General features: G+C 70.6%; 54 protein-coding genes, 1 pseudogene and 1 riboswitch (1 of these 56 cut by a window edge). Of the genes and pseudogenes, 23 read left to right on the top strand and 32 right to left on the bottom strand.

The window, feature by feature from the left end; all coding sequences use genetic code 11:
- Together VV01_RS21220 and VV01_RS21215 are read left to right on the top strand one after the other, a co-directional pair.
- Positions 1 to 200, top strand: a 200-nt coding sequence (locus tag VV01_RS21220; RefSeq protein WP_197275132.1) for a peptidase inhibitor family I36 protein, incomplete at its 5' end; no start/stop codon positions are given.
- Between the two features lie 166 nt (positions 201 to 366).
- On the top strand, positions 367 to 1,728 hold the full coding sequence (locus tag VV01_RS21215; RefSeq protein WP_050668162.1) for an alkaline phosphatase PhoX: 1,362 nt from the start codon (positions 367 to 369) through the stop codon (positions 1,726 to 1,728).
- A 138-nt stretch (positions 1,729 to 1,866) separates the two neighbouring features.
- Here VV01_RS21215 and VV01_RS21210 read toward each other — a convergent pair whose 3' ends face one another.
- The 4 genes from VV01_RS21210 to VV01_RS21195 are packed head-to-tail and all read right to left on the bottom strand — an operon-like array spanning position 1,867 to position 3,981.
- Entirely contained in the window at positions 1,867 to 2,472 is a 606-nt protein-coding gene (locus tag VV01_RS21210; protein WP_050668161.1) for a class I SAM-dependent methyltransferase, read from the bottom strand.
- 35 nt (positions 2,473 to 2,507) lie between these two features.
- Positions 2,508 to 2,951 carry a type II 3-dehydroquinate dehydratase gene (gene aroQ / locus VV01_RS21205; protein ID WP_050668160.1) on the bottom strand — a complete coding sequence of 148 codons (444 nt, stop codon included), beginning with the start codon at positions 2,949 to 2,951 and terminating at the stop codon, positions 2,508 to 2,510.
- Between the two features lie 44 nt (positions 2,952 to 2,995).
- Positions 2,996 to 3,463 (bottom strand): group II truncated hemoglobin, encoded by a 468-nt coding sequence (locus VV01_RS21200; RefSeq protein WP_050668159.1) that lies wholly within the window; start codon positions 3,461 to 3,463, stop codon positions 2,996 to 2,998.
- Positions 3,460 to 3,981: a hypothetical protein gene (locus tag VV01_RS21195; RefSeq protein WP_050668158.1), complete on the bottom strand. Its 522-nt coding sequence runs from the start codon at positions 3,979 to 3,981 to the stop codon at positions 3,460 to 3,462. The genes VV01_RS21200 and VV01_RS21195 overlap by 4 nt, the downstream gene beginning before the upstream one ends.
- Before the next feature lie 88 nt (positions 3,982 to 4,069).
- Between VV01_RS21195 and VV01_RS21190 the strand changes: the two genes are divergently transcribed.
- From VV01_RS21190 to VV01_RS22620, 3 genes are all read left to right on the top strand, one after another.
- On the top strand, positions 4,070 to 6,547 hold the full coding sequence (locus VV01_RS21190) for a phosphoketolase family protein (protein ID WP_050671633.1): 2,478 nt from the start codon (positions 4,070 to 4,072) through the stop codon (positions 6,545 to 6,547).
- Positions 6,544 to 7,347, top strand: coding sequence for a pentapeptide repeat-containing protein (locus tag VV01_RS21185; protein ID WP_050668157.1), 804 nt, complete (start codon positions 6,544 to 6,546; stop codon positions 7,345 to 7,347). The genes VV01_RS21190 and VV01_RS21185 overlap by 4 nt, the downstream gene beginning before the upstream one ends.
- 300 nt (positions 7,348 to 7,647) lie before the next feature.
- A complete protein-coding gene (locus tag VV01_RS22620; RefSeq protein ID WP_331456397.1) occupies positions 7,648 to 8,001 on the top strand; it encodes a GIY-YIG nuclease family protein in 354 nt (117 codons plus the stop codon).
- Between the two features lie 135 nt (positions 8,002 to 8,136).
- On the opposite strand, the gene VV01_RS21180 is transcribed toward VV01_RS22620, so the two are convergent.
- Both VV01_RS21180 and pta read right to left on the bottom strand, forming a co-directional pair.
- A complete protein-coding gene (locus tag VV01_RS21180) occupies positions 8,137 to 9,327 on the bottom strand; it encodes an acetate/propionate family kinase (RefSeq protein WP_050671632.1) in 1,191 nt (396 codons plus the stop codon).
- Entirely contained in the window at positions 9,324 to 11,423 is a 2,100-nt protein-coding gene (gene pta, locus VV01_RS21175; protein ID WP_050671631.1) for a phosphate acetyltransferase, read from the bottom strand. Before pta ends, VV01_RS21180 begins: the two co-directional genes overlap by 4 nt.
- A gap of 102 nt (positions 11,424 to 11,525) precedes the next feature.
- Between pta and VV01_RS21170 the strand changes: the two genes are divergently transcribed.
- A complete protein-coding gene (locus tag VV01_RS21170) occupies positions 11,526 to 11,891 on the top strand; it encodes a DUF427 domain-containing protein (protein ID WP_050671630.1) in 366 nt (121 codons plus the stop codon).
- Between the two features lie 200 nt (positions 11,892 to 12,091).
- On the opposite strand, the gene VV01_RS21165 is transcribed toward VV01_RS21170, so the two are convergent.
- Complete coding sequence (locus VV01_RS21165; RefSeq protein WP_082221276.1) at positions 12,092 to 13,276, bottom strand: SPFH domain-containing protein; 1,185 nt, start codon at positions 13,274 to 13,276, stop codon at positions 12,092 to 12,094.
- Between the two features lie 5 nt (positions 13,277 to 13,281).
- Positions 13,282 to 13,710 carry an NfeD family protein gene (locus tag VV01_RS21160; protein ID WP_050671629.1) on the bottom strand — a complete coding sequence of 143 codons (429 nt, stop codon included), beginning with the start codon at positions 13,708 to 13,710 and terminating at the stop codon, positions 13,282 to 13,284.
- Between the two features lie 105 nt (positions 13,711 to 13,815).
- Between VV01_RS21160 and VV01_RS21155 the strand changes: the two genes are divergently transcribed.
- On the top strand, positions 13,816 to 15,750 hold the full coding sequence (locus tag VV01_RS21155) for an NHL domain-containing thioredoxin family protein (RefSeq protein ID WP_050671628.1): 1,935 nt from the start codon (positions 13,816 to 13,818) through the stop codon (positions 15,748 to 15,750).
- A gap of 149 nt (positions 15,751 to 15,899) precedes the next feature.
- Here the strand turns inward: VV01_RS21155 and VV01_RS21150 are convergent, their stop codons facing one another.
- Positions 15,900 to 16,703 carry a carbon-nitrogen family hydrolase gene (locus VV01_RS21150; protein ID WP_407942929.1) on the bottom strand — a complete coding sequence of 268 codons (804 nt, stop codon included), beginning with the start codon at positions 16,701 to 16,703 and terminating at the stop codon, positions 15,900 to 15,902.
- 4 nt (positions 16,704 to 16,707) lie between these two features.
- Positions 16,708 to 18,720 (bottom strand): cytochrome c oxidase assembly protein, encoded by a 2,013-nt coding sequence (locus VV01_RS21145; RefSeq protein ID WP_231635299.1) that lies wholly within the window; start codon positions 18,718 to 18,720, stop codon positions 16,708 to 16,710.
- A gap of 62 nt (positions 18,721 to 18,782) precedes the next feature.
- On the opposite strand from VV01_RS21145, the gene VV01_RS21140 reads away from it, so the two are divergent.
- A complete protein-coding gene (locus VV01_RS21140; RefSeq protein ID WP_050671626.1) occupies positions 18,783 to 19,643 on the top strand; it encodes a maleylpyruvate isomerase family mycothiol-dependent enzyme in 861 nt (286 codons plus the stop codon).
- 174 nt (positions 19,644 to 19,817) lie between these two features.
- Positions 19,818 to 20,204: a hypothetical protein gene (locus VV01_RS21135; protein WP_050671625.1), complete on the top strand. Its 387-nt coding sequence runs from the start codon at positions 19,818 to 19,820 to the stop codon at positions 20,202 to 20,204.
- Between the two features lie 438 nt (positions 20,205 to 20,642).
- Here VV01_RS21135 and VV01_RS21125 read toward each other — a convergent pair whose 3' ends face one another.
- The 3 genes from VV01_RS21125 to VV01_RS21115 are packed head-to-tail and all read right to left on the bottom strand — an operon-like array spanning position 20,643 to position 23,423.
- Positions 20,643 to 21,170, bottom strand: coding sequence for a DUF1990 family protein (locus VV01_RS21125; RefSeq protein ID WP_050671623.1), 528 nt, complete (start codon positions 21,168 to 21,170; stop codon positions 20,643 to 20,645).
- A gap of 2 nt (positions 21,171 to 21,172) precedes the next feature.
- A complete protein-coding gene (locus VV01_RS21120) occupies positions 21,173 to 21,625 on the bottom strand; it encodes a cytidine deaminase family protein (RefSeq protein WP_050671622.1) in 453 nt (150 codons plus the stop codon).
- Between the two features lie 37 nt (positions 21,626 to 21,662).
- On the bottom strand, positions 21,663 to 23,423 hold the full coding sequence (locus tag VV01_RS21115; protein WP_050671621.1) for a hypothetical protein: 1,761 nt from the start codon (positions 23,421 to 23,423) through the stop codon (positions 21,663 to 21,665).
- Between the two features lie 139 nt (positions 23,424 to 23,562).
- Between VV01_RS21115 and VV01_RS21110 the strand changes: the two genes are divergently transcribed.
- Positions 23,563 to 25,422, top strand: coding sequence for an MDR family MFS transporter (locus tag VV01_RS21110; protein ID WP_231635298.1), 1,860 nt, complete (start codon positions 23,563 to 23,565; stop codon positions 25,420 to 25,422).
- Positions 25,423 to 25,766: 344 nt separating this feature from the next.
- On the opposite strand, the gene VV01_RS21105 is transcribed toward VV01_RS21110, so the two are convergent.
- Together VV01_RS21105 and VV01_RS21100 are read right to left on the bottom strand one after the other, a co-directional pair.
- Positions 25,767 to 27,518 (bottom strand): hypothetical protein, encoded by a 1,752-nt coding sequence (locus VV01_RS21105; protein ID WP_050671620.1) that lies wholly within the window; start codon positions 27,516 to 27,518, stop codon positions 25,767 to 25,769.
- 108 nt (positions 27,519 to 27,626) lie between these two features.
- Positions 27,627 to 28,469: an SGNH/GDSL hydrolase family protein gene (locus VV01_RS21100; RefSeq protein ID WP_197275131.1), complete on the bottom strand. Its 843-nt coding sequence runs from the start codon at positions 28,467 to 28,469 to the stop codon at positions 27,627 to 27,629.
- Positions 28,470 to 28,632: 163 nt separating this feature from the next.
- On the opposite strand from VV01_RS21100, the gene VV01_RS21095 reads away from it, so the two are divergent.
- Entirely contained in the window at positions 28,633 to 29,364 is a 732-nt protein-coding gene (locus tag VV01_RS21095; RefSeq protein WP_050671618.1) for a hypothetical protein, read from the top strand.
- On the opposite strand, the gene VV01_RS21090 is transcribed toward VV01_RS21095, so the two are convergent.
- From VV01_RS21090 to VV01_RS21065, 6 genes are all read right to left on the bottom strand, one after another.
- Positions 29,365 to 29,916 carry a Uma2 family endonuclease gene (locus VV01_RS21090; RefSeq protein ID WP_050671617.1) on the bottom strand — a complete coding sequence of 184 codons (552 nt, stop codon included), beginning with the start codon at positions 29,914 to 29,916 and terminating at the stop codon, positions 29,365 to 29,367.
- A gap of 157 nt (positions 29,917 to 30,073) precedes the next feature.
- Complete coding sequence (locus VV01_RS21085) at positions 30,074 to 31,531, bottom strand: dihydrolipoamide acetyltransferase family protein (protein ID WP_050671616.1); 1,458 nt, start codon at positions 31,529 to 31,531, stop codon at positions 30,074 to 30,076.
- 18 nt (positions 31,532 to 31,549) lie between these two features.
- Positions 31,550 to 32,563 (bottom strand): alpha-ketoacid dehydrogenase subunit beta, encoded by a 1,014-nt coding sequence (locus tag VV01_RS21080; RefSeq protein ID WP_050671615.1) that lies wholly within the window; start codon positions 32,561 to 32,563, stop codon positions 31,550 to 31,552.
- On the bottom strand, positions 32,563 to 33,762 hold the full coding sequence (pdhA, locus tag VV01_RS21075; RefSeq protein WP_157509026.1) for a pyruvate dehydrogenase (acetyl-transferring) E1 component subunit alpha: 1,200 nt from the start codon (positions 33,760 to 33,762) through the stop codon (positions 32,563 to 32,565). Before pdhA ends, VV01_RS21080 begins: the two co-directional genes overlap by 1 nt.
- A 151-nt stretch (positions 33,763 to 33,913) precedes the next feature.
- Positions 33,914 to 35,146, bottom strand: coding sequence for an MFS transporter (locus VV01_RS21070; protein ID WP_050671614.1), 1,233 nt, complete (start codon positions 35,144 to 35,146; stop codon positions 33,914 to 33,916).
- Between the two features lie 34 nt (positions 35,147 to 35,180).
- Positions 35,181 to 36,140 (bottom strand): NAD-dependent epimerase/dehydratase family protein, encoded by a 960-nt coding sequence (locus tag VV01_RS21065; protein WP_050671613.1) that lies wholly within the window; start codon positions 36,138 to 36,140, stop codon positions 35,181 to 35,183.
- An 82-nt stretch (positions 36,141 to 36,222) separates the two neighbouring features.
- Between VV01_RS21065 and VV01_RS21060 the strand changes: the two genes are divergently transcribed.
- From VV01_RS21060 to VV01_RS23570, 3 genes are all read left to right on the top strand, one after another.
- On the top strand, positions 36,223 to 37,128 hold the full coding sequence (locus tag VV01_RS21060) for an RNA polymerase sigma-70 factor (protein WP_050671612.1): 906 nt from the start codon (positions 36,223 to 36,225) through the stop codon (positions 37,126 to 37,128).
- Positions 37,129 to 37,200: 72 nt separating this feature from the next.
- On the top strand, positions 37,201 to 38,043 hold the full coding sequence (locus VV01_RS21055) for a hypothetical protein (protein ID WP_050671611.1): 843 nt from the start codon (positions 37,201 to 37,203) through the stop codon (positions 38,041 to 38,043).
- Between the two features lie 6 nt (positions 38,044 to 38,049).
- Complete coding sequence (locus VV01_RS23570) at positions 38,050 to 38,754, top strand: class F sortase (RefSeq protein WP_071606482.1); 705 nt, start codon at positions 38,050 to 38,052, stop codon at positions 38,752 to 38,754.
- A gap of 37 nt (positions 38,755 to 38,791) precedes the next feature.
- On the opposite strand, the gene VV01_RS21045 is transcribed toward VV01_RS23570, so the two are convergent.
- Both VV01_RS21045 and hisC read right to left on the bottom strand, forming a co-directional pair.
- Positions 38,792 to 39,199, bottom strand: a complete 408-nt coding sequence (locus VV01_RS21045; protein ID WP_269431141.1) for a YoaK family protein — start codon at positions 39,197 to 39,199, stop codon at positions 38,792 to 38,794.
- 237 nt (positions 39,200 to 39,436) lie between these two features.
- Positions 39,437 to 40,531 carry a histidinol-phosphate transaminase gene (gene hisC / locus VV01_RS21040; protein ID WP_050671609.1) on the bottom strand — a complete coding sequence of 365 codons (1,095 nt, stop codon included), beginning with the start codon at positions 40,529 to 40,531 and terminating at the stop codon, positions 39,437 to 39,439.
- Between the two features lie 60 nt (positions 40,532 to 40,591).
- On the opposite strand from hisC, the gene VV01_RS21035 reads away from it, so the two are divergent.
- Positions 40,592 to 40,981 carry a phage holin family protein gene (locus tag VV01_RS21035; protein ID WP_050671608.1) on the top strand — a complete coding sequence of 130 codons (390 nt, stop codon included), beginning with the start codon at positions 40,592 to 40,594 and terminating at the stop codon, positions 40,979 to 40,981.
- A gap of 9 nt (positions 40,982 to 40,990) precedes the next feature.
- On the opposite strand, the gene VV01_RS22610 is transcribed toward VV01_RS21035, so the two are convergent.
- From VV01_RS22610 to VV01_RS21010, 5 genes are all read right to left on the bottom strand, one after another.
- Positions 40,991 to 41,980 (bottom strand): NUDIX hydrolase, encoded by a 990-nt coding sequence (locus VV01_RS22610; protein WP_071606481.1) that lies wholly within the window; start codon positions 41,978 to 41,980, stop codon positions 40,991 to 40,993.
- A gap of 187 nt (positions 41,981 to 42,167) precedes the next feature.
- On the bottom strand, positions 42,168 to 43,019 hold the full coding sequence (locus VV01_RS21025) for a hypothetical protein (protein ID WP_050671607.1): 852 nt from the start codon (positions 43,017 to 43,019) through the stop codon (positions 42,168 to 42,170).
- Between the two features lie 25 nt (positions 43,020 to 43,044).
- Positions 43,045 to 43,920 carry a L,D-transpeptidase gene (locus VV01_RS21020; protein ID WP_050671606.1) on the bottom strand — a complete coding sequence of 292 codons (876 nt, stop codon included), beginning with the start codon at positions 43,918 to 43,920 and terminating at the stop codon, positions 43,045 to 43,047.
- A gap of 26 nt (positions 43,921 to 43,946) precedes the next feature.
- The gene (locus VV01_RS21015) at positions 43,947 to 45,815 is read right to left on the bottom strand and encodes a S53 family peptidase (RefSeq protein WP_050671605.1); all 1,869 of its coding nucleotides are present in this window, start codon (positions 45,813 to 45,815) and stop codon (positions 43,947 to 43,949) included.
- Positions 45,816 to 45,985: 170 nt separating this feature from the next.
- A complete protein-coding gene (locus tag VV01_RS21010; RefSeq protein WP_050671604.1) occupies positions 45,986 to 46,462 on the bottom strand; it encodes a hypothetical protein in 477 nt (158 codons plus the stop codon).
- 105 nt (positions 46,463 to 46,567) lie between these two features.
- Here VV01_RS21010 and VV01_RS21005 point away from each other — a divergent pair, with 105 nt between their 5' ends.
- From VV01_RS21005 to VV01_RS20995, 3 genes are read left to right on the top strand one after another with little or no spacing between them, the layout of a single operon-like run.
- Positions 46,568 to 47,788 (top strand): 3-hydroxyacyl-CoA dehydrogenase NAD-binding domain-containing protein, encoded by a 1,221-nt coding sequence (locus tag VV01_RS21005; RefSeq protein ID WP_050671603.1) that lies wholly within the window; start codon positions 46,568 to 46,570, stop codon positions 47,786 to 47,788.
- 28 nt (positions 47,789 to 47,816) lie between these two features.
- A complete protein-coding gene (locus VV01_RS21000; protein ID WP_050671602.1) occupies positions 47,817 to 48,260 on the top strand; it encodes a hotdog fold thioesterase in 444 nt (147 codons plus the stop codon).
- The gene (locus VV01_RS20995; protein ID WP_157509024.1) at positions 48,257 to 49,501 is read left to right on the top strand and encodes a phenylacetate--CoA ligase family protein; all 1,245 of its coding nucleotides are present in this window, start codon (positions 48,257 to 48,259) and stop codon (positions 49,499 to 49,501) included. The genes VV01_RS21000 and VV01_RS20995 overlap by 4 nt, the downstream gene beginning before the upstream one ends.
- A gap of 56 nt (positions 49,502 to 49,557) precedes the next feature.
- Here the strand turns inward: VV01_RS20995 and VV01_RS23000 are convergent, their stop codons facing one another.
- Positions 49,558 to 50,127: a DivIVA domain-containing protein gene (locus VV01_RS23000; protein WP_197275130.1), complete on the bottom strand. Its 570-nt coding sequence runs from the start codon at positions 50,125 to 50,127 to the stop codon at positions 49,558 to 49,560.
- 112 nt (positions 50,128 to 50,239) lie between these two features.
- Between VV01_RS23000 and galE the strand changes: the two genes are divergently transcribed.
- Positions 50,240 to 51,262, top strand: coding sequence for a UDP-glucose 4-epimerase GalE (gene galE, locus VV01_RS20985; protein ID WP_050671600.1), 1,023 nt, complete (start codon positions 50,240 to 50,242; stop codon positions 51,260 to 51,262).
- Positions 51,263 to 51,391: 129 nt separating this feature from the next.
- On the opposite strand, the gene VV01_RS20980 is transcribed toward galE, so the two are convergent.
- Entirely contained in the window at positions 51,392 to 52,045 is a 654-nt protein-coding gene (locus VV01_RS20980; protein WP_269431140.1) for a mycothiol-dependent nitroreductase Rv2466c family protein, read from the bottom strand.
- Between the two features lie 139 nt (positions 52,046 to 52,184).
- Between VV01_RS20980 and VV01_RS20975 the strand changes: the two genes are divergently transcribed.
- Complete coding sequence (locus VV01_RS20975) at positions 52,185 to 52,703, top strand: mycothiol transferase (protein ID WP_050672071.1); 519 nt, start codon at positions 52,185 to 52,187, stop codon at positions 52,701 to 52,703.
- A 51-nt stretch (positions 52,704 to 52,754) separates the two neighbouring features.
- Positions 52,755 to 52,819, top strand: a riboswitch (guanidine-III (ykkC-III) riboswitch).
- Between the two features lie 14 nt (positions 52,820 to 52,833).
- A pseudogene (locus tag VV01_RS20970) lies at positions 52,834 to 53,147 on the top strand (DMT family transporter).
- Positions 53,148 to 53,159: 12 nt separating this feature from the next.
- On the opposite strand, the gene VV01_RS25000 reads toward VV01_RS20970, so the two are convergent.
- The gene (locus VV01_RS25000; protein WP_082221135.1) at positions 53,160 to 53,348 is read right to left on the bottom strand and encodes a DivIVA domain-containing protein; all 189 of its coding nucleotides are present in this window, start codon (positions 53,346 to 53,348) and stop codon (positions 53,160 to 53,162) included.
- Here VV01_RS25000 and VV01_RS20965 point away from each other — a divergent pair.
- Both VV01_RS20965 and VV01_RS20960 read left to right on the top strand, forming a co-directional pair.
- Complete coding sequence (locus VV01_RS20965; RefSeq protein WP_197275129.1) at positions 53,326 to 53,835, top strand: XRE family transcriptional regulator; 510 nt, start codon at positions 53,326 to 53,328, stop codon at positions 53,833 to 53,835. The two genes, VV01_RS25000 and VV01_RS20965, sit on opposite strands and share 23 nt — an antisense overlap.
- Positions 53,832 to 54,161 carry a HepT-like ribonuclease domain-containing protein gene (locus VV01_RS20960; protein ID WP_050671598.1) on the top strand — a complete coding sequence of 110 codons (330 nt, stop codon included), beginning with the start codon at positions 53,832 to 53,834 and terminating at the stop codon, positions 54,159 to 54,161. Before VV01_RS20965 ends, VV01_RS20960 begins: the two co-directional genes overlap by 4 nt.
- A gap of 116 nt (positions 54,162 to 54,277) precedes the next feature.
- Here the strand turns inward: VV01_RS20960 and argS are convergent, their stop codons facing one another.
- Positions 54,278 to 55,387, bottom strand: the 3' portion of a protein-coding gene (argS, locus tag VV01_RS20955) for an arginine--tRNA ligase (RefSeq protein WP_050671597.1). Its footprint extends 654 nt past the window's final position; 1,110 of the gene's 1,764 nt are visible here — the last part of the coding sequence; its start codon lies beyond the right edge, outside the window — the gene reads right to left on this strand; it ends in the stop codon at positions 54,278 to 54,280.

Raw genomic sequence — 55,387 nt, 5'->3', positions numbered from 1 at the left:
ACACGTTCCGCAGCCCGGGCGCCGGCCAGGGCCCGTGCATCAAGAACAACGCGGCGGCCGTGTGGAACCGCACGAGTCGCTCCGTCCGCGTCTACTACAACAGCAACTCCTCGGGCGCGTACGTGACGGTGCCGCCCGGCGGCTGGGGCAACCTGCCGATCAACCTGCAGAACCAGAACGCGTCGCACAAGTTCCTCTGATCCTCAGGGTCCCCTGAGCGCGGCGAAGGGCCGGATCCCCACTGCGGGAGCCGGCCCTTCGTCGTACGCCGATGTCTTTCGTCCACCTGGCGTTCATTTTTCGTTAACGTCGTGGGCTCGACCGCGGCCTCGCCCCCGGCCGTGGGCCAACCGGTAGGAGCCACCGATGTCTCTGTCCCGCCGCACCTTCCTCGTCAGCACCGGCGCCGCCGGGCTCTCGCTCGCCCTGTCGGGCCGGGCCGAGGCGCTGCACACCGTCCAGCCCGGCCCGCGCGCGGGCTACGGTCCGCTGCTGCCCGACCCGGCCGGCGTCCTCGACCTGCCGCGCGGCTTCAGGTACCAGATCCTGTCCCGTGAGGGCGGTCAGCTGCTGTCCGGTCAGGGCCTGGTCCCCGGCAGCCACGACGGCATGGGCAGCTTCGCCGGACCCCGCAACCACACCCACCTCGTACGCAATCACGAGAACTACCCCGACGCCGTCCACACCGTCCCGACCGACGGGCTCGACACGACGTACGACCCGGGCGCCGGTGGCGGCACCACCAACCTCGTGCTCGACGCCGCGCTGCGCCCGCGCGAGGAGTACGTCAGCCTCGGCGGCACCGCGATCAACTGCTCCGGCGGGCACACGCCCTGGAAGACCTGGCTGACCTGCGAGGAGACCGAGGGGCGCGCGGGCACCAACGGCTACACCAAGGACCACGGCTGGATCTTCGAGGTCGACCCCTACGACAACCGCCGCAACGCCGACCCCACCCCGCTCACCGACATGGGCCGGTTCATGCACGAGGCCGTCGCGGTCGACCCGGCCACCGGTGTCGTCTACGAGACCGAGGACGCGTTCTCGGGCGCGCCGCTCGGGTCGTTCTACCGGTTCCTCCCGCACCGGCCCCTCGGCGGTCACGGCAGCCTGCGCGCCGGCGGCACCCTGCAGGCGATGCACGCGCCCGGGCTCACCGACATGTCGCTGGTGCGCGAGCCCGGTACGACGTTCACCGGGGTCGAGTGGTTCGACGTGCCCGACCCGACTGCCGCCGTCACACCGGTGCGCGCACAGGACTACGCCAAGCCGATCGTGCGGGGTCAGAAGCTCGAGGGCTGCTGGTGGGGCGACGCCGACGGCTGCGTCTACTTCGTGTCGTCCTTCGCACGGCCCAAGGACGGCTCGGCCGCCGTCCACGACGGGCAGGTCTGGAAGCACGATCCCAGCGCCGGCACCCTCACGCTGGAGATCATCTTCAACGGCACCGACGCCGACGACACGTACGAGTGCCCCGACAACATCTGCATGTCGCCCTACGGCGGGCTGATGATGTGCGAGGACTCCAGCGGCGAGAACTACCTGCTCGGGACGACGCGCGACGGTGAGCCGTTCACGTTCGCCCGCAACCGCCAGGAGCTCTCGCCCGGCGAGACCGGCGAGCTGTCGGGCGTGTCGTTCTCCGCCGACGGGCGGACGCTGTTCTTCAACGTCTACACACCGGGTACGACGTTCGCGGTGACCGGTCCCTGGCGCCGCCACGGGTGAGCCGGTCGGCGTACGGCTGGGTCGACTGACCGGCTGGTCGATGACGGCACCCCACCCGCTGACGATGCACCCGCCGGATGTCGGGGCTCTCGTCAGCGGGCGGGGTGGCGTCGACGAGACGCGGGGTGTCGCGGTCGGTCAGGGGCGGCGCAGGATCGCGACGAGGAAGTCGGAGTCGGGGCTGAACGGCCTCAGGTCCCAGGTTCCGAGCAGCGTGTCGGACACCAGACCCGCCCGCTCGGCGTCGGCGAGGAAGTCCTCGAACAGGTAGCCCCGCTCGGCGCCGAAGCCGATGGCGGCTCGGCCACCGGGTACGAGGTGCGCGGCCAGCCGTTCGAGCACGCGTGCGCGTGTGGTCGGCGCCAGGAACGTCATGACGTTGCCGGCGCTGACCACCAGGTCGAACGGCTCGGTCACGCCCGTCGCCGGCAGGTCGAGCTCGGCGAGGTCCTGCACCAGCCAGGTCGGGCCGGGGTGGTCGTGCTCGGCCGCCTCGATCAGCGTCGGGTCGACGTCGACGCCGACGACGGCGTGGCCGGCCCGGTGCAGCGCGCCACCGACACGCCCCGGCCCGCAGCCGGCGTCGAGGATGCGCGCACCGCGCTCGGCCATCGCGTCGACCAGCCGCGCCTCACCGTCGAGGTCGGCGCCTTCGCGGGCGAGCGACCGGAACCGCTCGACGTACCAGCTCGAGTGCTCGGGGTTCTCCTCGACCTGGCGCATCCACAGGCTCTTGTCGACCATCACCCCATCGTGCTCGGCAGCCTGGGGCCGCGCGACTAAGGGGTCGACGTGAGCGCGACCAGCCGGCGTACGGCCAGCTCGTAGCCCTGCACACCGCAGCCGACGATCACGCCGGACGCGAGGTCGGACAGGTAGGAGTGCGCCCGAAACCCTTCGCGCGCATGGACATTCGAGATGTGCACCTCGACGAACGGCGCGTCGAGCGTCGCCAGCGCGTCACGGATCGCGACCGAGGTGTGGGTGTAAGCGGCGGCGTTGATGACGACGCCGTCGGTGCCGTCGGCGGCCAGCCGCTGGATCTCGTCGACGAGCGCGCCCTCGTGGTTGGACTGGAACCAGCTCAGCTCACAGCCGAGCTCGCTCGCCACCTCGGCACACGACGCCTCGATCGCCGCGAGCGTGGTGCTGCCGTAGGTCTGCGGCTCGCGCTGGCCGAGCAGGTTGAGGTTGGGCCCGTTGAGGACGGCGAACGACGACATGCCGCCCAGTATGGCCGCCCGGCCGGCCGTCGTACGACGACCGCTCAGCCTTCGTACGGCGGCGCGACTCCCCAGCCCCAGCGGGGCACGGGCGCCTCGCGTACGACGTCGGCACCGGGCTGTGAGTTGGACCGCGCCAGGCGGGTGCCCCACTCGATGTAGCCGACGAACGCCGCGCGGAACTCGGGGTCGTCCGGCAGTCCGGCCTCGTCGACGCTGTCGAGGAGCAAGTCCATCCACCGGCGGCGCTGCTGCTCGGTGATCGCCTTGTCGAGGTGGTGGGCGAGCATCCGCGGATATCCGCCGAGCTCGTCCGTGTAGCGCGCCGGACCGCCGAAGACCTCACCCAGCCACAGCGCGACGTGGTGCGGGTGATCCGGACTCATATGCGCGAACAGCGGGCCGACCACGTCGTCGCGCAGCACCTTGTCGTAGAACACCGAGGTCAGCCGCTCGAACGCCTCGGCGCCGCCGGCCCAGTCGTACAGGCTGGGCGGCTCGGACGCCGTCATGCAGTGCGCCCTCGACGCGAGGACGGGCCCGACCGGCGTACCTCGTGGACCGCGGTGAGCGCGTCCTGCAGCTCCTTGATCCAGTCGCCCTCGTGCTCGGCGACCAGGCGCACGGACCACGCCAGCGCATCGGAGCGTGAACGCGCGACACCGGCGTCGACGAGGGTGTCGAGCACCTGCCGCTCGGGCTGACGCAGCCGCGTCATGACCGGGATCGACAGGTTGGTGAAGACCTCGCGCGTCTCACCGCACTGCGCACCCCACGCGACCTTGCGGCCGTAGCGGCGCTCGGCCTCGTCGGCGATGCGCATCCGCTGCTGCCGGGTGTCCTCACGGAAGCGCTTGATCCGGCCGGCCTCGGCTGCGCGGACCGCCGGCTCGTCGTCCTGGGCGTCGATGTCGGGGGCCGTGAGCGTGCCCACGACGACGATCTCCTCACGGTCGACACTGACCTCGGGCTCCGCCTCGAACCACTCGTCGGGGAGCCGCCCGACGAGCCAACCACTGACTGTGCTCATGAGTTGATTACACGCTTACACCGTTGCGTCGTCAAGAGCTGCCGGTGACCCCTCGACCCGAGGACGACCGCGCGGCACAGTGGAGCGCATGACGCCACCGCGCAAGCGCACCTCGTCCACGCCGAAGCCGAAGTCGTCCACGAAGCCCCTGTCGCGCGGCCAGCTCGCCGACCTCGACGCGTGGTGGCGAGCCGCCAACTACGTGTCCGTGGGCCAGATCTACCTGCTCGACAACGCCCTGCTGCAGCGCGACCTCGTGCCGGACGACATCAAGCCGCGACTGCTCGGCCACTGGGGTACGACGCCCGGCCTCAACCTCGTCTACACCCACCTCAACCGGCTCATCCGTGAGCGCGACGTCAACGCGATCTTCCTGGCCGGTCCCGGCCACGGTGGCCCGGCGGTCGTCGCGAACTCCTACCTCGAGGGCACCTACAGCGAGATCTACCCGCGCATCACCGAGGACGCCGAAGGCCTGCAAGCACTGTTCCGGCAGTTCTCCTTCCCCGGCGGGATCCCGTCGCACGCCGCACCCGAGACGCCCGGCTCGATCCACGAGGGCGGCGAGCTCGGCTACGTCCTGTCGCACGCATACGGCGCGGCCATGGACAACCCCGACCTGGTCGTGGCGGCCGTCGTCGGCGACGGCGAGTTCGAGACCGGGCCGCTCGCGACGTCCTGGCACGCCAACAAGTTCGTCGACCCGACCGTGGACGGCGCGGTGCTGCCGATCCTGCACCTCAACGGCTACAAGATCGCCAATCCGACTGTGCCCGCTCGCATTCCGCGCGAAGACCTCGTCTCGCTGCTGGAGGGCCACGGGCACGAGGTGATCACCGTCGAGGGCGACGACCCCGCATCGGTGCACCAGCAGATGGCGGCCGCTCTCGACACCGCACACGACCGCATCCGCGCGATCCAGGACGCCGCGCGCGCCCCGAAGTCCAAGCGCAGCAAGGGTTCTGACGCCGTACGCTGGCCGATGATCCTGCTCGTCACGCCCAAGGGCTGGACCGGGCCGTCCACGGTCGACGGCGTGCAGGTCGAGGGCACCTGGCGCGCTCACCAGGTGCCTCTCGCCGAGACGCGCACCGACGCCAAGCACCGCAAGCAGCTGCAGGAGTGGCTCGCGTCGTACGATCCCGGCTCACTCTTCGACGACGAGGGACGCCTCGTCGAGTCGCTGCGCGCGCTTGCGCCGGTCGGCGTACGACGGATGAGTGCCAACCCTCATGCCAATGGTGGCCTGCTGCGAAAGCCGTTGAAGGTCAGGGACTTTCGCGAGTATGCCGTTGACGTCGCCTCTCCCGGTGCGTCTGTCCACGAGGCCACCAAGGTCTTCGGGACGATGGTCGCCGACATCGTGCGCGACAACCCGTCGTCGTTCCGGCTGTTCGGCCCCGACGAGACGGAGTCCAACAGGCTCGGAGCGGTGTACGACGCCACGGACAAGGTGTTCGCCGGCGAGATCCTGCCGGTCGACGAGCACCTCGCGCGCAGCGGTCGCGTGATGGAGATGCTGTCGGAGCACACCTGCCAGGGCTGGTTGGAGGGCTATCTGCTGACCGGCCGGCACGGGTTGTTCTCCTGCTACGAGGCGTTCATCCACATCGTCGACTCGATGTTCAACCAGCACGCCAAGTGGCTCAACACCACGCGTGAGCTGGAGTGGCGGCCGCCGATCGCATCGCTGAACTACCTGCTGACCTCGCACGTGTGGCGCCAGGACCACAACGGGTTCACCCACCAGGACCCGGGATTCATCGACGTGGTCCTCAACAAGAAGGCCGAGATCGTCCGCGCGTACTTCCCGCCGGACACCAACACGCTGCTGTCGACGATGGAGCACTGCCTGCAGAGCAGGCACTACGTCAACGTCGTCGTGGCGGGCAAGCAGCCGCAGTTCGACTGGCTCACCGCCGAGCAGGCTGCGGACCACTGCGCGCGCGGCGCCGGCATCTGGGAGTGGGCGTCCAACGACGAGGGCGACCCCGAGGTCGTCATCGCCTCGGCCGGCGACATCCCGACTCTGGAGGCCCTCGCCGCCGTCAGCCTGCTGCGAGAACACCTGCCAGAGCTGCGAATTCGCTTCGTCAACGTCGTCGACCTGATGCGCCTGCAGGACGAGAAGGAGCACCCGCACGGGCTGTCCGACCGCGACTTCGACACCCTCTTCACGCGCGACAAGCCGGTGATCTTCGCCTATCACGGCTACCCGTGGGTGATCCACCGCCTGACCTACCGGCGTACGAACCACGACAACCTGCACGTGCGCGGATACAAGGAGGAGGGCACGACCACGACGCCGTTCGACATGGTGATGATGAACGACCTCGACCGCTACCACCTGGTCATCGACGTCATCGACCGTGTGCCCGCGCTCGGGTCGCGGGCAGCCGGGCTGCGCCAGCAGATGGTCGACGCCCGCCGACGTGCCAAGGAGTGGACCCGCGAGCACGGCGAGGACGCCCCCGAGGTGCGCGACTGGGCGTGGAACACTGGTGTGGGCGACCGGAAGTCGCCTTCTTCGACCTCGACGAGTGAGACGGCGGCAGACTTCGGGTGACCTCTTCTGAGCGTGAGCTGCGGGCCGACTGCTCGCAGTGCTTCGGACTCTGCTGTGTCGTACCGGCTTTCAGCGCCTCGGTCGACTTCGCCATCGACAAGCCCGCCCGGACGCCGTGCCCCAACCTCGCCGCGAACTCGCTCTGCTCGGTGCACACCCGCCTGCCGGAGCTCGGGTTCAGAGGGTGCACGGTGTACGACTGCTTCGGCGCCGGCCAGCGGGTGTCGCAGGAGACGTTCGACGGGGTCGACTGGCGCTCGGAGTCGGCGCCGGAGATGTTCGACGTGTTCCCCGTGATGCGCGATCTGCACGAATTGCTCTGGTACGTCACGGAGTCCGTACGCCTGCTGCCGTCCGGGGCACTGCGGGCGTCGCTGCGCGCGGAGGGTGAGCGGCTGGACGGGCTCGGCAGCGGGGCGCCGGCCGAGGTCGCTTCGGTCGATGTCGACGCCTTGCGCGCTGAGGTGAATCCGCTGCTGCAGCAGGCGAGCTCGGTGCTCCGGACCTCCGCCCGCGCTGACGGCTCTGACATGCGCGGCGCTGACCTGTTCGGGGCGGACCTGCGGAGGCGCGACCTGCGAGGAGCATCGCTGCGCGGGGCGCTGATGGTCGCGGCTGACCTGCGCGGTGTCGATCTCGCGGGCGCCGACGTCACCGGGGCCGACCTGCGGGACGCCGACCTGCGCGGGGCCGATCTGACCGGCACGTTGTACCTGCTCCAGTCGCAGCTCGACTCAGCGCGGGGTGACTCGTCCACACAGCTGCCGACGGATCGTCGGGCACCCGTCCGCTGGGCGTGACCGTCGCCCTCCACCCGCCTCCCCCAGGAACGTCAACACCGTTGACGCGAAAGCGCAACGGTGTTGACGTTGCCGGCAGACCCCTGCCAGTCAGTCGAACCCGCTCATCGAGCCGCCCACCCGCTGGTCGAGCCGCCCACCCGCTGGTTGAGCCGGTCGAGCCGCCCACCCGCTGGTCGAGCCGGTCGAGCCCCCAGGGCGAGACCGAGTCGAAACCACGGCGACCGCGCACGACAACTGTCCACACCCTGCGACTGAGGACAGCCGCGGCCCACAGGCCGTCGACGTTGAATTGCGCACATGTTTCGCCCCTTTCAGGGTCAGGCCATGGCCTGGACGTACATTCTTCGCTGCAGTGACGGCTCCTACTACGTCGGCAGTACCCGAGACCTAGAGCGTCGCCTGGCTCAGCATCAGGCCGGCGAAGGAGCGGCATACACGCGATGCCGCCGACCGGTCGAGCTCGTCTGGGCACAGGAGTTCGAACGTGTCGATGAGGCGTATGCCCGAGAGAAGCAGGTGCAGGGATGGAGTCGCGAGAAGCGGGAAGCATTGATTGCTGGCTCCTTCGAGCGACTGCCAGAGCTCGCCAGGCGGCGAGGTGTGCGTGACTCTCCCCGCGTGTCACCTGGTTTCGACACGGCCCTCGGCTAGCGCCTCGGACCGGCTCAACCAGCGAGAGCCCGCCTCCGCTAGCGCCTCGGACCGGCTCAACCAGCGAGAGCCCGGCTCCGCTAGCGCTCCCCCTACTCGACCTGCAGAATGCGGCTCCGCCTACTTGACCCGCGGTCAGGCGATGGTGGCGACCGTGTGGCGCGCGATGGCGAGCTCCTCGTTGGTCGGGACCACGAGCACCGTCACTGCCGAGGAGTCCGTCGAGATCACCCGCGGGCCGTCGTTCTTGCCCTTGTTGCGACGGCCGTCGATGCGAATCCCCAAGAACTCCAGGCCCTTCAGCGCCTCCTCGCGCAGCTCGACACTGTTCTCGCCGACACCAGCCGTGAAGGTGACCACGTCGACGCCACCGAGCACTGCGGCGTACGCGCCGATGTACTTGCGCAGGCGGTGCAGGTAGATGTCGAGCGTCAGCCGCGCGTCGTCGTCACCGTCGTGCACCGCGCTCGCGAGGTCGCGGAAGTCGCCGATGCCCGAGACGCCGAGGATGCCGGACTTCTTGTTGAGCAGCGTGTCGAGGTCGCTGACGCTCAGGCCCGCGACCCGGTGCAGGTGCAGGAGTACGCCGGGGTCGATGTCGCCACCGCGCGTGCCCATCACCAGACCCTCGAGCGGCGTGAGCCCCATCGACGTGTCGACCGGCCGACCACCGCGCACCGCCGACGCGGACGCGCCGTTGCCGAGGTGCAGAACGATCTGCTTGAGGTCGGCGTCACCCTCGCGCCCGAGGAAACGCGCCGCCTCCGCCGACACGAACTCGTGCGACGTGCCGTGGAAGCCGTAGCGCCGGATCGCGTGCTTGTCGGCCAGCTCTCGGTCGATCGCGTACGTCGACGCCTCGGCGGGCAGGTCGGAGAAGAACGCCGTGTCGAAGACCGCGACCTGCGGAAGGTCGGGAAAAGCCTTGGTGGCGCTGCGGATTCCGTCGATGTTGGCCGGGTTGTGCAGAGGAGCCAGCTCGGCGACTCGCTCGATCTCGGCCAGGACCTTGTCATCGACGACGGTCGGCTCGGTGAGCGAGCGTCCGCCGTGCACGACCCGGTGACCGACGGCGACCAGCCCGGACGACGCGAGGTCGACGCCGCGGTCGGCCAGCGTCGTCCGCATCAGCTCCGTCGCCGCACCGTGATCAGGCGCCGAGGCGGAGGTCTCGGACTCCTCGCCGTCGACCGTGACCGAGATCGTCGAGCCCTTCGACCCCACGCGCTCGACGATGCCCTTGGCGTGCGCCTCACCCGTCTCGGGGTCGACCACCTGGAACTTCAGCGAGGACGAGCCGGCGTTGAGGACGAGGACTGCGCTCACTTCGAATCTCCTTGTGCCTCAACGGTGGACGCGCTCTGGATGGCGGTGATCGCCACCGTGCTGATGATGTCCTCCACGAGCGCTCCTCGTGACAGGTCGTTGACCGGGCGGTTGAGGCCCTGCAGCACCGGGCCGACGGCGACTGCTCCGGCGCTGCGCTGCACGGCCTTGTAGGTGTTGTTGCCGGTGTTGAGGTCGGGGAAGATCAGCACGGTCGCTCGGCCGGCGACCTCGGAGTCGGGCATCTTGCTGCGCGCGACGCCCGGGTCGACTGCGGCGTCGTACTGAATCGGCCCTTCCACCAACAGATCTGGGCGCCGGGATCGTACGAGCTCGGTCGCCTCGCGCACCTTGTCGACGTCGGCTCCGGCACCCGACGTGCCGGTGGAGTACGACAGCATCGCGATGCGCGGCTCGACCCCGAACCGCTCCGCCGTGGCAGCCGACGAGATGGCGATGTCGGCCAGCTCGGCGGCCGTCGGGTCGGGGTTGACCGCGCAGTCGCCGTAGACGAGAACGCGATCGGCCAGGCACATCAGGAACACGCTCGACACCACGGACGTGCCGGGCACGGTCTTGATGATCTCGAACGACGGCTTGATCGTGTGGGCGGTCGTGTGCGCGGCGCCCGACACCATGCCGTCGGCCTCACCCAGGTGGACCATGAGCGTGCCGAAGTACGAGACGTCGGAGACGACCTTGCGGGCTTTCTCGACAGTCATGCCCTTGTGGGCGCGCAGCTCGGTGTAGACCTTGGCGAAGCGCTCGACGTGCTCCTCGTCGGTCGGCGACAGCACGGTCGCACCCGTGATGTCGAGGCCGGCCGAGGACGCCTTGGCCCGCAACGCTGTCTCGTCGCCGAGCAGCACGAGGTCGGCAACCCCTTGCCGCAGAAGGGAATCGGCGGCCTGGAGGATGCGCGGGTCATCACCCTCGGGCAGCACGATGCGCTTGCGTTCGGAGCGTGCGCGCTCGAGCAGACGGTGGGTGAACATCAACGGCGTGACCGCGAGCGCCTCGCCCACGTCGATGGCCGCCAGCAGCGCCGGGCCGTCGACCGACTCGGCGAACGCGCGCATCGCCGTCTGCCGCTTGGCGACGCTGCCGGTCGACAGTGCGCCCTTGGTGCCGGCGAGGCGCGTGGTCGTGTCGAACGTGCCGAGCTGGGTGAGGATGATCGGCAGGTCGCTCGGCGAGCCGTCGATGAGCTGCAGGATGGTGTCGGGCGGGACGTAGCCACCGGTCAGGACGACCGAGGACAGCCCCGGGAACGTGCCCGACTGGTGGGCGAACATCAGGCCCGGCAGCACGTCGTACCGGTCACCTGGGGCGATCACGGTGACGTCCTCGACGAGGCGTGTGAGCACGTTGGGCATCGACATCGCCGCGATCACGAACCCACGCGCCTCACGGTCGAGCCACGCCTCGTTGCCGCGCAGCAGCTCGCCGTCGCACGCCTCCATCAGGCTGCGGACCGTCGGCGCGACGAGCAGCGGCACCTCGGGCAGGACGCCGACGAGCGGTGCACCGCCGGCCGCGGGGAGATCGGTGAGGCGCGTACGGACCTCGTCGACCAGGTCGTCGGCGACCCGGTTGGCGACCAGCGCGACGGGGAGCGCGTGCTCGTCGCGCAGCTGCTCGCAGGCGGCCTCGGTGGCGATGACGAGCTCGGCCGGCGTGCGGTCCTTGCCCTGCACGACGAGGACGACGGGGCTGCCGAGGTTGGCCGCGATCCGTGCGTTGAGCGCTCCCTCGGCGCCGCTCGCGACGTCGGTGAAGTCGCTGCCGAGCACCACCACGACGTCGCGCGTCGCGCTGAGCCGGTGGAACCGGTCGACGATGTCGGCGAGCGCGCCCGGCTCGTCGGAGTGCAGCCGCTGGTAGGTGACACCGATCGACTCGTCGTACGACTGGTCGACACCGGCGTGGTCGAGCAGCAGCTCGACCACGGGGTCACGTCGCTGGTCGGACGCCGTGACAGCACGGAAGACGCCGACGCGGCCGGTCTCACGCGAGAGCAGGTCGAGCAGCCCCAACGCGATCGTCGACTTGCCGGTCTCGCCCTCGGTGGAGGTGATGTAGACGCTGCGCGACATGCGCCCAGGCTAGAGCGAGGTGCGCGCACCAGGAATGGGACCGCCCGCATCGCGGTTGTCGCGTTCGACGGTTGACCACCTCCCCGTGCAAGGAGACCGCCAGTGACCACCACCCAGTCCACCCACCGCGTCGACGTGACGCCCGGCACCGAGCACGTCGTCGTCGTGATCGACGGCGTCGTCGTCGCCGACTCGACCCGTCCCCTGCTCGTCCACGAGACCGGCCTGCCCGTGCGCTACTACCTGCCCCGCGAGGACGTCCGCCTCGACCAGTTCCGCGCCAGCCGCACCACGACCACGTGCCCGTACAAGGGCGAGGCGTCGTACTGGACGTTCGTCGACGACCAGGGCAATCAGTGCCGCGACGTCGTCTGGTCCTACCAGGAGCCGCTGGAGTCGGTCGCTGCGATCGCGGACCACTTCTCGTTCTACGACACCGTCGCCGACGTCCGGGTGACCGCCGGCTGAGGGTCGGGTACGCCGGTCGCTCGGGTCTCCCTGCGAGTCACCGGGTTTCGACACGGGCTCGCGCCTCCACCCCACGAAGTTCTCCGCTCGTACCTCGCTCCGATACTTCGCGGGGACCCCGGAGGGCGCTCGCCCGGCTCAACCAGCGGGTCGGTCGGCTCAACCAGCGGTTGGTCGGCTCAACCAGCGGGTCGGTCGGCTCAACCAGCGGTGGTCGGCGGCTCGGGCTCGTCGGGCGGCAGCTGCGGTCGGACGCGCGGGTTGGTGAGCGGCGCCTCGTCGACCGGCATCTGTGCAGCGGCCTCGGCCTTGCGCACCGCGTCGAGCGCGGCGTCGGCCGTCGTCGAGGCGAACCAGTCCTCGACGTCCTCGTCGACGTCGCCTGGCCGGCTCGTCTCGGGCTCGGGCGCCGGTGCCTCGTAACGGAACACGCCGTCGTCGCCCTTGGCCCCGAACGCCTTGGCCATCTCCTGCAGCGACTTGCTGAAGTCGTTGGGGATCATCCAGACCTTGTTGGCGTCGCCCCTGGCCATCGTCGGCAGGGTCTGGAGGTACTGGTACGCCAGCAGCTCGGGTGTGGGGCGGCCCTGCTTGATCGCGGCGAAGGTCTTCTCGATGGCCTTGGCCTGCCCCTGCGCCCGCAGGAACTGCGCGGCCCGCTCACCCTCACCGCGCAGGATCGCCGACTGCCGCTCGCCCTCGGCGTTGAGGATGGCGGCCTGCTTGGCACCCTCGGCCGTCAGGACCGCAGCCTGCTTCTCACCCTCGGCCGTCTTGATGGCCGACTCACGCTGGCCCTCGGCGGTCAGGATCATCGCGCGCTTGTCACGGTCGGCGCGCATCTGCTTCTCCATCGAGTCCTGGATGGAGGGTGGCGGGTCGATGGCCTTCAGCTCGACGCGCGCGACGCGGATGCCCCACTTGCCGGTGGCCTCGTCGAGCACCCCGCGCAGCTGGGTGTTGATCGCGTCGCGGCTGGTGAGCGCCTGCTCGAGGTTCATGCCGCCGACGACGTTGCGCAGCGTGGTGGTGGTCAGCTGCTCGACGGCGACGATGTAGTTGGCGATCTCGTAGACCGCGGCCTTGGGGTCGGTCACCTGGAAGTAGACGACCGTGTCGATCGAGACCGTCAGGTTGTCCTCGGTGATCACCGGCTGCGGCGGGAACGACACCACCTGCTCGCGCAGGTCGACCCGCGATCGGATGCGGTCGATGAACGGGAACAGCCAGGTGACCCCGGCCTCCGTCGTGCGGTGATACTTGCCGAGCCGCTCGATCACGGCGGCTTGGGCCTGCGGGATGACCTTGATCGCCTGGATCACGACGATCACGACGAGCACGGCCAGGACGGCGAGTGCGATGAGTCCGATCGGGACGTCGTCCATGCTGATCACTCCCTTGTCACATAGACGGTGGCGCCGCTGATGCGTACGACGGTGACCTCGGTGCCGGGTGGCAGCGGCGGCTCACCCTCGGTCGCGCGGGCCGACCACACCTCGCCGCGGATCTTGACCTCGCCGGCGTGCTCGGTGACCGGGGCCAGCACGGTCGCGGGCGCTCCGACGATGCGGTGCATCCCGAGCGCGGCCGGACCCTGCCGGTTGAGGTAGCGCAGCAGCGGTGGTCGGACGACCAGCACCAGCAGCACGCTGATGACCGCGAACACGACGAACGGCAGCCAGTGGTTGTCGGGCAGGGCGAGCGCTGTGCCGGCGGCTCCGAGCGCTCCGCCGGCCAGCATCAGGAGCACGAACTCGGCGCCCAGCAGCTCTGCGGCCGCGAGGGCCAGAGCGGCGACGAACCAGAGCAGGGCCGACATGACACGACCCTACGCGACTGTGATGTGGATCACCTGCACGTGCGGGGGCGGCGGTCGGCGTACCGGCGCGGAAGATGTGCGGCCCGAGGCTGGTTGGGTACGGGTGTGAGTGAGTCGATCCGCAACCGCGTCCGCCTGCGTGCTCCCCGGCTGGAGGGGCGGGGCTGGCTCAACACCGGCGGCCGGTCGGTGTCGCTGGACGACCTGCGCGGCAAGGTCGTCGTCCTGGACTTCTGGACCTTCTGCTGCGTCAACTGCCTGCACGTGCTCGACGAGCTGCGGCCGTTGGAGGAGAAGTACGCCGACCACCTGGTGCTCATCGGCGTTCACTCCCCCAAGTTCGAGCACGAGGCCGACCCGGACGCGCTCGTGGCCGCCGTCGAGCGCTACGCCGTGCACCACCCCGTGCTGGACGACCCGTCGCTGACCACGTGGAAGGCGTACACCGCACGCGCCTGGCCGACGCTCGTCGTGATCGACCCCGAGGGCTACATCGTCGCGTCGATGTCCGGCGAGGGTCACGCGCACGGTCTGGCCGTGCTCGTCGAGGAGCTGATCGAGGAGCACCGCGCCAAGGGCACGCTCCGCTCGGGCGACGGCCCGTACGTCGCTCCCCCGGCTCCGTCGACCGCGCTGCGGTTTCCGGGCAAGCTGGCCGCCCTGCCCGACGGGTCGGTGCTGCTCTCGGACACCGCCCACCATCAGGTGGTGCACCTGGAGGACGACCTGTCGACCGAGCGGGCGCGGTACGGCTCGGCGGACGACTTCAACGAGCCGCAGGGTCTGCTCGTGCTGCCTCCCGAGGTCGCCTCACGGATCGGGTACGACGTCGTGGTCGCCGACAGCGTCAACCACCAGATCAAGGGAATTCGGTTGGCAGACGGGGCGATCGGCGTCCTCGCCGGGACGGGTTCGCAGCTGCGCGAGCGGTCCGGATCGGGCCCGGCGCTGAAGCAGGACCTGTCGACCCCGTGGGACGTCGCGTGGTGGATCGACCGCGTCGTCATCGCGATGGCAGGCACCCACCAGCTGTGGGCACTGCACCTCGCGCCCGACCCCGCCGACTCGACCGTCGCAGTGCTCGCCGGTACGTCGTCCGAGGGTGTACGCGACGGCGCAGCTGACGACGCGTGGTTCGCCCAGCCGTCCGGTCTCGCGTCGTCGGCCGACGGGTCACGGCTGTGGATCGCCGACTCCGAGACGTCCGCTCTGCGGTCGATCACGTTGACTGACAACGGTTTTGAGGTGTCGACGCACGTCGGTCAGGGGCTGTTCGACTTCGGGCACCGTGACGGTGCAGCCGATCAGGCGCTGCTGCAGCACCCGCTCGGCGTGACCGAGCTGCCCGACGGATCGGTCGCGATCAGCGACACCTACAACGGTGCGGTCCGGCGGTTCGACCCCGCATCGGGTGAAGTCACCACTCTCGCAACGGGTCTCGCCGAGCCGAGTGATGCGCTCGTGGTCACGTCACCTGGTTTCGACACGGGCTCCGCTACGTGGGTTGAGCCACCCGAGGCGCAAGCCGAGGGCGAGTCGAAACCCGCTCCGCCCGGCTCAACCAGCGGTTCAGTTCACCTGGCGGTCGTGGAGTCGGCTGCGCACCGGGTGACGCGCGTGGCCCTGCCCGATGAGGCGCAGCGTGTCGACGGGCCGGCGCACCGGACGCAGCGACCGCCGACCGAGCTGGCGTCGGGTCCGGTGACGCTGCGAGTGGCGTTCGAGCCGCCGACCGGTCAAAAGCTCGACCTGCGCTGGGGCGACCCGACTCAGCTGGTCGTGTCGGCCTCGCCCGAGGAGTTGATCCGCGACGGCGCAGGCACCGCAACGGGACTCACGCGCACGCTCGACCTCGACCCGGCGGTCGGAGCGGGCACGCTGCACGTGTCGGTGCGCGCGGCTGCCTGTGACGGCGACCCGATCACGGGCGAGGTGCCCGAGCACGCGGCCTGCCACCTGTACCAACAGGACTGGGGCATCCCGGTGATCCTGTCGGAGGGCGCACCGGCTCGGCTCGACCTGGACCTCCGCGGCGTCTGACCGCTGGGAGCCGGCTAGGCAGCCAGTGGCTCCTCGGTCAGAACTGAGTTCTGGTGTTCTGACCGAGTTCATGTTCGGTCAAACCACCAGAACTCAGTTCTGACGGCGCGGCTCTGACGGCGAGCCGAGAGGGCGGGCGGGGCGCGGGGTCAGAGGCGGCGGTCGGCCAAGACGGGGAAGCCTTCGCGGGCGGCCTGTACGAGGTCGGTCGGCAGGTCGACCGACAGGACCTCCTCGCCCTCGCCCGCCTCGGCAAGCACCTCGCCGCCGGGGCCGATGACCGCACTGTGGCCGCCCATCTCGGCGCGGGCGTGGGTGCCGGCGGTGTTGCACGCGATCACCACGGCCTGGTCCTCGACCGCGCGCGCCCGCAGCAGCAGCCGCCAGTGGTCGACGCGCGCCATCGGCCAGGCGGCCGGGATGACGAAAACCGTTGCGCCCTGGTCGATCTGAGCGCGGTAGAGCTCGGGGAAACGCAGGTCGTAGCACGTCGACAGGCCCGCCATCGACCCGTCGGGCAGCTCGATCGAGACCAGATCGGCGCCGGCCTCCATCAGCGCGGGCTCACCGCCGGCGAACCCGAACCGGTGGATCTTGCGGTAGGTCGCGACCAGCTCACCGGAGGAGTCGAGGACGACGGAGGTGTTCCAGAGGTCCTTGCCCTCGGGGCCCGGCGCGCCGCCGGGTCGCTCGACGATGGAGCCGCCGTGCAGCAGGACACCCGCGTCACGGGCGGCCGCTCCGAGCGCCTGCACGACCGAGCCGGACGTCGTCTGTGCCTTGTCCGACCACGCGCGGTAGTCGAACCCGCCCATCGGCCACAGCTCGGGCAGCACGACCAGGTCGTGACCACGCTGCTGACGGACCAGGTCGACGACGCGGGTCGTGCGCTCCTCGACGGTCTCGGAGTCGTCGTACGCGAGCTGGATCAGGGCCACCTTCAGGACGTCCATGAGGTCACTCCTTCGGCTGCTTCGGCCCGCGACCGGCGCGGGAGGCGAGGTACTCGTTGTACGCCTTGAGCTCGGCGTCGTCGTCGCGGTCGGCCTTGCGGGCCTGACGACGACCCTCAGCTGCATCCTGACGCAACCAGTCGGCCGTGACGAGCATCGCGAGGACGAACGTCGGCAGCTCGCCGGTGCCCCAGGCGACGCCACCGGCGGCGCGCTGGTCCTCGAGCGGGTCCGGGACCCACGGCAGCTGCAGGGCGTTGAAGAAGTCGGGTGCGAGCAGGCCCGTGCCGGTCATCAGCGCGACACCGAAGAACGCGTGAGCCGCGACGGTGATGAGCAGGACGAGCAGCCGCAGCGGTGCGGGCCACTTGCGCGGGCCGGGGTCGACCCCGACGAGCACCCATGCGAACAGGTAACCGGTCAGCATGAAGTGCACGATCATCAGCACGTGCCCGGTGTGGGTCTCCAGCGCCCGCCCGAACAGCGGCGAGTAGTAGAAGACGACCAGGCTGGTGAAGAACAGCACCGCGGCGACCACGGGGTTGCCGAAGAACCCGACGACGCGCGAGTGCACGACCGCGAGGATCAGCTCGCGTGGTCCGAGCGTGGAGTCCTTGCGAGGCGGCAGCGCCCGCAGCGCCAGCGTCACGGGCGCACCGAGCACGAGCATCAGCGGCACGACCATCGAGATGACCATGTGCTCGACCATGTGCACCGAGAACATCACGTGGCCGTAGATGCCGACGGCGCTGTTGACGGCGTACAGGAACACCATCCAGCCGAGCACCCACAGCACCGTGCGACGCAGCGGCCAGGCGTCACCGCGACGGCGCAGGCGCAGCACCCAGGCGAGGTAGAGGCAGATCGCGACGACGGCGACGGTGGTGAACAACCACTCGGTGCGCCACATCGTCCAGAAGCGGGACGGCTCGAAGTCCGGCGGCATCGGGTAGCCGGTGCGCGACAGCACGGGGTCGGTCGACTCGACGGCGTCGCTGACCGGCGGCGCCGACCGCGACAGGGCGACACCCAGACCGACGGCCACGCCCATGACCGCCACCTCGACGCTCGCGAGCCGGGCGAACAACGCCTTGGACGGCCGGTCGGACGGGTCGTCCTCGAGCCGGCGTACGACGCGCTCACGCTGCACGTAGCCGAACCCACCGAGCACGACCAGGGCCGCGACCTTGAGCAGCACGAGGACGCCGTACCTCGTCGTGAGCCCGTCGAACCCGCCGATCCGGATCCAGGCGTTGAGCATCCCGGACAGACCGACGAACGCGAAGCACCACAGCGCCGCACGCGAGTAGCGCTGCACCGTCGCTGCGGCACCCTTGCCGAGCCGCTGCCACATGACGAGCAGGCCGAGCAGACCGCCGACCCAGACGGTCACGCCGACCAGGTGGAACGCGAGCGAGTTGACCGCGGCGTCGTGGCTGCTGCTGCCGGCGGAGTGGCCGGCGAGCGCGAGCGGGAGCAGTGCGAACACCGACAGCGCGAACAGCCACGCCTGGGTGTTGCGCTGATGGTCGACGACGGCGATGAGCGCGACGACGACGGCGATCGCGGTGGAGATCGCAGGTGCGCGCAACGAGTCGAGGTCCCAGGTGCTCGTCCACGCCGACGACCAGAACCCGGCCGAGCCGATCTCGGTGCCGGCGATGTCGGCGTACGCGAGCACCGCGACGAGCGCACCGGCCGCGGCCCAGGTGAGTGCGGCGTACGCGCCGAGCCGGCCCGCGCGGTCGCGGCGGCGGGTGGACGGGGCCTCGGGGACCAGGAGGCCGCCGACGAGGAAGCAGCCGATCGCGAGCGCCGCGGCGAGGTCGTGGACCGTACGCAGGACCGGCAGGCCCCACCGCACGGCGGGGCCGGGGTCGCCGAGCTCGAGTGCTTCGGTCGCGCCGCTGAACCACACTGCGAGCAGGCAGGCGAGCAGTGCCGCGAGGAGGCTGACGATGATCCAGACGGGACGCATCCGCCTCGGTGCTACGGCGGTGCCGTTCCCAGTAGTCACGCGGGACAGCCTAAGTTCCGCGGCTGAGCACCCGATGGGGACGGTGTCCGTACGCTGGCGGCATGGCCATGCACCCGCCCGCACCTCAGCAGCTCAGCGAGCTCGTCGACGCGTGGGCGCGTACTGCGCAGAACGTCCTCGACCTCGCCTCGACCTGCTCCGACGCCGACTTCGCGCTGCCGACGACGTGCGAGGGCTGGTCGGTCAAGGACCACATCGCCCACGTCGCGGGCCTGGAGGCCTCCCTGGACGGGCACGTCGACCCGGATGTCGACGTCCCCGACTACCCGTGGCTGCGGCACAAGATGGGCCGGTTCATGGAGCAGGCGGTCGAGGTACGCCGGTCGTGGAGCGGGGCGGAGGTCGTTGCCGAGCTGCAGCGGGTGATCCCGCGACGGCTCGAGACGCTGCGTGACCCGTCGCTGACCGACGAGACGCCTCTGACGGGTCCGTTCGGGCAGCGGCCGGCGCGCGCCCTCGTCACCAACCGGACCATGGACGTGTGGTGCCACGAGCAGGACCTGCGCGACGCGCTCGGGCGGCCCGGCGACCTCGACTCACCGGCAGCGGCGGTGTTTCTTCAGGCCGTGCTCGGTGCACTGCCTCGTCAGGCGGTCGAGGCGGGCCTGCCCGTCGGCACGGCCGTGATCGTGGAGTCCACCGGACCGTTGCAGGCGCGCGAGGGCGTACGCATCGTGCCCGGCACCGCGGACGACGCACCGGTGGCGGAGCCGCGGTTCTCGGGGTCGGCCGACGAGGCGCACGACAGCTCGCACGAGCAGGTCACGACGATCCGGCTGTCGACCGAGGCTCTGGCCCGCGCCGGAGCCGGACGGGTGTCGGTCGACGACCTGCACTACACGGTCGAGGGCGACGAGGACGTGGCCAGGCGGCTGCTCGCCGCGCTGGCCGTGACGCCCTGACTTCTGCTGGCGGGCTGGCTGGCTTCGCCGGCCGGGCCGGCTCGTGGCGGCCGGACCCCTGCTTCGGCGGACGCTGTGCACTGGTCCGCCAGGTGAGCCACGGCGTTCTTGCGCACGCGGCCGTGCGCCGAAAGAACGTGCAGGGTTCGGTGCGCGCCGCCGTACTCTGCCGCCATGTCCGTGATCGGTCGCCTGTACGACCTCAGCCCTGGAGTGCGCGCGACCATCGGGTTCGCCTGTGTCTTGGCGACGTTCGGTCTGATGGCGGCGAATGTGTTCTGGCTGGTCGCGCTCCTGCCGTTCGTGGTCGCGATGGCCGTCGTCAACCGACTGGTGCCGGGCGGCCGCCTGACCCTCGTGCCGCGGGTCGACCCGGGCGACGTCGTCCGCAGGCGGTTGCCGTTCAGCCTCCTCGCCGCTGCCGTGTTCGCCGCCGGCTCGGTCGCGGCACTCATGACTGACGACACGAGGTGGGCGGTGGTCGGCGCTGCTGTGACGGTGGCGATCACGTTCGCTGCCGACGCGCTCGCGCCGACGCGAACCGCCGCAGCACGGTCGTGAACGAGCGTGGCGGGTCCTTCTGAGCTCGGCCGTTCGTGTGGTCACACCGTGAGGCCCGGCTCACCTTGCGACCACACGAACGATCTCGATGAGAGCACCAGCGCACGACTCATCCCTCAGCGTCCGCCATCGGACCGCCGTTCCCACGCCGTCGGAGTGCTGCTGCAATCAGGCCCGACGAACCCCAGACAGCCGGAATCACGGTGAACTGTGCGGCTCCGTCCGCGATCGGTGTCACCTGAACGAGCGTGGTCATCGCGACTCCGGCACCGATGAGCTGCACAGCCGATCGCGAACGCATGTCGTGAGCCGCGCGGAAGTTCCGACCGAACCGCCTCGCTGCCCGGCGTACGGGCGCTCCAACGGCCGAACGACCGGGCGGGGTTTCACGTCGCATGTGCGAACTATGGATCTGGTTTCGCCGCGACGGAGCCCACTTCAGAGCGACGTGACGAACGCCCGCAGATAGCGCGTCGTCATCCAGCGCTGAACCGCGCCGGTCAGAGGCCCGCCGGCTCGCGCGAGGAGCGACGCAGGACGCGACGAAGCGGCGACGGTGAACGTCGTCCCGGCTGCCGTTGACTCGATGACGAACTCTTCCTCGCCCGACTCCGGGTGGCCAACCAGCGTCCCGTATGCAAACCCGATCCGGCTCGGCTCGCGGATCATGCGAACTACCCGACACGGCGCCCGGAGCGCCACCGGAGCAGGTCCGAGCGAGAGGACCACGACGACCCCCTCGTCGACCGTCTTCGAAGACGCCTGCACCGTCAGGCCCGCTCGTTCGTGGACGCCCCACGTCATCAGCACCTCGCCCGCATCGGCGAACGACCAGCCTGTCAGCACGTGCGAGCGCTCGAAGACGTGCGCGCCTGCGAGTGTGGGGAGCCCGTCGCCGCAGGGCTCGTAGGTCAGAGGCAGGCCCCGTAGCCGGTCGGTCTCGGCGGTGGGCAGGAGCTGCGGCACGGCTACGCCATCACCGAACCGCCGTCGAACGACCAGCCGGTCGCGAGCGGCATCAGGTCGGCGATCTGCACGCTGCGTACGCCGACCGGCGTGGGCAGGATGACCCGGACGTCGCGGTGGTAGTCGAACAGCACCTGCCGATCACGACCGCACGGTCCGACCGGGCCGCGACCGTGGTTGCCGACGGCCACGATGTGCGTGATCTGCGTGGCACCCGCGGCCCGGGCGGCGCCGAGCGCGACCAGCTCGGCGCACGGGCCGCCGGTGAAGTGGTACAGATTCACCCCGGCGAACATCCGACCGTCCGCCGCGCGCACGGCCGCGCCCATCGTGTGCACGCCGTCCTCGTGGGGGCCGGCGTCGGTCGTCGCGTCGATGGTGCGGCGGGCGAGGTCGACGAGCTCGGTCTCGTCGGGAGTCAGCTCGCGGGCCGAGGTCGGCAGTGCGGTCGTCATGTCCTCGTCCTACGCCATGGCCGGCCGGGACGCCACCTCAGGTGATCGCGACCTCGACGAGGTGGCGGCCCTGCGGGGTGTCCTCGGCGAACACGCGGGTGTACGCCGGGTCGGGCGCGGCGTCGTGCGACCACTTCCCGCCGGGCGGCAGCTCGCGCAGCAGCACCCGCAACGCCGAGTCGGGGGCGTACTCGATGCGCCGCTGGTCCTCGTCCTGCCGGTGAGCCCAGAGCGTGTCGAAGTAGACCGGGCGTCCGTCGCGCAGCAGCCGCTCCTGCAGCGCCGGGCCGACGCTCGCCCACGGCACGAGCCCGTACGACTCGACGACGACGGGGCGACCGCGGCGGGCAGGTGCGTCGAGGGCCGCCGCCACCGCCGTGACGATGCGGTCTGCCCGGGCGACGTCACCGTCGTACCTGTCCTGCATGAGGTGCGCGAACCCGGTGAGCGGCGTGACCGCGAGGGCGATGGCGGCGAGGACGCCGACCGGTGCGCCGACGACCAGCGGCGACTGGCGCAGGTGGTGGGCGGCCGTGAGGCCGACCCACGCGATCGTCAACGAGGTCACGAGCAGAGGCGCAGCGGCCAGGATGCACAGGTAGATCAGCTGGCTGCGCTCGGCCATCCCGGTGCCGACCCGCCAGATCGGCACGAGCGACACCAGCGCCACCGCGAGGCCGACGCGCAGGGCACCGTCGCGAGCCGGTCGGCGTACGAACCGGCGCCACGGCTGCACCACCGCAGCGAGCGCGACGACCAGCAGGACGGCCGCGACGCCCTGGCGTACTCCGCCGACGACGAGGCTGTCCCAGCCCACGTGAGCCCGGCCGACCGGCACCATCGAGCCGGCGAGCACGTGCCACGTCGGGCCCGCACCGACCGCGATGGTCTGGGTCGTCGTCCCGAGCCGCCAGAGCTCGACCACGTTGGGCGGGTCGAACGTCAGCGTCTCGATCAGCACCGGCAGCGAGCACACCACCGCGGCGGCCACGGCCTGCCAGCCCGGACGCCGGTACGCCGGTCGCGTGGGTCTGCGGTGATATCCGCGCAGCGGCCAGATCGCGTCTCGGCGGGCCCACCAGCGGTAGATCCCGAGCACGGCCAGGCCCGCGGTGAGCAGGCCGACCGGCGGCCCGAACGCCACGTGCGGCTGAGCGGCCAGGCTCGCGCAGACGACGTACGCCGGCATCGCCCCGACCTGGCCGAGGACGAGCCGCCAGGCGAGCACCAGGGTCGCGAGGAACGCGAGCATCGGCGGCCACACGTTGAGCGGCAGCACCAGGCCGGCTCCGAACATGCGCTCCATCGCGAGGACGACCAGCGCAACGGCCGCGACGCCCGACCAGCCGGCCGCGCGGTGCGCGTTCCAGATCGCGACCGCCACCATCGCCACCGCGAGCAGGAGACACCCGACCAGCACTCCGGCCGGGTGACGCCCGGCCAGGAAGTGGGGCCCGGCGAACGCGTAGAAGTCGATGGGCCCGGGGTGGTGCGCCCACACGTCGGGCGCCGTGATGCCGCTGGTCGAACGCATGCCCATCAGCGGAGGATCGGTCGAGAGGACGTCGCCGACGCGGATCGAGATCAGCGCCTCGTCGCCCTGAGGCTGCCAGCCACCGGCCACGAACCGGGCCGTCCACGACGCCAGCGGCACGCTCGTCGCACCGACGACCAGTGCCAGGCGCGCTCGCGTGCTGACGTGCTGAGTACGGCGCGCGGCGGTGGCACGCACCCGGTGCCAGGCGTCCGCCGGCCCCACCGGGTCGATGGGTGGCAGACGCAGGTCTTCCGCGGTCATGTTCGTTCCCCTGTCGGCAGGTCCCCCGACCTGTGTGAGCCGAACTCAAGCACGTCCGTACGCCGACCGCCGGGCTTTCGCGGACAATCCACCTCTGCCACGGTGGGAACATAGGAACCCTGACCATCAGGAGGCTCTCGTGACGACGACGGACAGCGACTCGGGCGAGCTCACCCACCGGCAGATCCTCACGATCCTGGTCGGCCTGCTGATGGGCATGTTCCTCGCAGCGCTCGACCAGACCATCGTCGGAACGGCCATCCGCACCATCGCCGACGACCTGCACGGGCTGTCGATCCAGGCGTGGGTGACGACGGCGTACCTCATCACCTCGACGATCACGACGCCGATCTACGGCAAGCTCGGCGACCTCTACGGCCGCAAGAAGCTGTTCCTGTTCGCGATCACCGTGTTCATCGTCGGGTCGGCGCTGTGCTCGTTCGCGACGTCGATGTACATGCTCGCGGCGTTCCGCGCGGTGCAGGGCGTCGGCGCCGGAGGTCTGATGACGCTCGTGCTCGCGATCATCGGCGACCTCGTGCCGCCCCGGGAGCGGGCCCGCTACACCGGCTACTTCATGGCGGTGTTCGGCACGACGAGTGTGCTCGGCCCGGTCGTCGGCGGCTTCTTCGCCGAGGCCGACTCGATCCTCGGCATCTCGGGCTGGCGCTGGGTGTTCCTGGTCAACGTGCCGCTCGGCGTCCTCGCGCTGTTCGTCGTCAACCACACCCTGCACCTGCAGCACCACCGCCGCGAGGCGCGCATCGACTGGTACGGCGCGGCCGCGCTCGTCGTCGGCCTCGTACCCCTGCTGACCGTCGCCGAGCAGGGCCGCGAGTGGGGTTGGGGCTCGGGTCGTTCACTGCTCGCGTACGCCATCGGTGCCGTCGGCATCGTCGCGTTCGTCCTCGCCGAGCGGGCCATGGGCGACAACGCGCTGATCCCGTTGCGAATCTTCAGGATTCGCGCCGCAGCGGTCACGATCGTCGCCAGCGTCATCGTCGGTATGGCGATGTTCGGCGGCATCATCGTGCTGCCCCAGTACATGCAGATCGTGCACGGCGCATCGCCCATGGAGTCGGGGTTCCTGATGCTGCCGATGGTGCTCGGCCTGATGCTCGCCGGCATCGGCTCAGGTCAGATCGTCAGCCGCACCGGCATCATTCGACCGCTGCCGATCATCGGTACGGCGATCGCGACGGTCGCGCTGGTGCTGCTGTGGCGGTTCGTCGGCGCCGACACCGCACTGCCGTTGGTGATGGCGTTCATGTTCTTGCTCGGGCTCGGGCTCGGCAACTGCATGCAGCCGCTCACGCTCATCGCCCAGAACTCCGTGCCGCCGCGCGAGATCGGTGTCGCGACCAGCTCGGCCACGTTCTTCCGGCAGATGGGCGGCACGCTCGGCGTCGCGGTGTTCCTGTCGATCCTGTTCAGCACCGTCGGCGACAAGATCGGCACGGCGTTCAAGGAGGCTGCGCCGACGCCCGAGTTCCGCCAGGCCGCAACGGATCCCGCCGTCCTGGCCGACCCGCTCAACCGCAGCGTCGTCGACGCCGTCAGCGGACGCGGCGGTCAGGGCGCACTGTCCGGCGTCCTCGACGACTCGTCCGTGATCAGCCAGATGGACCCGCGCATCGGGCACCCGTTCAAGGTCGGGTTCGCCGAGTCGATGGACCTGGTGTTCCTGTGCGCCGCGGGCGTGATGGTCGTCGGGTTCCTGGTGCTGCTGCTCATGCCGCACGTCGAGCTGCGCAACCAGTCGGCCAGCCAGGCCGCGCGCGCCGAGTCCGCCTCTGCCGCCGACGAACCCGAGCCCGAGCCGATGAAGGCCACCGCCGGTGCGAGCGCGGTCGGAGCGATCCTCGACGGTGAGATCGAGCCCGAGCACGGCGTCGTCCGCGACATCACCCACATGGGCGCCGAGATGAGCGCGTGCCACACGATGGACGAGCTCACCGAGGACGACGACCGGGACGACGAGCCCGAGCCCGCCCGCTGAGCCCTGACCGCTGGCTGAGCCGGTGAGCCGAATCCGACTCGGCCCACTCACCGCAGCGCGGGCGGGCGATACCCAGGTGCCGCCCGCTGTGCACTGGTTCGTGAGGTGAACCAGCGCTAGCCGTGGCTCACCTCACGAACCAGTGCACAGCACGCAACGGACACCGCACCCGCCCACGGGATCAAGCCGGCCGAGCCCGAACCGCCGGTTGAGCCGGCCGAGCCCGAACCGCCGGTTGAGCCGGTCGAGCCCGAACCGCTGGTTGAGCCGGTCGAGCCCCCAGGGGCGAGACCGTGTCGAAACCACCGGTACGCGCAGGGAGAACTCCCCGCGGCGTACGCCGGTCAGCCCTTGATCTGAACCTCGACCTGCAGCGGCCCGCCCGGCATCTCGAACGTGAACGGCACCCGGTGGGTCGGGTCGGTGAGGCCGCCGCCCCACGGCGCGGTCGGCGTACGGTCACGGACGACCAGGCGTACGGCGTCGGCGGGAGCGTTGCGGATGCGACGGTGGTCGTCGTCCTGCTCGTGCTGCCACCCGGTGTCGAAGTAGACCGTTGAACCGGCCTCCGTGAGGTCTGCGGTGATCGCGGGTCCGAGGCTCAGCCACGAGCGTGCACCCTCGTTCTGCAGCACGACCGGGCGTCCGAGCAGGCCGTTGCGCTCGAACGTCTGCCGTACGCCGTCGGTGACGCTCACGGCGCGGGCCACGTCGCCGTCGTAGCTCGCCGTGAGCGGCGACATCGCGGCAGGCGTGGCGAGCACGGCCCCCACGAGGACGACCACCGCACCGATGGATGCGGCCTGCCACTCGCCGATCCACACGCGAGCGCGGCGTGCGACCACGTCGTGCAGCCACAGCCCCACCAGGCCGGTGAGCAGCAACGACGCCGCGAGCGGCAGCGCGCAGTAGAGCAGCTGGACCGGTGAGCCCGCCTTGACCGCCATCCAGATCAGCGGCACCAGCATGGCGAGGGACATGGCGACGCCGGCACGCATGCCGCGACGGGTGGGCCGCACGACAGCGGCGACCGCCAGGACCACGACGACGAGGCCGATGACGGCCCGCAGCCCCGACTGCTCACCCAGCAAGCGCAGCGAGCCGAACGGCACGAGCAGCCCGAGGACGAACTGCGCGGCCGAGCCGAACGTCACGTCCTTCAGCGGGCCCTCGGTGGACAGCCCCTCCGGGGGCACGGGCACTGCGGCCGGGCTGGTCGAGCCTGCGCCGGTCGCGAGGCGCCACAGCTCGCCGACGTTGTTGGGGTCGTTGACCCAGGTCTCGACGACCGTCGGCAGCCACAGCAGCGCCAGTAGGCCTGCGGTGATCAGACCGGTACGCCGCCACGCGCGCCCCGAGCCGACCGCGCTGCGGCTCCGGCGAGCGTGTCCGTTGGTGGCCCGGCGTCCGAGCCACCAACGGACAGCGGCCGTCGCCGCGACGCCCACGCTCAGCAGGAGGACCAGCGGGAAGAAGATGACGTGCCCCTGGGCCACGAACGTCGCGCACGCGGCGTACGGCAGCAGCGCGCCCCGGCGGCCGAGCAGGAGCAGCCACGCGAGGACGAGGACCGCGAGCAGGCCGAGCACGTCGGGCCAGCTGTTGAGGGGCAGCACGAGGCTCTGCCCGAACACCCGGCCGAGGGCGAGGGTCACTCCGACCACGACCAGGGCCGCTCCCCGGCCCGCCGCGCGGTGGGCGCCGATCACGGCCGCGGCGACGAACGCGCACTGCACCAGCAGCGAGGTGATCAGCAGGGAGCCGGACCACCAGCCCGTGACGGCGTACAACGGCGCGAGCACGTAGAACTGCATCGGCCCCGGGTGGTGGGCGTGGACGCCGGGCGCGGTGAACTCGCTGGTCGACCGCATGCCGGTCAGGGGCGGGTGCGCGCTGAAGACGTCGTGGGCACGGACGGCCACGAGCGCTTCATCGCCCTGCGGGGTCCAGCCGTGCACGAGCAGACGCACCGTGAAGAACACGAGCGGGAGCAGCGCGATCGCGAGCAGGATCAGCAGGTCGACGGGCAGCGCAGCCTGCCGTCGGTCACGCGTACGCACCGGAAGGTTCAGCCGGGTGGGCACCGGACTGGCCATGGGTCTCCTCGGTTCGCGACCCGTGACGGAGGGGTCTCGCTGCTGCCGATGCATGGAACCACGCTCAGCGCGGGTGTGGGGCCCGGACGCCCGACCGAGACCTGCTCGTCACCCGGCAGGTCGACTCGCCTGCGCGACGACCGCGCGAGCGACCGCGGTCTGCTCACGCAGGTAGGGGTGGGCCGCCGCGGCCACCAGCGGGTCGCCGACCTGCCCGGCCACCCACGGCCGGCGGTCGCAGACGCTGTGCCCGGCCGAGAGCGCGGCGATGTCGACGTACTCGACGCCTGCGTCGGTCGCCGCCGCACGCACGGCCGCGTTGAGCGCGTCCAGGACCCTCGCGACGTAGGCATGGTCGCCCGGCGCCCACGGGACGCGCTGGGGGCAGGACTCCCCCGCCCGGGCGAGCTGCGGGTAGCCCACGGCGAGGACGCGCGCGTGCGGTGCCTTCGCGCGTACGGCCCTGAGCAGCTGCGCGAGGCGGCCGCGAGTCCTCGTGGCGGAGGCGATCAGCGCGTCCTGCCCACCGACCGAGCTCGCCTCGGCACACGGGCTGCCGACCTGCGTACGCCGTCCGGCCGCCGCGCACGCGTTGACCAGCCGTCCGAACAGCCGCTCGTCGTTGGCGCCCAGCGAGACCGTCACGAGGTCGGCGTCCTCGTCGACCGCCTTGAGCTGGGCGAGGTTGTGACCGTACGCATTTCGTTGGGGCACAGAGGCATTCGCGGTCGTGGCGCCGCCGCACGCGATGTCGACGAGCTCGGTGACTCGCAGGGCGCGCGCAACCTGATAGGGATAGCTGTTGGTCGACCGCCCGCAGCCGTTGTCGGTCTCGGAGTCGGGGATCGACGGCCCGGCCGTGTAGGAGTCACCGATCGCGACGTAGCGCTCGTACACCGGGCCGTCATCGCTGCACCCGGTCGCGACGCAGCACAGGGCCGCCAGTGCCAAGGCCGCAGACCGTCGTACGCCGCTCCTCACCATCGCCTCCGTCGTCGCCGAGCCGTCCGCCCTCGATCGTGCTGGCTGGGCGCCGCGCACGCCAGGCGCCGCACCGTGGGCTCGTGCCCCGGAAACGGCGCGAGCTCTCAGGTCGGTCGCTTACATTCTGCGCATGAACGACGTCGAGCTCGAGCGCCTCGCGTCGACGCTGTTCGGCCGAGAGCTGTCGCCCGAGCGCATCCGGCCCTGGGCCGAGCAGCTGGTCGCGCCCCACCTGGGTGACCTCCGCGCGGCCGTGCGCGGCTCGATCCCGATGTTCCGCGCCTCGGTGCTCACCAGCCCTGACGGCCAGGCCCGCGCACACCGCATGCCCCGCGACTCCGAGGGGCGACGCGAGCTGCACGGTTTCGACGAGCTGCGCACGATCATGGACGACGTGATCACCCAGGCGTGCGCCGAGCCGTGGGAGCAGACCGGCCGTCCGACGGGTCTCGTCGTCGACAAGACACCCGGCGGGCTGACCGCCTATCTCACGTTCGACAACTTCCTCGACGCCACGGCGATCAGCCCGGACGGCGCTGGCGACGACCAGGCCGCTCCTCTCGCGTGGCGCGAGGCGACAACCCTTGCAGCACAACGCGATCCGCGGTTTCAGCCGTCGTGGCTCGTCGCTGCCGTCGGCCTGCTCAATGACGCGGGCGCCGCGATCACGATCAACGCCCAACCCCTGGTCGACGACGACGTGGTCACGACCGGCGAGCGCGACATCCGCGAGCGCGGCCGCCTGCGCCCGGTGCGTCGTGAGCCCGAGGCGATCCGCCCGCGACGCGCACCGGACCCCTACATCCCGCCGCCGCAGCCAGAGCCACGCCGCGGCCTGCTCGGCCGTCTGTTCGGCCGCTGATCAGTCGTCGACCAGCGCCGACGGGGTGATGCTGACCTCGAACGGCAGTGCCGCGGCGTACGCCTCGTCGCCGCTCACCCGCCCCACCTCGACGTAGGCGTCGTCGCGCAGGTCCCAGGCGACCAGCGACGGCTCGGCCGGGTCGATCACCCAGTACGACGGACAGCCCGCGGCCTCGTAGCGCGCTTTCTTGAGGTTGAGGTCGATCAAGCGCGTGCTCGGCGACAGCACCTCCACGGCCAGGACCGGTGCGGCAGGCAGGACGCGCTCGCCGAGGTCGGCCTTGCGCGCGACGAGGACGTCGGGCTGCAGCACCGTGTCCTCGCCCAGCCGCACGTCGACAGGCGCGGTGAACACCTCCAGCTCGGGCGGGCATCCGGCCGTGAGCGCGATCAGCAGACGGGCGACGCCACGCTGATGGCGCCAGTGCGGTGCCGGCGTCACGACCAGCGCACCGTCGATGAGCTCGTACCGGTGCCCGTCATCAGGCCGGTCCTCGAGGTCGCGCCACGTGAGCGGGCGACTCTGCGGCATTGTCGTCACAGCAGCCATCGTGCCTCCTTCGCATCATGCCGCCAAGGCTTGTACGCCAGACCACTCCACGCGAGCGGTCGCCTGCGACGTGTGGACGGACCACCGGCGCCTGCACGAGATGTGGACGGGGCCCCGGGAGCGAGTGCTCCCGGGGCCCTTCGTCGGCGTACGGGCGTCAGCCCCAGACGAGACCGCGGCTCGGGTCCTCCAGGATCGCGGCGACATCGGCCAGGAAGCGCGAGCCCAGCTCGCCGTCGATCAGGCGGTGGTCGAACGACACCGACAGCTGCGTGACGTGCCGCGGCACGATCGCGTCGTTGCCGTCGGCGTCGGTGACGACCCACGGCTGCTTGCGGATGGTCCCGAAGCACACGATCGCCGACTCACCCGGGTTGATGATCGGGGTGCCGGTGTCGACGCCGAACACGCCGACGTTGGTGATTGTGATGGTGCCGCCCGACATCTCGGCGGGCTGGGTACGACCCTCGCGAGCGGTCGCGGTCAGCTCGCCGATCGCGTCGGCCAGCTGCCGCAGGTCCATCGCGTGGGCTTCCTTGATGTTGGGCACGAGCAGCCCACGCGGTGTCGCGGCGGCAATGCCGAGGTTGACGTAGCTCTTCTGCACGATCTCGTGGGCCTGCTCGTCCCAGGTGGCGTTCATGCCGGGGTTGCGGCGGATCGCGATGCACAGCGCCTTGGCCAGCACGAGCAGCGGCGTGACCTTGACGTCGCGGAACTCGCGGTCGGCCTTGAGCCGGTCGACGAGCTCCATCGTGCGGGTGACGTCGACGGTGATGAACTCGGTGACGTGCGGCGCCGTGAACGCCGACCCGACCATCGCCTGCGCGGTCATCTTGCGCACGCCCTTGACCGGGATGCGCGTCTCACGCTCGACCACTGCGCCGGTCGAGTAGGGCGAGGCGCTAGCCGAGGCCGTATCGAGACCAGCGGCCTCGGGTACGCCACCGGCGATGAACGCCTCGACGTCGGCGCGCGAGATCACACCGTCCTCGCGCGTCGGGATCACCTGGGACAGGTCGATGCCGTGGTCTTTCGCGAACTTGCGGACGGGCGGCTTGGCCAGCACCTTGCCGCCGTGGGTGGTCGAGTACGACCACGCGCCACCACCGCTGGTGGAGCCCGCCACCCCGCTGGTTGAGCCCGCAGCACCGCCGGTCGAGTAGGCCGGAGCGCTAGCGGAGTCCGTGTCGAAACCCGGTGCGGCAGAGGGAGACTCGCCTCCTCGACCAGCGGCGGCGGCCGGCGTACGACGCTTGCGGCGCGTGGTCGTACCGGCGGACGGGCCGTAGCCGACCAGGTTGGCGACCCGCTCGCCCTCGTCCTCCGAGGACTCCGACACCGGCGTCGCAGGAGCCGGATCTCCTTCGGCACCAGCGACATCCACCGACACGATGGGCGCGCCGACGTCGACGGTCGTGCCCTCGGCGACCAGCAGCTCGACGACGGTGCCCTCCCACGGGATGGGCAGCTCGACGAGCGACTTGGCGGTCTCGATCTCGACGACGACGTCGTTGGTCTTGACGGTGTCGCCCGGCTTGACCTTCCAGGTGACGATCTCGGCCTCGACCAGACCCTCGCCGGGGTCAGGGAGGTTGAACTGCTTCACAGCCATGAAAAGCCTTCTCCTGACTCAGAACTCGAGCGAGCGGTCGACGGCGTCGAGGACACGGTCGAGGTTGGGGAGGAACTCCTCCTCGAACCGGCTGGGCGGGTAGGGGATGTTGTATCCGCCGACGCGCAGCACCGGTGCCTCGAGGTGGTAGAAGCACTCCTGCTGGATGAGCGACGCGACCTCAGCGCCCATGCCGAGGAACGTCGACGCCTCGTGGACGACGACGACGCGGCCGGTGCGCTTGGCAGCCTCGGTGATCGCCGGCAGGTCGAGCGGCGAGAGCGAACGCAGGTCGAGGACGTGCAGCGAGATGCCTTCTGCCGCAGCGGCTTCGGCGGCCTGCAGGCAGGTCTTGACCATCGGCCCATAGGTGACGAGCGTGACGTCAGTGCCCTCCCGGCGTACGGCTGCCTGATGCAGACCCAACGGGGCGCCGGCGCGCTCGTCGAGGTCGACCTCGGCCTTCTCGTGGTAGCGGCGCTTGGGCTCGTAGAAGATCACCGGGTCGTCGGACGCGATGGCCTGCTGCATCATCCAGTACGCGTCGCCCGGGTCGGAGCACGTGACGACCCGCAGCCCGGCCGTGTGCGCGAAGTAGGCCTCGTTGGACTCGGAGTGGTGCTCGACCGCGCCGATGCCACCGCCGTACGGGATGCGGATGACCATCGGGATGCGCAGGGCGCCGAGCGAGCGCGCGTGCATCTTGGCGACCTGGCTGATGATCTGATCGAACGCCGGATAGACGAACCCGTCGAACTGGATCTCGACGACCGGGCGGTAGCCGCGCAGGCACAGGCCGACCGCGGTGCCGACGATGCCGGCCTCGGCGAGCGGGGTGTCGATGACGCGGTCCTCACCGAAGTCCTTCTGCAGACCCTCGGTGATGCGGAAGACGCCGCCGAGCTTGCCGACGTCCTCACCCATCAGGACGACCTTAGGGTCGGCCTTCATCGCGGCCCGCAGACCGGAGTTGAGGCCCTTGGCGAGCGTGAGTCGCTGTACGGAGCCTGTCGGAACGTTCTGAGCGGCCATCAGTGAGCCCCCTCACCCTCGAAAGACGAGTGGTAGGAGACGAACTCAGCCCTCTCGGCGGCGACGACAGGGTGCTCGTCGACGTAGATGTCGTCGAACATCGTGGGCAGCTCGGGGTCGGGCATCTCCTGGCAGGCCTTGCGGATGCGGGCGGCCAGCTCGTCGGCCTCGGCGTCGACGGCGTCGAAGAACGCGGCGTCGGCGTAGCCCTTGGTCTCGAGGAACCCGCGCATACGCTTGATCGGGTCCTTCTCACGCCAGATGTCGACCTCGGCGGCGACGCGGTACTTCGTCGGGTCGTCGGAGGTGGTGTGGGCGCCCATGCGATAGGTGAACGCCTCGATCAGCGTCGGGCCCTGACCCGCGCGGGCGGCGTCCATCGCAGCCTTCGCGACGGCGTACGAGGCGAGCACGTCGTTGCCGTCGACGCGGACGCCGGGGAAGCCGAACCCGCGAGCGCGCAGGTAGGGCGGGATGCGGAACTGCTTGTAGTTGGGCTCGGAGATGGCCCACTGGTTGTTCTGGACGAAGAACACGACCGGCGCGTTGGCGACGCCGGCGAAGACGAGCGCCTCGTTGTAGTCGCCCTGGGCGGTGCCGCCGTCGCCGGTGAACGCCATCACGGCCGCGTCGCGCGACTCGTCGCCCGTGCCGACCGCGCCGTCGCGCTGGATGCCCATCGCGTAGCCGGTCGCGTGCAGCATCTGGTTGCCGATGACGATCGTGTAGAGGTGGAAGTTGTTGGCGTTGGAGTCCCAGCCGCCGTTGTTGACGCCGCGGAACATGCCGAGCAGGTTCTCGGGCGGGACGCCCTTGCACCAGGCGACGCCGTGCTCGCGGTAGCCGGGGAAGGCGTAGTCCTGCTCGCGCATCGCCCGACCGGCGCCGACCTGGGCGGCCTCCTGTCCGAGCAGTGACGGCCACAGACCGAGCTCACCCTGACGCTGCAGCGCGTGGCCCTCGGCGTCAACGCGGCGGACGAGCACCAGGTCGCGGTACATCGCGCGACCGTCCTCGGGGGTGAGCGCCTCGACGATCTCGGCGTACGGCGCGTTGGTCTCGTTGGTCTCGAGGCGGTTGCCCTCGGCGTCGAGGAACTGGACCATGTCCGGCCCGCCGTCGGTGATGTCGTGCTCTCCGGGAGGGGTCACCACGGTCTCGTGATGACGCACCACGTCCGTGGGCTCGGCCTGGGTCACTGCGTCTCCTTCTCGTCCGCCACCCGGGTGTGGGTGAGGGGTCGGTGGCCGTGTGTACGCCGGGGTCTCCGGCGTCGTACGGCCCGCGCCACAACGTTGTGGCGCCGCTCACAGTCGTGCTTCTCGCAGGCTACCTGCGGCCCCGTTCGTCTCACCAATCGGGACGGGCGGTACCGGGTACTTCCGAGGTCTCGGGCCGAGTGGTAGCGGCGTGAAGGGTGCGCAGGCCGAGGAATGCGATGACGAGAGCGAGCGCCCCGGCGCCGACGGGGACGAGGTAGCCGTCGTGGGCGTCGTACCGCTCGGCCACCGCGCCGCCGAGCGCCGAGCCCGCGGCGACACCGACGATCAGGCCGGTGATGACGACGCTCATCGCCTCGTTGACCTGGCTCGGCGGCACCAGGCGCTGCGACAGGTTCATGCTCGTGATGAGCGTCGGCGCGGTGGCCATCCCGGCGATGAGCATGACGACCGCGAGCGAGCCGATGCCGTGCGCGAGCAGCACCGGCGTCTCGAGCAGGAACATCCCCGCTGCACCGACCACGAGCGCCCGGTGCAGCGGCAGCCGGACGACGCGGGTGCCGTAGACCAGACCGGCCGCCGCCGAGCCCAGCGCGAACATCGCGAGCACCGGGCCCGACCACGCCTTCTGCCCGAGGTCCTCGGCCACCGCGATGGTGACGACCTCGTTGGACCCGAAGATCGCACCGGTCATGAACATCACGAGCGCAAGGAGGACGACGCCCGGTCGCCGCAGCGCGAGGGTCGCGCCGTCGTGGGCGTCACGGTCGACCGGCGGCTCGGTGGCGCGCGCACTGAGGAAGAGCAGGTTGCCGCCGATGAAGCACAGCCCGGCGACGACGAAGCCCGCCTCGGGGTAGACCTGCGTCGACAGCAGCACCGCGAGCACCGGCCCGGCCACGAACGACAGCTCGTCGACGACCTGCTCGAACGACATCGCCGTGTGCAGCTCGTCGGGCCGGTCGGCGAGCAGGTGCGACCAGCGCGCTCGCGACATGGTGCCGATGTTGGGGACGACCGACGCGCACACGTACGCCGCGAACAGGGTCCACGACGGGCCGTCCGCGATCGACAGCACGACGAGCAGGACGCCCCAGCTGATCGTCCACAGCGTGAGGGGCAGTGCGATGCGGCGTTGCCCGTGACGGTCGATGAGCCGGCCGACGACCGCGGCGGTCACGGCGAGCACGATCAGGCCCGCTGCCGACACCGCACCGGCCAGCCCGTAGGAGTCGCGTCGCGTCGAGATCATCGCGACGACCGCGACCGCGAACATCGCGCTGCCGAGCCGGGCGATCGCCGCGCCGACGACGAACCGGCGCGCGCCCGGCGTACGGAGCAGAGGCAGGTACGCGGCGAGCACCGCCCCATCCAACCAGGCCCAGCGAAGGTGAGCCTTACCCGGCCCCGGGCCCCGCCGGCGCGAGCTCGGCGAACCCCTCGCGCCAGGTCGGGTGCGTCGGCGTCCAGCCCAGCTCACGCCTGGCCTTCGCGTTGGACGACCCGCGCCCCTGCGTCATCATCCGTACGACGAACCCTCCCGCCAGCGGTCGCGCCAGCCAGGCAGGCACGCGCATCGGCGGCTTGGCCCCGATGATCCGGGCAAGCTCGGGCAGCCACACGCTGACCGCGGCCGGCTCGTCGTCGACGATGTTGTAGACGCCCGCGTCGCCGCGCTCGATCGCCGCGAGCACGGCACCGGCGGCGTCCTCGGTGTGGACGAACGAGAAGACGCCGCCCGCGTCGCCGATCAGCGGGATCTTGTGCGCCTTGACCTGCTCCCACATCTCGCCGCCGGGCGCGAGCGCGTTGCCCGGCCCGTAGAACCCGCCGTACCGCAGCACGATGCCGACCATCCCCTCCGCCGCCGGGACGACGCGCTCGACGTACTGGATCGCCGCGAGCCCCTTGCGGCTGGACGCGATCGGACTCGGGTCGAGCGGGTCGGTCTCGGTCTTCACCGGGCCGCCCGTACGAGCGTTGGGCCAGCCCGTGTACGACTGCGCGATAAACCGCCGCACACCCGCCTCTCGGGCCGCCGCGAGCAGATGGTCCGTGCCTTCGGTGCGCAACCGGTTCGTGGTGTGGAAGACCTTGTCGAAGTTGCGCATGCCTGACATCGACGACAGCGCAGTCATCTGGTGTACGACGACGTCCGGTTGTGCGGAAAGTACTGCGGTTCGTACGGATTCGGCGTTCAGCCCGTCCATGACGACCGGCTCTGCACCCAGGGCGGCGACGCGCTGAGCGCTGCTCCCGGAGGTCGCGCTACCGACCACGGTGTGGCCGGCGGCGAGCAGCTGCGGGACCAGGTAGCGGCCGACGGCTCCGCCGGCCCCGGCGATGAAGATCTTCATGGTGTGCGCCTCTCTCGAGTGGTGATCTGCCCCTCCGACGAACGAGGCCCCGCACCTGTGACATCGGCGGCAAGATGGGTGCATGACCGACCTCGCGGTGCAGCACGACGCGCTCCGGCCACTGATGTTCTCGATCGCCTACCGGATGCTCGGCAGCGTCGCGGAGGCCGAGGACGTCGTGCAGGACGCGTTCCTACGGCTGCACCAGAGCACGCCGGCCGACGTCCGCTCGCTCGAGGCGTACGCCAGCACCGTCACCACTCGCATCGCCGTCGACGTCCTGCGCTCAGCCCGCCACCAACGCGAGACCTACGTCGGGTCGTGGCTGCCCGAGCCGTTGCTCGCCGACGACCCCGACCCTGCGCACCGCATCGAGATGGACGAGACCGTCTCGGTCGCGTTCCTCATGGTGCTGGAGCGGCTCTCGCCGTTGGAGCGGGCGGTGTTCGTGCTGCGTGAGGCGTTCGACCACCCCTACCCCCGCATCGCCGAGATCCTCCAGCGCAGCGAGGCGAGCTGCCGCCAGCTGCTCGCCCGTGCCCGCCAGCACATCCAGGCCGCACAACCTCGCTTCGAGCCAGATCCGTTGCAGCGCAAGCAGATTGCAGCAGCGTTCATCTCAGCGGTGCAGGACGGTCAGCTCGGAGACCTCGAACGCCTCCTCGCCGACGACGTGACGTTCCACGGCGACGGCGGTGGCAAGGCGCCGGCGATCACATCACCCCGGGTCGGGCGTACGACCGTGGCCCGGTTCATCGCCGGCCTGCTGCGCCAGGGCGCACGGCTCGGTGTCGCCGCCGCCGTGGTCGACGCCAACGGTCAGCCGGCACTGCGCATCAACGGCCCCGACGGAGCCGTGCTCTCCGTGCTGTCGGTCGAGGTCGCCGACGGGCGCGTGATCGGCGTACACAACCAGCTCAACCCCGACAAGCTGCACCACCTGGGCCACGTCGGCGACATGTACGCCCTCCTGCGCAACGCCGACTGATCCGCACCCATCCGCTCTGCTGAGGGCGCCGAACTCCTGCACGTCAGCACCTCGACGCAAAGGAGCTCAACGATGCGCACCACCACGCTTGCCCTCGCAGCACCGGCCGCCTGCGCACTCGCCCTCATGGGTGCCAGCGGGGCCGTCGCCGACGGGCACCACCACGGCGGCTCGGGTGCCTCAGGCAGCCACGCGAGCAGCGGCCACGCGACGTACACGATGCATCTCAAGGACACGATGGGCAACAACAGCGGCTCGTCGTCGACCGCGACCATCAAGGTCAAGGGCGACCAGCTGTGGGTGCACATCACCGGCACCGGGTTCACCCCGAACTCGCCCCACGCACAGCACTTCCACGGATCGTTCGACGGCTCCAAGAACTTCACCTGCCCGACCTCGTCCGCCGACAAGGACGGTGACGGACAGGTCAACGTCGAGGAGGGTCTGCCGATGTACGGCGACATCGTCCTCTCCCTGACCACCAAGGGCGACACGAGCCCTGACAGCGGCCTCGCGGTCGACCGCATGCCGACGGCCGACGCCGACGGCAACCTCGACTACACCCGCACGATCGACCTGCCCAAGGGGTCGGGCGACAAGCTGAAGAACCTGCACATCGTCCAGCACGGCCTCGACGCCAACGGCAACGACAAGTACGACCTCGACGCACTCGGTGAGTCGACGTTCGCGAAGTCGTTGGGAGTCAACGGAATTCCGGAGGAGGCCACCAACCCGGCGACCTGCGGCACCGTCAGCGGCGCCTCGGTCGGTTCGGCTCCGACGGGTGGTGTCGACACCGGTGACGGCACAACGTCCGGCATCGAGAACGCCGGCCTCCTGGGCCTCGGCGCAACGCTGCTGATCGGCGGCGGCGGCGCATGGGCGTACCAGCGTCGTCTCGACCGTCAGAGCTGACGTCAGGTGTCTCGCAAGCCCGGTCGCGGTCGGCTCCGTACGGGGTCGGCCGCGGCCGCCGTCATCGCGCTGAGCGGGGCCGGGCTCGTGGCGTACGCAGGGACACAGCAGGACACTGCGACGCCGCCGTCCCCCGGCCGCTCAGCCGTGGCGAGCCAATCCCCTTCGGCAGCAACGCAATCGGCGCGCCCGAGTGCGTCGTCCGCGCGGTCCGGGGCGGCGTACTCCCGTCCTGTCGGCACGGTCCTGGCCGCCTCACGCCCCACGCGTGTCCGCATCCCGTCGTTGAAGGTCTCGACGCCGATGATCGACCTCGGGCTGCAGCCCAACGGCCGCATGGAGGTGCCGCAGAACGGGCGCGACGCGGGCTGGTTCACCGACAGCCCGACGCCCGGCGAGCTCGGACCGTCGATCGTCGCGGCCCACGTGACGTGGCAGAACCGGCGCGGCGTGTTCTTCGAGCTGGGCGCGATGAAGCCCGGTCAGCGCGTCGTCGTCGACCGCGCCGACGGGTCGGCCGCGACGTTCCAGGTGGACCAGGTCGGTCAGTACCCGAAGGCGGCGTTCCCGACCGACAAGGTCTACGGCACCGTCGACCGGGCCGAGCTGCGGCTGATCACGTGCGGCGGGGTGTACGACGGCGACGCGGGCCACCACCTCGACAACGTCGTGGTCTTCGCGCACCTCGTCTCGGCGTCGTCCCCGCGTTAGCCCGCCGACACCGCGACGCCGCCGCTGGACGTCGGGGTCAGCGGGCGGCGCGGTGGGCGCGCAGGTCGGCGAGCAGCGGCGGCGTGCTCACCACCAGCAGGACGACGGCGCCCGGCACGAGCGTCGCGAACCCGATCTCGAGGTAGCCGACCGCACCCACCACGCCTCCCAGGAAGAACAGGCCCACCGTCGTCAGGTGCATCCGCAGGCGAGCCACGTCGGCACGGACCGGCTCGGGGTCGCCCGCGCGGCGCGGATAGGCGAGCTTGCCGAGCTCGATGCCGATGTCGGTGACCATGCCGGTGACGTGCGTCGTACGGATCTGCGCGCCGGACAGCTTCGTGATGATCGCGTTCTGCAGGCCCATCGTGAAGCACAGCACCCCGATGAACAGCGTCGCCCGGTGCTGCCACGAAACCCCTTGTGCGAGAAGGGCGAACGTCAACGGCGTACCGGGCAACGAGGTGGCGGCGGCTACCGATCGTCCGCAGACCGTGGAGGGCGACGTTGTCGGCCATCGTCGCGACCACGCCCGTCATGTGCGAGGTGTAGACCGAGACGGCCACGAAGCCCACGGAGTTGAGCACTCCGGCGATGAGTGCCAGGCAGTACGCGAGGTGCCGGTTGGCGGTCGGCGTACGCTCACTCGACGCGACGTCGAACCACAGCCCGGCCACGGGCGTCAGCGGTTGCGGAAGGCGGCCGCGACCTCGATCAGGCGGTCGTTGGCCTCGGTCTCGGCGATGGTGCAGCGGCAGCCCTCGCCCGCGAACGGACGCACCACGAGCCCTGCTGCATCAGCGGCCTCAGCGAACGCGACGGTGTCGTCACCCAGCGGCAGCCACACGAAGTTGGCCTCGCTGTCGGGCACGGGCCAGCCCTGCTCGCGCAGCGCTGCGAGCACCCGAACGCGCTCGGCCACCAGGGCATCGACGCGCTCGGCGAGCTCGTCGTAGGCGTCGAGGCTCGCGATCGCGGCCTCCTGGGCGAGCGCGTTGACACCGAACGGCACGGCGGCCTTGCGCAACGCCTCAGCGACCGGGGCCTGCGCGACGCAGTAGCCGACGCGCAGGCCGGCGAGGCCGTAAGCCTTCGAGAACGTCCGCAGCACAGCGACATTGGCGTGCGCGCGATAGAGGTCGAGCGCGACGGGCGCGGCGTCGTCGCGGCCGAACTCGAGGTAGGCCTCGTCGATGACGACCAGCACGTCGGACGGCACCTTGGCCAGGAACGCATCGAGCTCGTCGGCGTGCACGGCCGGACCCGTCGGGTTGTTGGGCGTGCAGACGATCACGAGCCGCGTCTTGTCGGTGATCGCGTCAGCCATCGCGTCGAGGTCGTGCCGAGCGTCGGCCGTGAGCGGCACCTGCACCGAGGTGGCGCCGGCAAGCGCGACGACGATCGGGTATGCCTCGAACGACCGCCACGCGTAGACGACCTCGTCACCGGGCTCGCAGGTGATCTGCAGCAGCTGACCGAGGACGCCGACCGAGCCGGTGCCGGTGGCGAGGTGCTCGACCGGCACGTCGAGGGTCTCGGCGAGCCTGTGGGTCAGACCCGAGACGGCCATGTCGGGGTAGCGGTTGATCGAGGTCGCGGCGTCCTGGACGACCTTGAGCACCGACGGCAGCGGCGGGTAGGGGTTCTCGTTGGACGAGATCTTGTACGTGGTCACGTCGGTGCGCGGTGCCGCGGGCTTGCCTGCCTTGTAGGCGGGGACGCCGGCGAGCGTCGTACGCAGCCGGACGTCGTTGGTCGGCGAGGTCTGGTCGGTCATGCGCACCACTGTAGAAGTGGTGCGTGCGTCGGCGTCGCCGGTGCTGCGAGGATGGGGCGCATGGTCAACTTCGCGATCAAGACGGGCATCAACGCCGTGGCCCTGTGGGTGGCCGCCGCGGTCATCGGCGGCATCACCCTCGCCCAGGACGGCACCGACACCGGGTCCAAGATCTTGACGATCGTCCTGGTGGCGCTGATCTTCGGTCTCATCAACGCGGTGGTGAAGCCCATCGCGACCATCCTGTCGTTGCCCGCGCTGATCATCACGCTCGGGCTGTTCACGCTCGTCATCAACGCGGCGATGCTGCAGCTGCTGTCGTGGATCTCGGGCAAGGTCGACCTGTCGTTCCACGTCGACAACTTCTTCTGGGACGCCATCGCGGGCGCGCTGATCATCACGCTCATCAGCTGGGTGCTCAACATCCTGCTCGACCGCGACAACGACTGACGAGCGCGGTCAGGCCCAGTCGGGATCGGCGCCGTCCTCGAGGTACGCCGTGCCGCCGCCGTCGGCCAGCTGCTGCACCGTCCGCTCGATCAGCCGGGCGGTGTAGTCGGCGGTCCGCGCCTTGACGGTCACGTCGTCGGCCCAGTGCACGGCGCGAATCTCTCTTGTTTCCAGGACCGCTCGCGCGATGTCGGCCTCGGCGACCTCGACGTCGAACAGGAACAGCGTCGCGTCGTCCCAGCCTCGCCACGGCGGCAACCAGCTGACCGCAGCGAGCGCACGGATGCGCGCGTCGACGCTCAGCTCTTCACGGATCTCGCGGACGACCGCGTGCGCCGGTGATTCACCCGGGTCGACGACGCCACCGGGCAGGTCCCAGAACTTCTTGTAGACCAGCTCGCACAGCAGCACCTCACCGTGCTCGTTGCGGATGAGCGCCTGCGCGATCGCCCGCTTGGTCGGCAGCCCGGCGTTGAGCGTGGCGATGAACCCCTCACGGGTGAACGGGTCGGCGTCGCCGTGCACCCGGGCGAGCAGCACCGCGGACGTACGCCGGCCGTCCTCGCCGGCGTACCCGCGCACGACACCTTCCTTGCGCAGGCCGGCGCGTGCGGCGATGCGGATGCCGCGGCCGTCGTCGGTGTCGACGTGGGTCTCGACCCGACGCAGCCCGAGCTCGTCGTACGCCCACGCGATGAGCAGGCGCAGCCCGTGGCTCGCGAGGTCGGGGTTGAGGGTCGGCGCGACCGACCAGGTGAGGTGGGCTGTGCGGTCGCGACCGGTCACCTGCCCGAGCGAGACCGTGCCGCCGGGCGCTCCGTCGACCTCGACCACGAGGAGCACGGACGGCTCACCGTCGGCGTAGGCCTGCTCCCACTCCTGGGCCTCCTCGGCCGGTACGCCGGTGGCCTCGGCGTCGGCGGGCGTCCACGGCCGCAGGGCCACGGGCGCCTCGACGAGCGTCGGCAGCGGGCGCGCGGGCTCGGTCGACGAGGTCATGCTCCGACCCTATGCGTCGTACGCCGCCGCCGCGCCCCCGCCCGAGCACCCTCTCCCCAGGCGAAAGGTGACTTCACGAGTGCGCACAGCAGCACTTGAAGTCACATTTCGCCTGGTGGAGTGGGCAGTACGACGGCGCCCCCGCCACGTCGGACGTGGCGGGGGCGCGGTCATGCAGCAGCGCGGGTCAGCCGGTGACGGGCAGACCGGTGGTCGACGGTGTCGGCGTCGGCGGCTCGGTCGGCTCCCCGGTGGGCGGAGTCGAGGTCGGCGTACCGCCCGTCGGGCTCTGCGTCGGGGTTCCGGGCGGCGACGTGGGAGGCACGGTGGGCGTACCCGTGGGCGACTCGGTCGGCGTCCCCGTCGAGGTGCCGGTCGGCGACTCGGTCGGCGTACCGGTCGGGGACTCGGTCGGCGTACCGGTCGACGTGCCCGTCGGGGACTCGGTCGGCGTGCCCGTCGGGGACTCGGTCGGCGTCCCGGTCGTGGAGGTCGGGGTGGGCGTGCTGTCGTCGGCGCACGAGGCGTAGCCGAGCTTGATGTACGTGCCCTCGCCGATCGCGTCGGACAGGTCGATGTAGGCGCCGACCTTGCCGTCAGCCCCGCCGCGCCCGAAGGTCACGGTGCCCTGGGCGTTGTCGTTGCCGGTGAACTGGGCGAGCGACACCGTCTGACCGGCGGACTTCACGCCGGGCGCGCCGCCACCCGTGACCGACACGGAGTAGGTACCGGCGTCACAGGTGACCGTCACGCCGATGCCGCTCACGTCGAGCGCCGGAATGGCGAAGGCGGTGACCTTCGCCTGAGCCTGGGTGCCGCTGCCGCTCGCGGTCGCGCGCGCGGTGAAGAACCCGTCGGCGTCGCCGACCGAGCCCTCGGCGTACGACGGGTGCACGTCGGTGATGGTCTCCCAGGCGACGCCACCGCCCTCGGCGGCCTTCGGCGCTGCGACGCCGCCGGCGCTGGTGACCACCAGGCCGATGGCACCGGCGATCCCGGCTGCGCACGACGCCCGGAACAGCGCGGTGTTGCGCTTCATAACTCGTCCTCCCTCAAGGAACTGGTCAAGCGGTGATGGATACGGGCGTGCCCGCCGGCAGCGTGCCGAAGGTGTGGAGCGCCGCGTCCGGGACTCGCACACAGCCGTGCGAGACCTTGCCGGTGCGGCCGGCCACGGTCGGCCAGCCGTGCACGGCAACGGTCCCGGGGCCGCCGCCGTAGCTGTCGAGGGTGCCGGAGTGGGCACCCAGTGCGTAGATCACGGGCGAGAAGTCCTGCGCCGGGTCGACGAACCCGGACAGCAGGAAGGTCTCGCCCTGCGGGGTGGGTGTGGCGTCCCGGCCGCGACCGACCGGCCAGGTGCCGACCGTGCGGGCGCCCTGGGTGATCGTCATCGACCCCTTCGACAGGTCGATGCGGACGGCCCAGGCAGTGGTCGCGGTGCGCTGCCCGGTGTCGGCGATCCACGCGGTCGCGCCGTTGGGCTTGGCCGGCAGACGCACACGCAACCAGTTGGCACGGTGCTCGAGCACCGGCAACCACGTCGGGTTGCCGAGCTGAGACGCGGGTACGACGGTCACGGGCTTCGCGCCCGGCTCGGCGAACCCGGTGGTCGCCGACGCCAGGTTGACGACCACGCCGTGGCTGCGACCGTGCAGGTCGACCGGGGCGCCCGGCACCGAGCCCTCGGTCGTCGACCGAGGCAGTCGCGCGAGCTCGGCCGGCGGCACGGCCGGCACCGGGATCGTCGACGCGGACGCCGCCCTGCTCGCCCTCGACGAGGTCGAGGTGTGCGGTGCGGCGTGGCCCGAGCCGCCTGAGTCACCGAGCGCCGTGACGGCGACGACGACCACCAGCGCGACGAGCGTGAACCCGGCGACGACACCGATGAGTGTCGTCGCCAGGCGCGAGCGCCCGGACGGCTCGGGCTGAGATGCCATGTGTCCCTAGCGGATTCGCCGACCGGTCACTGACCGAGCGCGGAAAGGAAGGCTGCGCCGGCCGGCGTACCGACACCCGTGACGTTGTCCCAGCCGGCAGCGGAGACGAGGTTCTCGGGCTTGGCGTCGATGCCGATCAGGTTGAACTTGCGGCCCGTGCCGGGCAGGTAGACGCCGGCCTTGGAGGGCGCGTTGACGTCGGTGAGGGCGCTCGTGCCGCGCAGCTTGTAGATCCACGGCGTGGCGAGCCCGATCTTGCGGCCGGTCTGCGCCTTGGACAGGCCGACCAGCGCGGCCGTCACCGGCGAGCTGAGGCTGGTGCCGCCGAACGAGCCGTAACCGACCTGGCCGTTCTCGGTGTAGCGCACCTTGAACCCGGTCGCCGGGTCTCCGAGCGCCGACACGTCGGGCAGCATCCGCTTGGTCGTCGAGCCCGTGACGACACCCTTCTGCCAGGTCGGCTGGGCGTACGCCGAGCTCGTGCCGCCGCCCGCACCGCTGATGCCCTGCAGCAGGGTCACGTCGGTGATGCCGACGGTGGAGGCGAGGTTGGGCTGGTTGAAGAAGCGGCTCTCCCAGCCGGCGACGACAGGCTTGGCACCCGTGGAGGTCATACCGACCGACGTGCCACCGACCGCCGTGACGTTGGGGCTGGACGCCGGGTGGCCCACACCGGTGAGGCCGCCGTTGCGGCTGGAGTTGTTGCCCCAGTCGCCGGTCGAGGCGAACACGCTGATGCCGGTGAGCGCAGCCTGCTGGAACGGGCGGTTCCAGGCGGTCTTGTCGGCGTCGGTCATGCCGCGGTCGGTCGTCGAGCCGAACGACATCGAGATGGTGGAGACCTTGTGCTCGCTCACCATCCGACCGAGCATCGCGGTCAGCGCGTCGTCGTAGCAGCTCGCGGCGCCGTAGTAGTGGATCGCAGCGCTCGGCGCGACGGCGTGGCTGGATTGCACGTCGAGCGCGTGCTCGCCCTTGACGCCCTCGGGGTCGCAGTCGGGCATGTTGGCGTCCGGCTTGGCGATCGTCGAGGTGTAGCTCGTCAGCTCGGGGTAGCCGGCGGCCTTCATGTAGTCGTTGGTGATCGTCTTCATCTGGGTGTCGCCGCCCCACAGCAGGATGCCCAGCGAGGGCGCCTTGGACGCGGCGCCGGTCGCGCCGTACATCTTGGCGAGGTCCTTGGGCTGGTAGCCGCAGATGAGGTTGGACTCCTGCGCCCACTTCTTGGCGGTGGGCTTCAGGGCGTCGCCCCAGTAGGGCGCACACGCGTCGGAGCCGGCCGCCGCGGTCGCAGCGTTGCTGAACGCCCCCGGCGAGGGGACGTTGCGCGGCGCGAACGACGAGCGGTTGGTCTGCACCCGGTGCAGCGTATTGAGGCCGGAGATGCCGGTGAGACCCAGGAAGTCGGGCACCGTGGGGTCGGTGTCGACGGCCAGACCCTGGACGCCGCCGAGGGTCGCGAGACGCATCCGGACCCCGAACGCGGAGTTGATGCCACGGACCGGCGCGCTGACCGAGACGGTGCCGCTGTCGCGGTTGGCGCGGGTGACCTTCAGGCCCTTGTCGCGCGCCCACGCGCTGACCTTGTCGACCTGCGCCTGCGACGGTGCGAACTTCTTGCGGTACTCGGCCGGGCTCATGGTCACGCCCTGAGCGATGAGGCGCTGTGCCTCGTCCTGGTTGCGCAGCGGCAGCTGCAGCGTGGCCTGGACCGTGCGGGTCGCGGGCGCCGCACCGTTGAGCTGGACATCGTCGTCAGCGCCCAGGTTGAGAGAGGTGCCCGAGTTGTTGAGGGTGACCGTGCGGTCGTCGTGGCCGGCGGCGAACGCCGTCGAGGGCACCAGCACCAGGCTGGACACCGCGGCGGTGGCCACGGCGAGGTTGCGACGCTTCATTCTGCTTCCGCTCCTAGCGAGTGTGCGGCGGGTGTACGAGCGGGCCGACGCCTCCGCCGAGCGGTGCTGCGCCTCCCGAGACGGGCGCGCTGGACGCACGCCCCGCCTTTCTTAGCAACATCCGGCCACCACGGGCACGGACATGACAGATCGTGACACGGACCCCGGCGTCATGCGGTGTTGCGGAGCACCTCGATCCGAGACGTCACGAGCACGTCGGCGTCGCAGGTGCTGCGGGCGCCGGGCGCGGGTCGGCCGGTCACGCGGACGCGGGTCTGCGTCACCGGCGCCGCCGGCTGCGGGTCGTCGAGCGAGGTCTGCATGCCACGTCCGCCCTTCGCGCGGGTGCGGACGTCGGGCGTGACGGCAGGTCCGGTGAGGGCGTACGCCGTGCCGTCGTCGGCGCGGAACAGCACGCAGGTGCGCCCCGGGAAGCCGATGACGCCCTCCACCACGACCTGCTCCGCGCTCGTGGGGCCCTCGCTCGACGGCCCTGCGCTCGACGGGGCGGGCGTCGACGTCGACGACGCGGCCGGGGTCGAGGACGCGGCGGTCGGCGTACCCGTCGCGCCTCCGTCGTCGGAGCACCCGCTCAGCACCACGGAGCAGGTGAGAGCAGCGGTGGCGGCCAGGATCGTCGTACGCATCGGTCTCCTCGTGGGTCGGTCGCCGGATGGACGCCCGAGCGGTCGACCAGGTTGGCACGGTCGGCCGCCGGGCAGCGGGGTCGACGCTGCTGCGATCATGACGGCATGGTCCTCAACGGCGACGACCCCACCCGCTCTGCTGCCCCTCTGCAGTCCGCCCCTGTGGCGGTCGTCGGTGCGGGCGCGATGGGTTCGGGCATCGCGCAGGTCGCGGCTCAGGCCGGGCACGACGTCCTCCTCGTCGACGCCGTCGCCGGCGCTGCGGCCCGCGCCCAGGAGCGACTGCGTACGACGCTCGACCGGCTCGCCGCCAAGGGCAAGATCTCCGAGGCCGACGCCGCAGCGGCCGGATCCCGCATCCACGTCACCGACTCCGTGAGCGGGCTGCCGCCGGTCGGGCTGGTCATCGAGGCGGCCGTCGAGGACCTCGCGGTCAAGCAGGACCTGTTCCGACAGCTCGAGCAGCGGGTCCCCGACGCCGTGCTCGCCACCAACACCTCCAGCCTCGACACCACCGCGATCGCGTCGGCGCTGCAGCGGCCAGAGCGACTCATCGGCCTGCACTTCTTCAACCCGCCGCCGCTGATGCGACTCGTCGAGGTCATCCACGGCCCGCACAACGCGACCGACGCAGGGCGCGAGATCCTCGACACCGCAAGCGAACTCGTACGCCATTGGGGCAAGACGCCCGTGCGCTGCACATCGACGCCCGGCTTCATCGTCAACCGGGTGGCGCGGCCGTTCTACGGCGAGGCGCAGCGCATGGTCGGCGCCGGCGAGATCGACCCGGCCACGCTCGACCTGGCTCTGCGCAACGTCGGGTTCCGGATGGGCCCGATGGAGCTCACCGACCTGATCGGCCAGGACGTCAACCTCGCGGTCGGCACCTCGGTGTGGGAGCAGACCGACCGCGACCCGCGCTACGAACCCACCCAGTACCAGCGCGACCTCGTCGCCGCGGGCCGCCTCGGTCGCAAGACGGGCGCGGGCGTCTTCGAGTACGACGACCAGGGAGTTGCCCAGAACGTCCACCCCGACGCCGGGCTCGCGGCTACGCTTTCGGCGGCCAACTCCCCTACGGCCAGCAACCCCGTCGTGCGCACCCTCGCCATGCTCGTCAACGAGGCCGTCGACCTGGTCGCCCGGGGTGAGGCCACTGCCGACGACGTCGACACGGCCATGCGTCTCGGCACGAACTACCCCAAGGGACCGTTCGAGTGGGCTCGTGAGATCGGGCGCGAGACGGTCGCCGAGCAGCTCGCCGAGCTCGATCGCGCCTACCCCGGTGGTCGGTACCGCCCGAGTCCGGCACTGCTGCAGCCCTAAGGATCGCCGACCGCAGGAGGAGCGCGCCATGAGCACGGATTCGGACCTCGACCTGAGTCATGTGCGCTCGATGTGGGCTGCCGACCACGCCTCGACCCTCCTCGGCATCGAGCTGATCGACGTGGGTGTCGACGACGGGCTGGGCTTCGCCACTACGCGGATGGAGGTCAAGCACAGCATGGTCAACGGCCTCGACATCCAGCACGGCGGCTACATCTTCACCCTCGCCGACTCCACGTTCGCGTTGGCGTGCAACGCATCCGGGCGGTTCACGGTGGCCGCGGGTGCCGACATCCTCTACGTCACGTCCGGCTATCTCGGTGACGTTCTCGTCGCCGAGGCCCGCGAGCGCGCGACGTACGGCCGCAGCGGCATCACCGACGTGACGGTGACCCGTGAGGCCGACGGCGCCCTGGTCGCCGAGTTCCGTGGCCAGTCGCGGTCGCTGGCGCACCAGAAGGGCGAGTCGTGACGTCGCTGCCGACGATCAGCGACGGCACCTCCCTGCTCGACGAGAGCGAGCGCTGGTCGGTCGACGAGCTGCGGGCACGCCAGCTCGAACGGCTCCGCGAGACGCTGCACCGCGTGTACGACCACGTCCCCCACTACCGAGACGCCTTCGACGCCAAGGGTTTTCACCCCGATGACCTGCGCGGCCTCGACGACCTCGCCCGGGCTCCGCTGACCGCCAAGGCCGATCTGCGCGACAACTACCCGTTCGGCCTGTTCGCTGTGCCGCGCAAGGACGTCGTACGCGTGCACGCGTCCAGCGGCACCACCGGCAAGCCCACGGTCGTCGGCTACACGCGTGACGACATCGCGACCTGGGCGTCGCTGGTGGCGCGTTCGCTGCGGGCCGCCGGCGTACGACCCGGTGACGTCGTGCACGTGTCCTACGGCTACGGGTTGTTCACCGGCGGGCTCGGGGCGCACTACGGCGCCGAGGCGCTGGGCTGCACGGTCGTGCCCATGTCGGGCGGTCAGACCGAGAAGCAGGTGCAGCTGATCCATGACTTCGGCGCCCGCGCGATCATGGTGACGCCCTCGTACTTCCTGTCCGTCCTCGACGAGATGGAGCGTCAGGGGCTCGACCCGGCCGCATCGCCGTTGGAGATCGGGGTGTTCGGCGCCGAGCCGTGGACCCCTGCGATGCGCTCCGAGATCGAGCAGCGCGCCGCGATGCACGCGGTCGACATCTACGGCCTGTCCGAGGTCATGGGCCCGGGCGTCGCGCAGGAGTGTGTTGAGACCAAGGACGGTCTGCACCTGTGGGAGGACCACTTCTACCCCGAGGTCATCGACCCGTTCACCGAGCAGCCCGTGGCCGAGGGCGAGGTCGGTGAGCTGGTCATCACCTCGCTCACCAAGCAGGCGGTGCCGGTCATCCGCTACCGCACCCGCGACCTCACCCGCCTGCTGCCGGGCACCGCACGGCCCTCGATGCGGCGCATCGAGAAGATCACCGGTCGCTCCGACGACCTGATGATCGTGCGCGGCGTCAACGTCTTCCCGACCCAGATCGAGGAGATCGTGCTGGAGCTGCCCGGACTCACACCGTTCTTCCAGTGCGTGCTCACCCGGCCCGACCGGCTCGACGAGCTGACCGTGCGGGTCGAGGCCGAGCCGACGGTCAAGCCGAGCCTGGCTCAGCAGATCCTGCAGGAGCTGCTGCAGATGCTGGTCGACGCCACGCGTCCGCCGTCGTCGCGCTGATCGACTGCGATACGACGATCGGGCCCGGTGCACCACGCACCGGGCCCGATCGGCGTTCAGACCGCGTCGGGACGCGTGGCCCCCGGGCTGGCCTGCTCGAGCTGGTCGAGGAACACGTCGACCGCCTCGGCGTCGTACCCCGCCCGAAAGCGGGTGGACCGGTTGAACCGCGCGGACTGCACGTCGGGCAGCTGCTGGCCGTGGCCCATCGCGACGAGCACCTCGTCGAGGAAGTCGTCGACGTCGCCCTCGAGATAGCCGGTACGCCCGCCCTTGGCCCGCGGAAACGCCGCGTCACGGACCCAGTCCTGCTGCGCCTGCGTCCACGTCAGCCGACCGTCGCCGTCATCGGCCGTCGGCTCAGGTGCCGGCTCCTCGCCGGTGTAGTCGTCACGCCACTCGCGGAGCACGAACAGCAGCGCGTCGACGCGTTGCTGGTCGTAGCCCGGGCGGAACGGGCTCGTCGGGAAGACGAGCCGCGTCGGGTCGGGGATCTGCTGACCGGCCTTCATACAGGCCAGGACATGGTCGAGGTAGGTGTCGACGTCGAGCACGTGATAACCGCCGCGCCGCTCAGCGAACTGAGCGCCCTCCACGCGGGCGATGTGCTCCTGGGTCCATTGCACGAGGACAGGATGACATCTGCCTCTCGCGTACGCCGACCGCACCCGCCGCATCTGGTACAAGCCGTCCCTCCGGGGCGGGTGCGGCCGGCGTACCTCACCTAGGGTGGTCGCCATGCGCGTCCTCGTCTCCGGCGGTGCCGGCTACATCGGCTCCCACACGGTCCTGTCACTCCTCGACGCCGGGCACGACGTGCTCGTCGTCGACGACTTCGCCAACAGCAAGCCCACGGTGATCCCGCGGCTGGAGTCGCTGTCCGGCAAGCACGTGCCGCTGCACTCCTTCGACCTCACCGACGTCGACAAGACCGAGCACCTGTTCGCGCACGAGCACATCGACGCGGTCATCCACTTCGCCGGCTTCAAGGCGGTCGGCGAGAGCGTCGGCAAGCCGCTCGACTACTACGCCAACAACCTCGGCTCGACGTTCTCGCTGGTGCGGGCGATGGCCGCGCACGACGTGAAGCGCCTGGTCTTCTCCTCCTCGGCGACGGTGTACGGCGACAGCGCGCCCGTGCCGTATCACGAGGACTACCAGCCGCTCGCGTCATCCAGCCCGTACGGCTGGACCAAGGTCATGCAGGAGCGGGTGCTCACCGACGTCGCCGCCGCGACCGAGGGCATGAAGGTCGCGCTGCTGCGCTACTTCAACCCCGTCGGCGCGCACACCTCCGGTGAGATCGGCGAGGACCCGCAGGGCATCCCCAACAACCTGATGCCGTTCATCTCCCAGGTCGCGGTCGGCCGGCGCGACAAGCTGTCGATCTTCGGGGACGACTACCCCACCAAGGACGGCACCTGCGAGCGCGACTACATCCACGTGCTCGACCTCGCCGAGGGGCACGTGGCTGCGGTCGAGCACCTCGCGACGATGAGCGAGCCGGTGCGTGCCTTCAACCTCGGCACCGGTCAGGGCACGTCGGTGCTCGAGATGCTCCACGCGTTCGAGAAGGCCGTCGGCCACGAGCTGCCGCACGAGATCGTCGGGCGCCGCGCAGGCGACCTGCCGGCGTACTGGGCCGACTCGACACGCGCCGATAACGAGCTGGGCTGGAAGGCCACCCGCACGGTCGAGGACATGTGCGCCGACACCTGGCGCTGGCAGTCGCAGAACCCGCAGGGCTTCCCCGGCGCCTGAGGCGCCCGACTCAGCGCCGCTCAGACGACGCTCAAAGACGCAGACGACGCGGACATGTCCGCGTCGTCTGCGTCTTTCGGCGTCGTGCGCTCAGGTCACGGTCGATGCAGTGTCGGAATGCGTGGTGGCTCAGTCGAACTCGGGGTCCTCGGTGCGAGTGCGCTTGAGCTCGAAGAAGTGCGGGTACGACGACAGCGCGACCGCACCGTCCCAGACACGTCCCGCGTCCTCACCGCGCGGGATGCGCGACAGGACCGGCCCGAAGAACGCCACGCCGTTGACGTGGATGGTCGGCGTGCCCACGTCGTCGCCGACGGCGTCCATGCCCTCGTGGTGGCTCTTGCGCAGGGCCTCGTCGAAGTCGGTCGAGTCGGCCGCCTGGGCGAGCTCGGCGGGCAGCCCGACCTCCTCCAGCGACTCCTGGATGATCTGGGTGAGAGCCGCGACGCGGTCGTCCCAGTCGTAGTCGGCCTTGCGGTTGTGGATGCGGGTGCCCATGGCCGTGTAGAGCGGCAGCAGCACCTCGTCGCCGTGCTTCTCCTGGGCGGCGATCGCCACCCGGACCGGGCCCCAGCCCTTGTCGAGCATGTCGCGGTAGCCCTCGGGCAGGTCGCGGCCCTCGTTGAGGACGCTGAGGCTCATGACGTGGAAGCTCGCCTCGATGTCGCGAACCTTCTCGACCTCGAGGATCCAGCGCGAGGTGATCCAGCACCACGGGCACAGCGGGTCGAACCAGAAGTCTGCGCGGTCCTTGCCGCCGGTCTGCTGCACTGCTTCAGTCACCGTTGCTCCTTGATCACACGGATGAGTCGTCCGTGTGCGGCAACCGCGCGAGACGCCGATTCCTTCCCGGCGAACTGGACTGCGCTCACCGTCGATTCCGGCCGTGCGCGCAGCGGCCCGCCGGAGGATGCTGCGCACCATGCCGTGGACCGCGCCCGAGGTCGCCGACCCGCCCACACCGCGCAACGCCGATGAGCGGGCCACGCTGGAGGCCTGGCTCGACAAGCAGCGCGCCACCCTGCTGCGCAAGTGCACCGGCCTCGACGCCGACCAGCTCGCCCGCCAGGCCGCGCCACCGTCCGACCTGTCGCTGCTCGGCCTGCTCGGTCACGCGACCGAGGTCGAGCGCACGTGGTTCAGGATCCTGCTGCTGGGCGAGGCCGTCGGCCCGCCGTTCGACGTCGACACGACCACACCGCGCTGGTACGCCTCGGTCGCGTCACGTTCGGCGCGCGAGCTGTACGACGGGCTGGTCGCCGAGCAGGACGCGTGCCGAACGGCGGTCGCGCACCTGCCGCTCGACGCGACGTTCGACGGGCCGACCACCGGCCCCAACTCGCTGCGCTGGATCTTCGTGCAGGTGATCCAGGAGTACGCCCGCCACAACGGGCACGCCGACCTGCTGCGGCAGGCGATCGACGGCGCCGTCGGCGAGTGACCGTCGTACGACGACCGACTTGCCCGGCGTACTCGGGCGTGCGACCTTGGGATCAGGCGCGGCGATCGCGCCACCGGACGAGGGAGCAGTACCCGGCCAGCGACAAGACTGCCAACGGGAGTGTCTTGTCATGTCGTGGATCGTGCTCGTCGTCTCCGGAGTCTCGAGGCCGTCTGGGCCACCGCGCTGAGCCGCACCGAAGGATTCACCCGCCTGTGGCCGAGCGTGCTGTTCGCCGTCTCACTCACCCTGAGCATGGGCGGCCTCGCCTACGCGTTGCGTGAGATCCCGGTCGGCACCGGGTACGCCGTGTGGGTCGGCATCGGGGCCGCGCTCACGGTGGCGTACGGCATGGCGACCGGCGCCGAGCCGACCTCACCGCTGAAGATCGTGCTGCTGCTCGGCCTGGTCGGCTGCGTGATCGGCCTCAAGCTCACCCACTGACGCGACGACCGCTCAGCCTTCGGGCACCATCCGACGCAGCTCGTCCAGGAAGTCGTCGACCTGGGCCGGGTCGTACCCACTGCGCCCGAAGCCCCTTGGCGTGCTGAAGGTTCTGGTGCATACCCGCACCGAAATATCGCGTATTGTCACTATTGACGATACGCTATATCGTGGCGTCGTGCCCACGTCTTCCGCCAGCATCCTGCGTGACGCTCGTCGTCGCGCAGGACTCACACAGGGCGTCCTCGCCCAACGAGCCGGAGTGACACAGAGCGTGGTCAGTGCATACGAGTCAGGACGGCGCGAGCCGTCGCTGCCCATGCTCCGAAAGCTCGTCGCCGCAACAGGATTCGCGCTCACGGTCCGCCTGGACGCTCACCCGACCAGCGCCCTGGAGGGCCGGCTCGGTCAGCGGCTTCGGGCGCACCGAGCCGAGATCCGCGAGGTCGCCGCTGCGTACGGCCTGACCGACCTGCGCGTGTTCGGCAGCGTCGCGCGCGGCGAGGAGGGCCCCGCCAGCGACATCGATCTGATCGCTCACACGCCCGCTGGACTCGGTGTCATCGGCCTCGCCAGAGCGCAGTCCGACCTGCAGCGCATTCTCGATGTCGACGTCGATCTGGTGCCCGACACCTCACTGAAGCCCGCTTTGCGCGACATCGTCGACCGAGAGGCAGTCCCCCTGTGACCCGCGACGAGTCGCTCCGGCTGCTCGACATCATCAGCGCCATCGCGGCGATTCGGTCGCACGTCGAGCGGGGCGACCTCGACGACGACCTGGTGTTCGGCGCGATCTGCATGCGGCTCGTCCAGATCGGTGAGGCCGTCAAGGACTTACCCGCCTCCCTCCGCGACGGCGAGCCAGACATGCCCTGGTCGACGATCGCCGGTCTGCGAGACCGCCTCGCCCACCGCTCCTTCGACACCTCGCGAGAGATCATTGCTGCGACCGTCGGCTCCGACCTCGACGAGCTCGAGGCCGCGGTACGGCGGATGCTCAAGCGTGTGCCGTAGCCCAGGACTCGACTCGTACGGCGACCGACTCACCCGCCCAGCGAAACGACCCGCCCTTTGCGAGACGACCCGCGGATCGGCGGGTCGTCTCGCAAAGGGCGGGTCGTTTCGCTGGGCTACATCTGGTCGGGCGACTCGATGCCGAGCAGGTCCAGCCCCTCGACGAGCACCCGCAGCGTGAGCGCGCACAGCGCGAGCCGCGAGTCCTTGACCGCGTTGTCCTCGGCCTTGAGCACCGGGCAGTGCTCGTAGAACGTCGTGAACGTCGAGGCCACCTCGAACAGGTACGCCGCCAGCCGGTGCGGCTCCAACGTCTCGCCGACGGCAGCGACGACCGAGCCGTAGTCGAGCAGCTTGAGGGCGAGGGCCCGCTCGGCCGGCTCGGTCACCACGATCGGGCCGTTCGTCTCGACCGCGTCGGCCCGCCGCAGGATCGAACGGATGCGGGCGGTGGCGTACTGCAGGTAGGGGCCGGTGTTGCCCTGGAAGGCGATCATCCGGTCCAGGTCGAAGGTGTAGCCGCTGTCGTGCGAGACCGACAGGTCGGAGTACTTGATCGCGGCGATACCGACCTGGTGGGCGATCGTGGCGCGGACGTCCTCGGGCAGGTCGGCGCGCGACTCGGCGACGACCTCAGCCGCACGCTCCAGGGCGGCGTCGACGAGCGTCTGCAGCGCGACGAGGTCACCCGAACGCGTACGCAGGATCTTGCCGTCGGCGCCCACGACGTTGCCGATCTGCACGTGGATGGGCTCGGTGCCCTGGATCCAGCCGGCCTGGTCGGCGGCCTCCCAGCACATGCGGAAGTGCAGGTTCTGGGGCGCGCCGACGACGTACAGCGCGCGGTCCGCCTTGAGGTCGAGCGAGCGGTGCCGGATGGTCGCGATGTCGGTGGTGGCGTAGCCGTAGCCGCCGTCGGACTTGCGGATGATCAGCGGCACCGGCTGGTCGTCGCGGCCGGTGTAGCCGTCGAGGAAGACGCACAGCGCACCGTCGCTGATGCGCGCAATTCCCTTGTCCTCCAACGCATCACAGACGCCGGCCAGCTCGTCGTTGTACGACGACTCACCCGCGATGTCGTCGTCGGTGAGGGTCACGCCGAGCTCGGTGTAGACGCGGTTGAGGTAGACCTTGGTGCGGTCCATGATCTGGTGCCAGTACTTCAGCGTCTCGGCGTCGCCGCCCTGCAGCAGGGTGACCCGCTTGCGGGAGCGCACCGCGAAATC

This window comes from Luteipulveratus halotolerans, assembly GCF_001247745.1.
GTDB classification, from domain to species: Bacteria; Actinomycetota; Actinomycetes; order Actinomycetales; family Dermatophilaceae; genus Luteipulveratus; species Luteipulveratus halotolerans.
This window is presented reverse-complemented; position numbering and strand designations above follow the sequence as displayed.

Coding starts and splice junctions, on each gene's coding strand:
- VV01_RS21215 (WP_050668162.1), top strand. CDS start 367: ATGTCTCTGTCCCGCCGCACCTTCCTCGTCAGCACCGGCGCCGCCGGG.
- VV01_RS21210 (WP_050668161.1), bottom strand. CDS start 2,472: ATGGTCGACAAGAGCCTGTGGATGCGCCAGGTCGAGGAGAACCCCGAG.
- aroQ (WP_050668160.1), bottom strand. CDS start 2,951: ATGTCGTCGTTCGCCGTCCTCAACGGGCCCAACCTCAACCTGCTCGGC.
- VV01_RS21200 (WP_050668159.1), bottom strand. CDS start 3,463: ATGACGGCGTCCGAGCCGCCCAGCCTGTACGACTGGGCCGGCGGCGCC.
- VV01_RS21195 (WP_050668158.1), bottom strand. CDS start 3,981: ATGAGCACAGTCAGTGGTTGGCTCGTCGGGCGGCTCCCCGACGAGTGG.
- VV01_RS21190 (WP_050671633.1), top strand. CDS start 4,070: ATGACGCCACCGCGCAAGCGCACCTCGTCCACGCCGAAGCCGAAGTCG.
- VV01_RS22620 (WP_331456397.1), top strand. CDS start 7,648: ATGTTTCGCCCCTTTCAGGGTCAGGCCATGGCCTGGACGTACATTCTT.
- pta (WP_050671631.1), bottom strand. CDS start 11,423: ATGTCGCGCAGCGTCTACATCACCTCCACCGAGGGCGAGACCGGCAAG.
- VV01_RS21165 (WP_082221276.1), bottom strand. CDS start 13,276: ATGGACGACGTCCCGATCGGACTCATCGCACTCGCCGTCCTGGCCGTG.
- VV01_RS21160 (WP_050671629.1), bottom strand. CDS start 13,710: ATGTCGGCCCTGCTCTGGTTCGTCGCCGCTCTGGCCCTCGCGGCCGCA.
- VV01_RS21150 (WP_407942929.1), bottom strand. CDS start 16,703: ATGGACGTCCTGAAGGTGGCCCTGATCCAGCTCGCGTACGACGACTCC.
- VV01_RS21140 (WP_050671626.1), top strand. CDS start 18,783: ATGGCCATGCACCCGCCCGCACCTCAGCAGCTCAGCGAGCTCGTCGAC.
- VV01_RS21135 (WP_050671625.1), top strand. CDS start 19,818: ATGTCCGTGATCGGTCGCCTGTACGACCTCAGCCCTGGAGTGCGCGCG.
- VV01_RS21120 (WP_050671622.1), bottom strand. CDS start 21,625: ATGACGACCGCACTGCCGACCTCGGCCCGCGAGCTGACTCCCGACGAG.
- VV01_RS21115 (WP_050671621.1), bottom strand. CDS start 23,423: ATGACCGCGGAAGACCTGCGTCTGCCACCCATCGACCCGGTGGGGCCG.
- VV01_RS21105 (WP_050671620.1), bottom strand. CDS start 27,518: ATGGCCAGTCCGGTGCCCACCCGGCTGAACCTTCCGGTGCGTACGCGT.
- VV01_RS21095 (WP_050671618.1), top strand. CDS start 28,633: ATGAACGACGTCGAGCTCGAGCGCCTCGCGTCGACGCTGTTCGGCCGA.
- VV01_RS21090 (WP_050671617.1), bottom strand. CDS start 29,916: ATGGCTGCTGTGACGACAATGCCGCAGAGTCGCCCGCTCACGTGGCGC.
- VV01_RS21085 (WP_050671616.1), bottom strand. CDS start 31,531: ATGGCTGTGAAGCAGTTCAACCTCCCTGACCCCGGCGAGGGTCTGGTC.
- VV01_RS21080 (WP_050671615.1), bottom strand. CDS start 32,563: ATGGCCGCTCAGAACGTTCCGACAGGCTCCGTACAGCGACTCACGCTC.
- VV01_RS21065 (WP_050671613.1), bottom strand. CDS start 36,140: ATGAAGATCTTCATCGCCGGGGCCGGCGGAGCCGTCGGCCGCTACCTG.
- VV01_RS21060 (WP_050671612.1), top strand. CDS start 36,223: ATGACCGACCTCGCGGTGCAGCACGACGCGCTCCGGCCACTGATGTTC.
- VV01_RS21055 (WP_050671611.1), top strand. CDS start 37,201: ATGCGCACCACCACGCTTGCCCTCGCAGCACCGGCCGCCTGCGCACTC.
- hisC (WP_050671609.1), bottom strand. CDS start 40,531: ATGACCGACCAGACCTCGCCGACCAACGACGTCCGGCTGCGTACGACG.
- VV01_RS21035 (WP_050671608.1), top strand. CDS start 40,592: ATGGTCAACTTCGCGATCAAGACGGGCATCAACGCCGTGGCCCTGTGG.
- VV01_RS22610 (WP_071606481.1), bottom strand. CDS start 41,980: ATGACCTCGTCGACCGAGCCCGCGCGCCCGCTGCCGACGCTCGTCGAG.
- VV01_RS21025 (WP_050671607.1), bottom strand. CDS start 43,019: ATGAAGCGCAACACCGCGCTGTTCCGGGCGTCGTGCGCAGCCGGGATC.
- VV01_RS21020 (WP_050671606.1), bottom strand. CDS start 43,920: ATGGCATCTCAGCCCGAGCCGTCCGGGCGCTCGCGCCTGGCGACGACA.
- VV01_RS21015 (WP_050671605.1), bottom strand. CDS start 45,815: ATGAAGCGTCGCAACCTCGCCGTGGCCACCGCCGCGGTGTCCAGCCTG.
- VV01_RS21010 (WP_050671604.1), bottom strand. CDS start 46,462: ATGCGTACGACGATCCTGGCCGCCACCGCTGCTCTCACCTGCTCCGTG.
- VV01_RS21005 (WP_050671603.1), top strand. CDS start 46,568: ATGGTCCTCAACGGCGACGACCCCACCCGCTCTGCTGCCCCTCTGCAG.
- VV01_RS21000 (WP_050671602.1), top strand. CDS start 47,817: ATGAGCACGGATTCGGACCTCGACCTGAGTCATGTGCGCTCGATGTGG.
- galE (WP_050671600.1), top strand. CDS start 50,240: ATGCGCGTCCTCGTCTCCGGCGGTGCCGGCTACATCGGCTCCCACACG.
- VV01_RS20975 (WP_050672071.1), top strand. CDS start 52,185: ATGCCGTGGACCGCGCCCGAGGTCGCCGACCCGCCCACACCGCGCAAC.
- VV01_RS25000 (WP_082221135.1), bottom strand. CDS start 53,348: ATGCTGGCGGAAGACGTGGGCACGACGCCACGATATAGCGTATCGTCA.